The organism is Vibrio sp. 10N.222.49.C12 (assembly GCF_041475025.1).
GTDB classification, from domain to species: domain Bacteria; phylum Pseudomonadota; class Gammaproteobacteria; order Enterobacterales; family Vibrionaceae; genus Vibrio; species Vibrio crassostreae_C.
The window spans coordinates 1-57,671 of the sequence record NZ_JBFRVF010000025.1 but is presented as its reverse complement, the minus strand read 5'-3'; the positions used below and the strand labels follow the sequence as shown (position 1 = coordinate 57,671).

Sequence of the window (57,671 nt, the reverse complement as noted above, 5' to 3'; positions counted from 1 at the left end):
CTTGGCTGGAAGGCGACGCGTAGCGTGATGGAGATGACGGCAGATACGTGGAACTGGCAGTCGAATAACCCACAAGGCTATTCCCCTTCGTAATTGAAGCCGCAGCGTTGTTAGCTGCGCTTACCAATTCCAATCACATAGAAGATCTATGCTCATGGATATTGGAAATCTTGCTGCCTAGCTGCAACTCCAATTTCTTTGGGGAAGGCAAAGACAAGATATGAGAAAAGAGAGATTCCAGATATCTCGCACCTCGATTCTGGAATGACGGATGAGCATAAGGCTATGAAGTGGTTGCCTTTGCACAACTAGCACAACGAGATTACACGTCATTCCCTACAGCGAGGCACGAGCGTGATAGGGAATCTCCTTGTAGAAGAATTATTCGTTTTGGTTAATGAACCAGAGCACACAATTTAAGAGCAATGTAAGTATGTCAAAAGTTGAATTTAACCCAGTAGACCACCCGCACCGTCGTTATAACCCATTAACTGGTCAGTGGATCTTAGTCTCGCCACATCGTGCGAAACGTCCATGGAGTGGTCAAGATGAAAAGCCATCCACTGCGCAACTGCCTGCGTACGACAAAGAGTGCTTCCTTTGTCCAACCAACACGCGTATCTCGGGTGATGAAAACCCTGATTATGACGGCACTTACGTGTTCAGTAACGATTTCGCGGCGTTGATGCCTGATTCGCCTGACGCTCCAGAGTCTGATAACCCTCTATTCAAGACTCAAGGTGTTCGCGGGTTGAGCCGCGTGATCTGTTTTTCTCCGGACCACAGCAAAACGCTGCCGGAGCTTCCGGTAAACAAGATCCGTGGTGTTATCGATACCTGGAATGAACAGATTGAAGAACTAGGTAAAGACTACCTGTGGGTTCAAGCGTTTGAAAACAAAGGTGAGACCATGGGCTGCTCTCAGCCACATCCACACGGTCAAATCTGGGCAAACAGCTTTTTACCCAATGAGATTGAACGCAAAGAAAAACTACTAAAAGAGTACTTCGAACAACAAGGTTCTAATCTTTTAGTGGATTACGTTGAAGCTGAAATGAAAGACGGCTCTCGTACTGTGGTTGAAACCGAACATTGGATTGCAGTGGTGCCTTACTGGGCAGCGTGGCCATTTGAAACCATGTTGCTGCCAAAAACACACATCCGCCGTATGAGTGAACTGACTGACGAGCAGCGTGATGATTTAGCGCTTGCGATTAAGAAGCTGACCAGTCGTTACGACAACTTGTTCCAATGCTCATTCCCTTACTCAATGGGCTGGCACTACGCGCCGTTCTTTGAAGAGGGCACCGACATCGACCATTGGCAACTGCATGCGCTTTTCTACCCGCCGCTACTGCGCAGCGCATCAGTTCGTAAGTTTATGGTGGGCTACGAAATGTTGGCTGAATCACAACGTGATTTGACTGCAGAGCAAGCAGCGCAGCGTCTGCGTGATTTGAGTGACGTTCACTACAAAGAGCAGGAATAGCCTGTTTCGTAGATAACAAGCGAGATTCCTGATATCTCGTCCCTCGATTCTGGAATGACGGCAGGTGAAAGGCTGATGTTGTCATTCCCTACCGTGAGAGACGAATGAGATAGGGAATCTAAAAGAATTAAAGTGGTGCCGTGAAGGGGCCATAACCAATTGAACAAAGAGTTTACTTATGTCTGACCTAATCCAAAACGTGAAAGCATCTTTTGAGCAAGTCCTTGGTTACCAAGCGACTCATATTATCCAAGCACCAGGTCGTGTGAACCTGATCGGCGAGCACACTGACTACAACGATGGTTTTGTTCTACCGTGTGCCATTAACTACCAAACGGTAGTCGCCGCGGCTAAGCGTGACGACAACATTGTTCGCGTAGTATCAGTGGACTACGGTAATGCAGTCGATGAGTTCGATTTAACTCAAGAGATCACATTCCAACAAGACAAGATGTGGGCGAACTACATTCGTGGTGTGGTGAAGTGCTTAAAAGGTCGCGGCTTTGAATTTACAGGTGCAGACATCTCTGTAACGGGCAACGTGCCTCAAGGTGCAGGTTTAAGTTCTTCTGCGGCGCTGGAAGTGGTGATTGGTCAAACATTCAAGGTGCTTTATAACCTAGAGATCAGCCAAGCTGAAGTGGCGCTAAATGGTCAGCAGGCCGAAAACGAATTTGTGGGCTGTAACTGCGGCATCATGGACCAAATGATCTCTGCAGAAGGTCGCGCAAACCACGCGATGCTTTTGGATTGTCGTAGCCTAGAGACTCAAGCGGTTTCAATGCCAGAAGATATGGCTGTGGTTATCATTAACTCAAACAAGAAACGCGGCTTAGTCGACAGCGAATACAACACACGTCGTGAACAGTGTGAAGAAGCGGCGCGCATCTTTGGTGTTCCGGCACTTCGTGATGTGACCATTGAGCAATTCAAAGCGAAAGAGTCTGAATTGGATGAAATGGTCGCGAAACGTGCTCGTCACGTGATTACTGAAAATGACCGTACTGTTGAAGCGGCTCAAGCTCTACGCACTCATGATATGAAGCGTATGGGCGAGTTGATGGCTGAATCGCATGCATCAATGCGTGATGATTTTGAAATCACGGTGAAAGAGATTGATGCGCTGGTTGATATGGTCAAAGAAGTGATCGGTGAACAAGGTGGCGTGCGTATGACTGGCGGTGGTTTCGGTGGTTGTATTGTGGCATTGGTTCCACCTGCATTGGTTGATGAAATCAAAACAACCGTTGAACAGAAATATCAAGCGGCGACGGGGCTAAAAGAATCTATTTATGTGTGCCAAGCGAAAGACGGAGCAGGCTTAGTTGAAGTAATCTAACGGCTTCGAGATTTAATATAGAGCTTACCAAGTAAAAAGATCATGGTAGGCCAAATGCTTAAGCCTTTACTTCAGGTAGAGGCTTTTTACTGGCACTAGAAGGAATTTAGAATGACACAAGAGCAAAACCTGCATCAATCCATGACGCAGACTCCTGCCTATGATGGCCAACCCGCTCAGTTAGTGACGCTATCAAATACGCATGGCATGCAAGTGACATTCATGGATATTGGTGCAACATGGTTGAGCTGTATCCTGCCAGTAAAAGGAAACAAAAGAGAAGTTTTGTTGGGTGTTAACTCAATGGAGAACTTCGATAAACAAGCCAGCTATATGGGCACAACTGTTGGCCGTTATGCTAACCGCATTGCTAATGGTCGTTTCAAAATTGATGGTCAGAATTACAAGCTGGAAACCAACCAAGCGGGCAATACCTTACATGGTGGCCCGAACGGATTTGATAAACGCCGTTGGAATATTGCCGAGCAAACCGAAACGTCAGTGGTGTTTACTCTTGAGTCTGCTGATGGCGACCAAGGATTTCCGGGGAATTTGAATGTGTCGGTGCGTTATGACATCACCGAAGACAATCGAGTTTCCATTAATTACTCTGCAACCACAGACAAGACGACTGTAGTCAACCTAACGAATCATGCGTACTTCAATCTACTTGGCGCTGAAGCTGGACACGATTGTTTGTCACACATTGTCAGTATCAATGCTAATCAGTTCTTACCGACCAATTCGGTGGGTATTCCGTTAGGTAACCTTAAATCAGTGAAATCGACCAGCTTTGACTTCAATCAGCCTATGATGATCTCAGAGCGTTTGTTGGGCGATGAACAGCAGAAAGCAGCAAAGGGTTACGACCACTCTTTCTTATTGGCTGATGGCTGCAAACGCACTCAATGCGCCGCGACCGTAACCTCACCGGATGCGCTCGTCACACTAAAAGTATTTTCAACCAAACCTGCGATGCAGCTATACACCGGAAACTGGCTTGGTGGCACACCAAACCGAAGTGGTGGCAGCTATGAAGACTACGCTGGTTTGGCGCTAGAAACCCAGTTCTTACCTGACTCTCCTAACCACCCAGAGTGGAAGCAGGACAGTTGTATTCTCAAGCCTGAACAAGAATATAACTACAGTACCTGTTACCAGTTTGAATTTTCGGGGGATTCTTCAAACTAGTACGCTCTAGCTCAAAGCGGTTACGTCAATATCTTTTGTTTGTGAATAGGACGATGTGAATTATCGCGTTGTTCTTGGGGGATGAGCAAAAGTGGCGCTCAACAAGAGTGCGGTTTATTAAGCGCGATTGTTGAGTATCTGAGTAAGGTAGGAAAGCCCTAACAGAAGCGATTCTGTTAGGGCTTTTTTTTGTTTATTGCTTGATGAGTCGACCAGAACCTAGACTTTCTCTACCGAATTACGGCGTACCAGAGTTGGAGAGAACATCATTGGTTCAGTTGAGGTGTTTTCACCTTTGGCTAAGTGCAACGCGAGTCGTGTCGCTTTCTCTGCCATCATCTGAATCGGGTAGCGAATAGTGGTGAGCTTTGGATGAACATAGCGGGCAATCAAACCATCATCGAAACCGATGATCGACATTTTGTCTGGCGCTTGAATACCGTTTTCATCAAGGACAGACAAAGCACCTGCTGCCATGTAATCGTTGTACGCCACAATGCCAGTGATTGGCAGTGATTTAGTCAGAAGGTTAGTCATGGCGTATTCGCCACCGTCACTGGTCGGCGCTGAGTATTCAATATAGCTGTCAGAGAGCGCTATTTTGTAATCTGAGAGTGCCGCTAAGTAACCTTGGATACGCTCATCGGCATCTTCAATGCTATGCGATGAGGCGATACAGGCAATGTTCTTATGGCCATGGCGGATCAGATATTCCGTCGCAAGATACGCACCTTTTTTGTTGTCTAAGAAAATACAGCGGTTGGCAATCTCAGCAATATAACGGTTGATCAGTACTAAGCCTTTGACCTCTTTTGCATAGGCAATCAGTTCTTCGTCGGTGAGGCCTTTAGAGTGGATCACCAGGGCGTCACAACGGCTGTTAATCAGCAATTCAATCGCTTGTCTCTCTTCTTCACGAACGTGCGAGCCATTACCGACAAGGATATGTTTTCCGTTCTCACGAGCGACATTGTCGACAGCCTTAACCAGCGTGCCAAAAAAGGGATCGGAGATGTCACCGACCAATACACCAACAGTGTTCGTGCTTTGGCTTACCAGCGCTCGAGCATTGGCATTCGGTCGATAGCCGAGTTTAGACATCGCTTTCGTTACAGACTCTACCGAGCTTGCACTCGCCTTGGGAGACTTGTTGATCACTCGAGATACGGTTGCAACAGAAACACCAGCTTCCTTTGCTACATCTTTAATTGTTGCCATTTTTAACCTCTATACATTGCTTCATCTATTTAACACCGACAATGATATTAAGGCAACGAAACTCTCATTTTACTTCCAGTAATGAGATCTTTACCGCTTGTAATTATTAGGCTTAATGCTAGTGTAAACATTTACATTTTACTCAATTTTAGTAAATGATTTAATGAGTAAAAATAAACCAATATAGGAAGTGAGAAATGGATACTGTCTCTTATGGTGACTTTGCTAAGTTAGAAATGCGTGTGGGTAAGATCATTGAGGTTGTGCGTCATGAAAACGCCGACAAGCTTTACATAGTGCAAGTGGATGTTGGTGACAAGACACTGCAAACGGTGACCAGCCTAGTCCCTTACTACACAGAAGAAGAGTTGATGGGTAAGCAGGTTGTTGTTTTGTGCAATCTAGCGAAGGCGAAGATGAGAGGCCACACTTCTGAGTGCATGTTGCTTTGTGCAGAAACGGAAGATGAATCTGAAAGTGTATTGCTAACACCTGAACGTGCGATGCCAGCAGGTATTCGTGTCGTTTAAGCTCACTTTAGGTTGGTGAGTCAATGTGTTCACCAACCTAAATCAACTAGCTGCGTACAGTTAGTATCAAGCCATCAATCACACTGTGATGGTGATCGGAAACCCCAGCAAGGTTGCCGTATTTAGGCTGGTGGCGATCATTTTCTAATGGGTGATGCCAACCTTGTGTGTGTTTAACGAAGTGCGCCGCAAAGCTTTCAGACACCTCTAAACATCCTGCTAATACAGTATCGACGTAGGTTTGAACGATAGGGCTGTTTTCGCAAGGTGCTTCAATCTCGTCTTTGATGTAAACCCAGATCGGTTGATCCTGTTTGAATTCATCTTGGCTTTCTATCTGAGAGGCCTTTAATTCGATACGGTGATAACCACGCTCACGGCGATCAAACTCAGCCAGTGCAATATCATCCACCTCAAGCAACACACCATTCACTTGTCCTTCGCCGAGATTGACGATCAAAGGGGATAAGACATAGCTGTCATCGATCTTGCTCCAATGGCGAATCAAGCCATGAACAATCGCAGGGATCGCTTGCCCTGTCTGACTGGTAAGCTGACGTGAAGATGAGTTGATTAAACTGCCATAACCAAAAATATACATCGCATTCCTTGTCTGAGTTGTTCCATTTAAGTCTAGTCTTACTATATGTTTGGCTTCATCAAATGTCAGTAGTTTTTTATTTTACACACTCATGAGTCTAAATGACTTTTATAGGGTGTGTTTTATTGACACTTTTTTGAAGCCTAAAGACTCTTTGTTGGTTGTTTTTATTGGCTTTATACCTTTGGCGCGTTTCATGCATTACGTTAGGCAATATTGCAGTGATGATTACTGCATCATGAATTTGACTATGAAATAGCAATTCCCAGAAGCCACTCTTGGCTTGTTATCTGAAATGAGGAACGAGTTTGTTAAATATCACAGATAAAAGTGTAGAAGACGCGATTCCAGCCTACCTGCGTTTAGGCTTTCGACCTTTCTTCTTTTTAGGCAGTCTCTATGCCGTGATTGCGATTGTAGCTTGGGTCATCATGTTCCAAAACGGTCAGCCTGAGATTTTAAAAGTTCCCGCACTGTGGTGGCACGTGCATGAGATGCTGTTTGGTTTCTCAATGGCGATAGTGGTCGGTTTTGTGTTAACGGCAGTACAAACCTGGACGGGTGTCAACGGCACCAAGCACTATCGATTGGCAGCCTTGGTTGGTTTATGGATCGCACCTCGTATTCTGTTTTGGACCCCCGCACCGTTATGGCTTATCTCGTCGATTGAGGCGCTGTTCTTAATCTTCGCCGCCTACGAAATTGGTTTCCGAGTCGTGAAGTCGAAAGGCTGGAAGAACCTGTTCTTTGTACCACTGTTTATATTGGCTATCGTGGCGAACTTTGCTAGTTACGCGACCATTAAGGGTATGCCTCCATTTCCTTCATCAGCGGTATGGCAAGCGATGTTGTGGTGGTTTACGTTGTTGCTGTCTGTAATGGGTGGGCGAGTTATTCCATTCTTCACGGCGCGTCGTTTTGATTTTGAAAAAGCTCAACCCTTAGTTTGGTTGGAATGGCTAGCGAATCTACCTTTGGTTGGTTTATTTGTGTTGAGTTTCTTCCCATTGACCTTTGCTCAAGTCGGCAATGAGTTGATGGTATTTGCAGGTGTGACACAGTTGGTGCGCTTTATCCGCTGGAAGCCTTGGACAACACTATCAGAACCCTTGGTGTGGTCGCTGCATGCGGCTTACCTATGTATCCCTCTCAGCTTGCTGTTACGCGGTTTGCTAGATAACCCGTTCGCGAGCCATAACATGCTGCACCTGTTTGCGATTGGCGGTTTGAGTGGGTTAATTCTGGCGATGATCACGCGCGTGACAATGGGACATACTGGCCGTGCTATCTATAAAGGGCCAAGTATGGCTTTGGCGTTCTCGGCTATATTTATCGCGGCACTCGTTCGTAGTTTAGGTGTGACATTCTTCCCGGCGTATTTATTTGAGATGGTCAATATCAGCGCGGGTTTATGGACGTTAGCGTTCGGTCTATTTATCTGGAAATTTGGGATGATGCTGTTAACGCCAAGAGTGGATGGTCACCCGGGCTAAGCCAATTAGTTATCTATTGATATAGATAGGGAAGCTCAGAGCTTCCCTTTTTGATCTTGATAACTCATTAAGTACTCGCAGCAAGGTATTGGCGTACCTGTGTGATGAGATCTTCCTTGGCGTGAGGCGAGATAAAACTGGCTTCGATGGCATTAATACTGAACTGCGCCAATTCGTTTTTGGTCACTGGGTGAGCATTGGCGACGGCGAGGAAGTTATCATTCATATAGCCGCCGAAGTAAGCCGGATCATCGGAATTGATGGTGACGCACAGCCCTTTTCTCAGCAACTCGACGATGTTGTGCTCTTGCATGGTCTCAAACACCTTGAGCTTGGTATTCGACAGCGGGCAGACGGTCAGTGGTGTACGTTTTGCTATTAGCTGTTCCATCAACTCTTCATCTTCTACACAGCGAACGCCATGATCAATTCGGGTAATGCCTAGCAAGCTCAGTGCGTCGCTAATATTTTGTGCTGGGCCTTCTTCTCCGGCGTGCGCGACAGTCAGAAAGCCTTGGTTGATCGCTTCTTGGAATACATGTTTAAACTTCTCTGGTGGATTGCCCTGTTCTGATGAATCTAACCCAACGGCAATGATCTTATCTTTATAAGGAAGGGCTTGTTTGAGTGTTTCAAAAGCGCTGTCTTCATCGAGATGACGCAGAAAGCACATGATCAGTTGGCTGCTGATACCAAGCTCTTGCTCCACTTGATTCAAAGCTCGAGTAATCCCGCCAACGATGACTTCAAAGTCAATGCCGCGTTCAGTGTGAGTCTGAGGGTCGAAGAAGATCTCAGTATGAACCACATTATCTTGCTGACACTTCAACAGATAAGCCCACGTCAGGTCGTAGAAATCTTGTTCATGAATCAGTACGTTTGCACCTTGGTAATAGATATCGAGAAAGGATTGAAGATTGTGGAACTGGTACGCGTCTCGAACTTGGTCTGGGGTCTCAAAGGGAATCGACAGGTTATTACGCTTGGCGAGTTGGAACATCAGCTCTGGCTCTAATGTGCCTTCTATATGTAAGTGCAGCTCAACTTTGGGTAAATTTTTGATGAAGCTATCCATAGCAACTCCTTAGCTATTTTAATTATGAGCGGAGTAGGTGAGACAGTAGAGTCTATAAACCTGAGCAAGCAGGTATCTCTTTCATTTATCTCTGTTTGAGCATAGTTCATTTCATTGTTATCGATAAAATAGGATAGAAGTTGATGGTGAACCGAGAGTTATGAACCGATTGAAATTAGGCGCAAACGATTTGCAGCATTGGAGTGTGATCCGCTGCAAATATTTGCAGCAATATTCATTGATTTGTGCTCTAATACCGCGCTTACCAAGGGATGGTGTTAAAAGATGCTCACTTAGATGGAGTTATCAAAGTTGACCGATCCCTTAATGATCTCCCTTAGGAAAAAATAGAACATGTCTAAGAACAAAAAATTTGATATCCGCCTTACAGAAAAACGCAACGGTTGGTGTGCAGAGATTACTCGTCAAGTAACGTCTCGCAGCACTACAGTATCTAAGCGTGAGTCTGGTTTCGAAACTGAAGCTCTAGCACAAGAGTGGGCAGAGAAAGAGCTAGCATCTTTCATCGCTAACCAAGCTGAACGTAACGAGCGTAAATCAGAGCAACGTAAAGAGCGTGACGAACTACGTCACACTAAAGAGCTTAAAGCTGAGCAAGCACGTGAAGCGCGCGCTAAAGCTCGTGCAGAAGAGCAACAAGACGCTGAATAATTCAGTGCATGACTAATTTATAGATCCCTTAATTTTAAGATAAGGGATTTGTGAAAAAAAAGCCCCGATACAACTTTTTTCTTTCGAGTTAAAAGTGTTTTGGGGCTTTTTAGTTTGTGGAGTTCTGTTTTATTGTGTTTAAGAGCTCGGTTTGGCTTCTCGCTTTTAACGTCGAGCTCTTAAACTGTTAAGCATTGTCTGATCAGTTATTCAGTGCAGTTAGCCAATCGTCTTCTGCCACTTCTTCAATGTAGCTTTCTACTGATTGTCCTACTTCTTCATCGTCTTGCTTGAAGTAAGCGATGTGGAACACAGCATCACCTTCGTTGACCAAAGGCAGAGTTTGCTGACCAATCACGATACCGCCTTTGGTTGTGATCACTTGGCCTTCTTGGTGACCCAATGGAGAGCTGATGTAAGCAAGGGTTTGTCCTGCTTCAACCTGTTCGCCAAGTCTTACCATGTTACGCAAAATACCGTCTGATTCAGCGCGGATCCAGCTGGTGGATTTACTCAATACTGGCTCTGGTAACTTCTTACGGTTAGGGCGCAGCATGCCGATTTCTTTCATCACTTGATGCACGCCAAGGTAACCCGCACGAATCGCGAGGTGATCAAAACGCAGCGCTTCACCACCTTCGTAAGTTAATACAGGAATACCCAGTTTTTCCGCTTCGCTACGCAGTGAACCGTCGCGCAGTGGAGAATCAATAATCACGGGTGTTGCGAACGCTTTTGCGATGCGCAGTGTCTCAGGGTTCGATAGGTTTGCACGAATCTGTGGCAGATTGGTACGGTGAATCGCGCCCGTGTGTAGATCCAGAATGTAATCACAGTGCTTTGCCACGTTCTCAAAGAAGGTGTAAGCGATACGTGATGTTAACGATCCTTTCTCACTGCCAGGGAAGCAACGGTTTAGGTCACGACGGTCTGGTAGGTAACGAGATTTATGGATAAAGCCAAATACGTTAACGATAGGCACAACAATTAATGTCCCTTTCAGTTTCTTTGGATCAATCGCATTGGTCAGTTGTCGTGCAATCTCAACACCGTTTAGCTCATCGCCGTGGATAGCCGCATTTACCATCAGTGTTGGGCCTGCTTGGCGACCGTGAATAATTTCAATCGGGATCGAAAGTGGAGAATGCGTGTAAAGCTGAGCCGCTTGCAGTTCAATCTCCATTCGCTGTCCTGGCTGAACAGTATAACCAAGTAATTCGAATGGTTGATTAGGTTTTAGTCTTGCCATTTAGGTTGTTCTCAACATGGTGATAATTCGTTAACACGGAATGTAGCAATCGTTGATTTTTAGTACGAATCAATCGCTTTACGGTGACGACAAAAGTTTTTTATGAAGGGGCTTCTGAATTGGTTTCAGTTTTTTATCTGGCTAATTGAAGGGTGTTTAAAATTTTGAATTTTATGACAATACATTAACTTAGAGCTGATATTTGTCATTCAGTTCGTTGGTATTATCCACCGCCATTTTTTGGCGGCCAAATTCAAATATTGAGATCAAAATGAAAAAAACAATTTCAAAAGTTGTAGCACTAGCGGTGGTATCTGTTGCTTTATCTGGCTGTGTTGGTAGCAACGCAGTAACGGGTTACCTAATGAAGTTCAACATCAAGGCTGTTGATAACCGTTACGCTCGTGGTGGTTTGAACATTCTACTTGCACCTGCATACGGTCTAACAGTTGCTGCCGATTACATAGTATTCAACTCACTAGAGTTCTGGACTGGTAGCAACCCACTAACAGGTGCTCCGCACATCTTTGATACTAAGACTGATACTTACCTAGACATCAACCACCAACTTGATCCGTCTCTAACGGAAGCGCCAGTGGGTCCTATCACGAGTGCAGATGTGATCGAAAAAGGTCAAATGCAGCAGATTGATGAAAACACGATCCAAATGGACATTACTTACCAGTCTGGTGAGCGTGCGACGTTAATCGGTGTTCGTGATGGCGAGATGGTGACGTACTTCATCGATGGCGAAGTTGTGGCACAAACTTCAATTGATGAGCTAGAAAGCTACGCGGCTTCACGCGCTTAATTGTTTATTTAGTCACAAGTAGTAGCTACAAAGATTAGATACAAAAACAGGTACTCATTGAGTACCTGTTTTATTTTGTCTCAGATAAACGGTGTTTACTGTAAAACACCATTTACTGAACAAACATAGCTTATCGAATTAAGCTTTTTCTGGGATCGCTTCAAGCAATGCAACCATTTGGTTCCAGAATAGCTCAACGGTGTCGATCTTCACTTTCTCATCAGGAGAGTGCGGAAACTTGATGGTTGGGCCGAAAGAAACCATATCCATGTTCGGGTAAGGTTCTTTGAATAGACCACACTCAAGACCAGCATGGATAACCATGATGTTTGGCTTGTGACCGTAGATACCTTCGTACATGTCACGGAAGATATGCATGATTTCTGAATCTGCGTCTGGTTTCCAACCTGGGTAAGCACCAGAGAACGCGATGTTAGCGCCTGCTAGTTCAGCAACAGAGTGAAGCATGCTTTCTACTTGGCTACGACCTGAATCGATAAGAGAGCGGATCAGGCAAAGTACTGTGATTGAGTTCTCTTCTGTTGTGATAACACCTACGTTTAGAGACGTTTCCACAACACCTTCAATCTCGTCACTCATACGAATCACGCCGTTTGGACATGCGTTAAGTGCCGCGATAAAGCGAGCTTGGTCTGCTGACGCAAGTGCGCCCATTTCTACAGAAGCTTCTTCATTGAAAGTCACGATGCTGTCTTCTACTTTACCTAGCTCTGTTGAAAGCAGCTCAGTGTAGTAGTTGTATAGTGAAGCCAGTTTTTCTTGGTTTGCCGCAGGAACAGCAACCGTTACGAAACCTTCACGAGGGATCGCGTTACGAAGGCTACCACCTTTGAATTCGACGATGCGAAGGTCTAGCTCTTTTGCGTGACCCGCTAGGAAGCGAGCAAGCAGTTTGTTTGCGTTTGCACGACCTGTGTGGATGTCACAACCAGAGTGACCGCCTTTTAGGCCTTTTAGCGTTAGCTTACGTGTTACGAAGTCAGCTGGAATCGCATTACGAGCAATTTCAAATGTCATTGCGCCGTCGATACCGCCAGCACAACCCATGTACACTTCGCCTTCTTGCTCTGAATCGGTGTTAAGAAGGATATCGCCTTCTAACCAACCCGCTTCAAGACCGAAAGCACCAGTCATGCCTGCTTCTTCATCTACTGTTAGTAGAACTTCGATAGGGCCGTGCTGGATTTCGTTTGAAGCAAGAACCGCTAGGCAAGAAGCCATGCCCATGCCGTTATCAGCGCCAAGCGTTGTGCCTTTAGCTGTAACCCACTCACCATCAATGTATGGTTGAATTGGATCTTTAGCAAAGTCATGAACTGTGTCTTCGTTCTTTTGTGGAACCATATCGATGTGAGCTTGTAGCACTACACATTTTTTGTTTTCCATACCCGCCGTTGCTGGCTTTTTGATGAATACGTTACCCGTTGGGTCACGACGTACATCTAGGCCTTGCTCTGTTGCCCAAGCAATAATGTATTGAGCAAGCTCTTCTTCATGCTTAGAAGGGTGTGGGATTGAGCAAATCTTATCGAAGAACTGCCAGATAGGGGCAGGGGATAATTTACTGATCTCAGAATGGAATTCAGACACGGATGACTCCTTTTTTATTTAATAACCATATATTTAGGTTTTGTATGGGGAAAAACCTAGAACAAAAATCTAAAATATCGGTCTGTTTTGATGGCAACAGCATACCACTTGAGCGTTTTGACGAGTAGCGGTTCTAAACCTCAAATAGCTCAAATTTTGAAAGCGATCTTGTCCATCTGATCACAGCTAAGCGCCTTGATGCTTATAAATGGAGCAGGCAAACGTTTGTTTAATTCTATTTTGTAATTTTATTACAAAATAAGTTTGCAAAATAACCGTAAATGGCCAAAAGTGTGACGTATAGCAAAAAATACTTGTAATCTTTTTTCTTTGGGGTATATTAATAACCAACTTCTGAGATGAAGAGTAAATGCTCAAAGGATGAGTCCGTTTTATCGCCTCCAAGGAACCGAGAAATCAAATTCGTTTTTTATTGATTTATTAAGGTGATAGTTATGAAAGGTTTACCATCTGCAATGTTCTGGATTAACAGCTCTGTTTACACTAGCAACTTTGCATACCCTACAAGCTTTGGTTACTAATACCGTAAGCATGTAACTCGAACAGTTTTGTTCACCCCTATATATTGGAATTCTTTTACAGCCCTTTTGGTTGACAGATTCTACCGCCACTCAGTTTTGAGTGGCGTTTTTTTTGCCTGCTACTTTTCCAAACCGCTTTCGCTTGTCACTTTCCTTGCTGTTCTGCGTGGTTGTTTTTTAAACGCCGAAATATCAATTTGCGCCTTATTACTGATCCTGTTGAAAAATACATAACTATTGTGAGTTTGAATTCAGAATTTACTGGCTAGATTATCAATGAAAATAACCGATGGTAGAAAAAACAACCAACTAGTTTTAGTGAGTCTATTGTTGTTAATTGTTTGTTTTTAATGGTTATTTATCGGTGATATCTTCATTTTTAATCGCTTTGTTTCATACGGCATTCTGATAAATATCGATTAGAGCCTTAATTCTATCTGGAATTTGTTATTTGATAACTTTATAATCCACAGCCAATCGATTACGCAACCGTTTACTTTTTACCCTTATAGGATTCGATAATGTTCGAAAAGCTATTCAAACTCAGTGAAAATGGCACCAATGTGCGCACTGAAATCATCGCAGGTCTAACAACCTTCCTAACAATGGCTTACATCATTTTTGTAAACCCAATGATTCTAGCTGATGCTGGTATGGACCATGGCGCTGTATTTGTAGCAACCTGTTTAGCGGCTGCTATTGGCTGTTTCATCATGGGCTTTGTTGCTAACTACCCAATTGCTCAAGCTCCAGGCATGGGTTTGAACGCATTCTTTACCTACGCTGTTGTAATGGGTATGGGTTATACGTGGCAAGTTGCTCTGGCAGCGGTTTTCGTATCAGGCGTAATCTTCATCTTCTTAAGCATCTTTAAGATCCGTGAATGGATTATCAACTCGATCCCTATGTCTCTGCGTGTTGGTATCTCTGCAGGTATCGGTCTTTTCCTAGCGTTTATTGCGCTTAGCAATGCAGGCATCGTTGTTTCTAACCCAGCAACTAAAGTTTCACTGGGCGACATTACCGCGATTGCTCCTATCCTAGGCTCACTTGGTTTCTTCCTAACGATTGCTCTTGTTCACCGTGGCGTGAAAGGGGCAGTAATGATTGCGATTCTAGCTATCACAGCTCTTGGCATTGTTATTGGTGACGTTCAATACGGCGGCATCATGTCTACACCACCAAGCCTTGCTCCTACATTCATGCAGCTTGATTTCTCTGCTGTATTTGAAATCGGTATGATTTCAGTGGTATTCGCGTTCTTGTTCGTCGATTTGTTCGATACAGCGGGTACTCTGGTTGGTGTTGCAACGAAAGCAAACCTAATCAAAGAAGACGGCAAACTACCTCGCTTGAACAAAGCACTGCTTGCTGACTCTACAGCAACATCTATTGGTGCACTGCTAGGTACATCAAATACTACTTCTTATGTTGAGAGTGTTGCGGGTGTTGCTGAAGGCGGCCGTACCGGTCTAACGGCTGTTGTTGTTGGTATCTTATTCCTACTGGCTCTTTTCTTCTCGCCACTTGCAGGTATGATTCCGGCTTACGCAACATCAGGTGCACTTTTCTATGTAGCAATTCTGATGATGTCTGGCCTAGTTGGCATTGATTGGCGTGATCTTACGGAAGCAGCACCAGTCGTGGTAACATGTCTGCTTATGCCGCTGACGTACTCTATCGCTGAGGGTATCTCACTAGGTTTCATCGCTTACGCTGCAATTAAGCTGCTAAGTGGTAAAGGTCGCGACGTTTCACCTGCAGTGTGGGTAATGTCGGCTATCTTTATTCTTAAATACATTTTCGCTTAATCGTCTAGATTTCTGCTTAATCGCTGAAGAGGCTATGTTTGAAATAGCCTCTAATAACATGACAAAATTATTAGGTTTTATACTATGAGCAACAAATTCGTTATCACTTGGGACAACATGCAGACTTACTGCCGTCAACTTGCTGAAAAGCAAATGCCAGCAGAGCAGTGGAAAGGCATCTGGGCAGTAAGCCGTGGTGGTTTGGTTCCTGGTGCAATCTTGGCTCGTGAGCTAGGTATTCGTCACGTAGATACGATTTGTATTTCTAGCTACGACCACGATCACCAACGTGATATGACAGTAGTTAAAGCACCTGAAGGTGACGGCGAAGGCTTCCTAATCGTTGAAGACTTGGTTGATAGTGGTGACACTGCACGTAAGCTTCGCGAAATGTACCCTAAAGCGAAACTGATCGCTGTATGTGCAAAACCATCTGGCGCTGATTTGCTAGACGAGTACATTGTTGATATCGCTCAAGACACATGGATTGAGCAACCTTGGGATACTAGCCTAAGCTACGTAGAGCCAGTAAATCGCAAGTCAAAATAAGCGTAAACTTAGTTTTTTGAGAAATGACCCTTTATAGGGTCATTTTTTTTTATATTATTAGTGACAACCATTTCTTATTAAGTATCCCAATGTCTGAACCAGAAGAAACGAGCTCGAACCTTTCGGAAACTTTGTTTGTAAAGCACAAGCAAGCGAAAGAGACCTCAATGTTGACACAATACATGCCAAGCTCTGAAGCGCTATTGGATGAGAAACGTGAACAGCAAAACTCATCATGGTATCGAAACCTAAGACGTCTTCAGTGGGTATGGCAAGGCGTTAATCCAATAGAGCAGGAAGCGGTATTGGCTCGCATCGCGTCATCAGATAACTCTCGTACAACCGATGAGTGGCTTGATACGGTCATGGGTTACCGAAGTGGTAACTGGGCATACGAATGGACCAAGCTGGGTATGCAGCATCAAAATCGTTCTAATGAGAAGAATGGTGAAGAGATGGCTGAAGAGCTATTTTCCGCATCGTTGTGCTTCAGTATTGCGGGTTACCCACACCTCAAGAACGACAACTTGGCAGCTCAGGCTCAAGTGTTGGCCAACGCAGCGTATTCTGAAGCGATCAAGCACACTAAGTTGATCGTCAAGCAGATTGATATTCCATACCAAAACAAGAAGATCAAAGCGAACTTGCATCTAACCAAGACAGATAAACCACAACCGGTTGTGATTGTCAGCGCGGGTCTAGATAGCTTGCAAACCGATATGTGGCGCCTGTTTAGGGATTATTTAGCACCTAAGAACATTGCTATGTTAACGGTAGACATGCCATCAATAGGGCACAGTGCACATTGGCCGTTAACAGAAGACTCATCTTGTCTTCACCAAGCAGTGCTGAATGAATTGCCTAACATCCCATGGGTCGATCACCACAAAGTCGGCTTGTTTGGTTTCCGCTTCGGTGGCAATGCGATGGTGAGATTATCTTTCCTCGAGCAACATAAGATTAAAGCGTGTATTTCTTTAGGCGCGCCAATTCACGATATCTTTGTTCATGCAGACAAACTTAAGCAGATGCCTAAAATGCATCTAGATGTGTTGGCTTCGCGCCTTGGTAAAGGGGCGGTCGATATCAATAGCCTTTCTGGGCAGTTGATGGCGTGGTCACTCAAGGTACAAGGTTTGCTGTCAAACAGTAAAACCAGTGTTCCTATCTTGGCATTGGCTCTGGAAGGCGACCCGGTTTCACCGCCAATGGATAATCAACTGGTTGCTATTTACAGTGATTACGGAAAAGCGAAGAAAATCAAAGCTAAGTCAATTACACAAGGTTATGAGCAATCCCTCGAATTGGCGATAAAGTGGCTTGAGGATGAATTATTTAGATGACATTTCTCCTAAATTAGTTAAGCATGAAAAATGTACAAACTAAGTACCTGATACTCAGAGGTCATTTATAAAATCTAAATGCGTAGTTTCTACGTATAACAGTCTGAGTAACGTCATTCTTAACATTGAAAATGGAGATTCAATATGTCAGAAGTGACACAACAACCTACGCATTACCGCTTGTTGAATGTTTTAAAGGCGATCGGGCCTTACTTAAGGGAACCGCAATCAGAAGAAGGCCACTATATCTTTGATTGCTTGTCTGTATGTGTGAACGATAAAAAATCACCAGAAGAACGCGAGTTCTGGGGCTGGTGGCTCGAATTGGATAAGTCGGAAGAGGGATATTCGGCGAAGTACAATATCGGCAAGTACAACATCGATGGTAACTGGGATTCTTTGCCGTTACCTAAAAAGGCGGTCGCTGAGGTCTCTCGAACTCAAGAAGCCTTCCACAAGAAACTGGTTGATGAACTTCAAAGTAAGTTTGAAATCAGTATCCAATTAGACGAAGAGTCTGTCGAATTCGTCTAATTTTAAAGGTTACTCTTCTATATAAAGCAAAAAGGTGCGATTTCGCACCTTTTCTGCTTGTGAATTCCCCTTTTGATTGCTAAAACATCACCTCTTATTTGTTTTATCCATAAAAGACTTCATGACAACAAATCATCAAAGCGGGACAACAACACAGCGTAAAACTGTCGTTGTTAAACTGGGTACCAGTGTCTTAACTGGTGGAACATTGGCATTAGACCGCGCTCATATGGTTGAGCTGGTTCGTCAATGTGCTGAATTAAAAAAACAAGGCCACTCTGTGGTTATGGTTTCGTCTGGTGCAATTGCAGCAGGACGTGAGCACCTTGGTTACCCCGCACTTCCCAACTCAATGGCGAGCAAACAGTTGCTTGCGGCAGTTGGGCAAAGTCAGTTGATTCAAGTTTGGGAGTCTTTGTTTGCTATCTATGGCCTTAAGATTGGCCAGATGCTACTGACTCGTGCTGATCTCGATGATCGCGAGCGTTTTCTTAATGCACGTGACACGATCAACGCACTGGTTGAGCACGATATTATTCCGGTAGTAAACGAAAACGACGCAGTAGCAACCAACGAAATTAAAGTGGGCGACAATGATAACTTGTCGGCCTTAGTGGGTATTTTGTGCGGTGCTGATAAGCTTTTGCTACTAACAGACCAAAAAGGCCTGTTTACGGCTGACCCTCGTAAAGATCCAAATGCTGAGCTCATCAAAGAAGTGAAAACCATTGATGACACGCTGCGTAAGATCGCAGGTGGCAGCGGTACTACGTTGGGTACTGGCGGCATGGCGACAAAACTGCAGGCGGCTGACATTGCTCGTCGCGCAGGCATCGAAGTGATTATTGCTGCGGGCAGTGCTGAAAATGTGGTGTTTGATTCACTGAGTGATAACCCACAAGGCACACGTTTCTTGCCTTTAGCGGAAGCGCTTGAAAACCGTAAACGCTGGATTTTAGCGGGCCCTGCTTCAGCAGGTGACATCGTGGTTGACGACGGCGCAGTAAACGCAGTCAACACCAAAGGCAGCAGCTTGTTGGCGAAAGGAGTTGTTCGAGTTAAAGGCGAATTCTCTCGTGGTGAAGTTACCCAAGTCACAGACAGCAAAGGCAAAGTAATTGCGCGTGGTATCGCCAGTTATTCAAGCCAAGACCTAGCAAAAATTGCAGGCAAGCACAGTAAAGATATTGGCGACATCCTTGGATACGATTATGGGTCAGAAGTCATTCACCGTGACGACCTAGTTGTAATCCAAGAGTAGCTCGTGATGATAAGGTGAATCACCTTTTTGCATCCAAAGACAGACAGAATTTAGGGAGAGTTAAACGTGGATTTAACTAACATGGGTATCGCAGCAAAAGACGCTGCTTTCCACCTAGCGACCGCATCTACGGCGCAAAAGAATAAAGCATTGGCGATTATCGCTGATGAGCTAGAAGCAAACGCAACAACGATTTTAGAAGCGAACGCGAAAGACATCGAACTGGGTCGTGAAGCGGGTTTAACTGACGCACTGCTCGATCGTCTACTTCTTAACGAAGAGCGCTTAACCGGTATCGCTAACGATGTTCGTAACGTGATTAGCCTGAATGACCCAGTTGGCAGCGAAATTGACAGCAAAGTACTAGAAAACGGTATGTCACTGTCTCGCCGCCGCGTGCCACTTGGTGTGGTGGGTGTTATCTATGAAGCGCGTCCGAACGTAACCATCGATATTGCAGCTCTGTGTCTGAAGACAGGTAACGCAAGCATTCTACGTGGTGGTAAAGAGACGTTTTTCTCGAACATGGAACTGGTTAAGGTTATCCAGTCTGCATTAGAGAAAGCGGAGCTTCCAGCCGCTTCTGTTCAGTACATCGAGAAGCCTGATCGTGAACTCGTTTCTCAACTGCTTAAACTGGACGACTACGTGGATATGATCATTCCTCGTGGCGGCGCTGGTCTACACAAGATGTGTAAAGAGAACAGCACCATCCCAGTAATCATCGGCGGCTTTGGTATCAGCCATATCTTCGTTGATGAAAGCGCTGATCTTGAGAAATCTGTCGATGTGGTCGAAAACTCAAAAGTTCAACGTCCATCGGCGTGTAACTCGTTAGATACACTGCTAGTGCATGAAGCGGTTGCTGAAGCTTTCCTAACTAAGCTGAAACAGCGTTTAGCCGGCAAGGTAACCTTAGTTGCTGATACCAGTGCAAAATCGCTGCTAGCGGGTTTTGAAGACCAACGTGATGCGGTTGAAGGCGACTTTGACACTGAATGGCTAAGCTACACGCTAGGCGTGAAAGTGGTAGCGGATGTGGCAGAAGCGATTGACCACATGCGTGTACACAACGCGAGTCATTCAGATGCGATCATGACCAATAGCTTAGAGAGCTCAGAGCGTTTCATTAACTCTGTTGGTTCTGCAGCGGTTTATGTGAATGCATCAACACGTTTCACTGATGGAGCACAGTTTGGTTTAGGTGCTGAAGTTGCCGTGTCTACTCAGAAATTGCATGCTCGCGGCCCAATGGGCTTAGAAGAGCTGACAAGCTACAAATGGGTAGGTAAAGCGAACTATTTAGTCCGCGGTTAACGCTGGTCGTTAATTTTACTCCTCAGCTCATTTTTGAAATGGCGGTCGAGTAGCAATAATCAATGAATCACCACACAAAAGGGCCTTAATTGGCCCTTTTTCTTTCCTAACGTTTGGCAATTCCGTTACACTGATATTCAATTATTTGGAGGTGATATGCATTGTCCTTTTTGTTCAGAGAACGACACTAAAGTAATCGATTCAAGACTGGTAGCCGATGGCCATCAGGTTCGTCGTCGCCGTCAATGCCTTGCATGTAGTGAACGTTTTACTACGTTCGAATCGGCAGAACTTGTGATGCCTAAAGTCATAAAGTCGAATGGAAACCGCGAACCATTTAATGAAGATAAAATGGTGGGTGGTGTACAGCGCGCCCTAGAAAAACGCCCAGTGAGTGCTGACGCGATTGAACTTGCGATCAGTACGATTAAGTCACAACTCCGTGCAACTGGTGAGCGTGAAGTACCAAGCGAGATGATTGGTAATCTTGTGATGGGCCAATTGAAAGAATTGGATAAAGTGGCGTACATTCGTTTTGCCTCTGTTTACCGCAGCTTTGAAGACATCCGAGAGTTTGGCGAAGAAATCGCTAAATTAGAGGATTAACTCCTCAATCATGTCAAACTTTACCCCCCTAGATTTTCAAATGATGTCGCGTGCTATTCAGTTAGCAAAACGCGGCATTTACACTACTGCGCCAAACCCTAATGTGGGTTGTGTCATTGTACAAACCGACGGTCAGATCGTTGGTGAAGGTTTTCATGCCAAAGCGGGCGAACCTCATGCTGAAGTACATGCCATGCGAATGGCAGGCGACAAAGCAAAAGGTGCGACGGCTTATGTCACGCTAGAGCCTTGTTCTCATTACGGTCGAACGCCGCCTTGTGCTGAAGGTTTGATTAAGGCTCAAGTAGCCAAAGTGATTTGTGCCATGCAGGACCCAAACCCAAAAGTCGCAGGTCGTGGTATCAAAATGCTACGCGATGCGGGTATTGAGGTTGAAATCGGTTTGCTAGAGCAAGACGCTCTCGACTTGAACCCTGCATTTATCAAGCGTATGCAAACTGGCATGCCATTCGTTCAGTTAAAGATGGCCGCTAGCCTTGATGGGCAAACGGCATTGGAAAATGGCCAAAGCCAGTGGATCACATCGCCAGAAGCACGTCGTGATGTTCAGAACTACCGAGCAAAATCAGGCGCTGTGTTGTCAACTAGCCAGACGGTGATTGAAGACAACGCGTCGTTGAATGTTCGTTGGGCAGAGTTGCCAAGCAGTATCAAAGGTCATTACGCTGAAGACGAGCTGCGTCAGCCGATTCGTGTGATTCTTGATCGTCAAAACCAACTGCGTCCTGAACTCAAGTTATTCCAGACTCCAACATCGGTGTTGAGAGTTGCCGAAGCATCTGCTGATATTGAAGTCGCAACCACAGATGCAGGTCAGCTCGATTTGCACGATCTGATGCGTCAATTACCTGCCAATCATATCGACCATATTTGGGTCGAAGCGGGCGCAACATTGGCAAAAAGCTTGATTGAAGAGCAGCTGGTGGATGAGCTAATCCTTTATTTAGCACCTAAACTTATGGGCAGTGACGGACGAGGTTTGATGGGTGCATTAGGGCTCACTTCAATGTCTGACGTTATTGACCTAGAAATTAAAGATGTTCGACAGGTTGGTGTGGATATTCGCATCGTTGCGAAACCCGTATTTCGAAACAGATAGTAACGAAACCACAGTGGAAATAGTTACTCCAACTACATACGTGTCGTTGACAACAAAAAGAGTTTTAAAATGTTTACAGGAATTGTAGAAGCCGTAGGTACATTGAGTGCAATCACTCCCCGCGGAGAAGACATCACCGTAACGGTTAATGTTGGTAAGCTTGATATGGCTGACGTTAAGTTAGGCGACAGTATCGCTACCAATGGTGTGTGTTTGACAGTTGTTGAATATAACGACCACAGCTACAGTGCAGATCTTTCGCTTGAGACCCTGAAAAAAACGGGTTTTGTCGATTACCAAGCGGGCGATAAAGTTAACCTTGAGAAAGCAATGTTACCAACCACGCGTTTCGGTGGACATATAGTGTCTGGTCACGTTGATGGCGTGGGTGAGATTGTTGAACGTAACCAAGTTGGCCGTGCGATTGAATTTTGGGTAGAAATGCCAGCAGAAATCTCAAAATACGTGGCTCAAAAAGGCTCAGTAACAGTTGATGGCATTAGCCTGACTGTGAACGATTTACGTAAGAACGCATTCAAGCTGACTATCGTTCCTCATACTTCTTCAGAAACCACCATCGACCAATTCAATGTCGGTCGTAAAGTGAATCTAGAAGTTGATGTATTAGCACGTTACATGGAGCGTTTACTGCAAGGTCAGCAACAAGAATCTGAGCCTGAATCTCGATTAACGATGGAATTCTTACAGCAGAATGGTTTTGCCTAACCGTTGATACAAAGTGCGTTAAGCGAGACTTTGTAAAGCGAAGCAATATCATCAGGTTTAAATAGTGTCGGTTCTAGGAAGCAGAACCATTTCAAAGGATATAGAACAATGCCAATTAGTACTCCTCAAGAAATTATTGAAGACATTCGACTAGGAAAAATGGTTATCCTGATGGATGATGAAGATCGCGAAAATGAAGGCGATCTGATCATGGCAGCAGAACATGTGACGCCAGAAGCGATTAACTTCATGGCGATGTACGGCCGTGGTTTAATTTGTCTGACGCTAACCAAAGAGCGTTCAAACCGCATGGGTCTAGCGCCTATGGTTCAAGATAACAACGCACAGTACACCACTAACTTTACTGTTTCGATTGAAGCGGCAGAGGGCGTAACAACGGGTATCTCTGCATCAGACCGTGCAGTGACGGTTCAAGCTGCAGTGGCGAAAGATGCGAAAGCGGCTGACCTTGTTCAACCTGGTCATATTTTCCCACTGACAGCGCAAGATGGCGGTGTTCTAACACGCGCAGGTCACACGGAAGCAGGTTGTGATTTAGCTCGTCTAGCTGGCTGTGAGCCAGCATCGGTTATCGTTGAGATCCTAAACGACGACGGTACTATGGCTCGTCGCCCAGATCTTGAAGTGTTCGCAGAAAAGCATGACATCAAGCTAGGCACGATTGCTGACTTGATTGAATACCGCAACAACACAGAAACAACGATTGAGCGTGTAGCACAATGCCATTTACCAACTGAATTCGGTGATTTCGAGCTGGTGACTTACCGCGATACAATTGATAACCAGATCCACTACGCGATGCAAAAAGGCGACCTATCTGAAGGTGCTCCTTTGGTACGTGTTCACCTGCATGACACGTTCACCGATCTGCTTCATTCAGACCGTGGTACTGAACGCAGCTGGTCGCTAGATAAAGCGATGAAGCGTATTGGCGACGAAGGCGGTGTGTTGGTTATTCTTGGCAACGAAGAGTCGTCTGATTCTTTGATTCACAAAGTGAAGACATTCGAAGCGCAAGACAAGAACGAGCAGCCAACTATGGCGAAGAAGCAGGGTACCTCGCGTCGTGTTGGTGTCGGTTCTCAGATTCTTCAAGACCTAGGCGTGCACGATATGCGTCTGCTTTCTTCAAGCTCTAAGCGTTACCACGCATTGGGTGGTTTTGGTCTTAACGTTGTTGAGTACGTTTGCGAATAAATCATGCGTCAGCGAGCAGACGTTTCTCCGTTTGTAGCAACATAATTTACCGATGATTTCAGTGGCTCTTTTGGTGATAAATCTTGCCAAAAGAGCAAAGTAGCCAAGTCCGACTCAAAACGTGTTCAACACACAAACTTGGTTACTCGCTGTTCCTATATGCTTGGGATCAGCGCTGCATTATCATCTTTACATTGCCGGTGTCTGTTCTTCTAAATTACCATTAGATATTGCTCACAGTTTTGTGCTAGAATCCGGCAATTCTCACTTGATGAAAATAGTTAAAGGAAGGCTTATGAAAGTGATCGAGGGTGGCTTCCCAGCGCCAAATGCAAAAATTGCTATCGTTATTGCTCGTTTCAACAGTTTTATTAACGAAAGTTTACTTTCTGGTGCAATCGATACTTTAAAGCGTCATGGACAAGTAAGCGAAGACAACATCACTGTTGTTCGTTGCCCTGGTGCAGTAGAACTTCCACTTGTAGCGCAGCGCGTTGCAAAAACAGGTAAGTTCGATGCGATTGTATCTCTTGGTACAGTAATTCGTGGCGGTACACCTCACTTTGACTATGTTTGTAGTGAATGTAATAAAGGTTTGGCACAAGTGTCTCTGGAATATTCTCTTCCAGTAGCGTTTGGTGTTCTTACTGTTGATACGATCGATCAAGCTATTGAACGCGCAGGAACCAAGGCTGGTAATAAGGGTGCAGAAGCAGCACTTAGCGCACTTGAGATGATCAACGTTCTTTCTGAAATCGATTCCTAATGGGGGCCAGTGTGAAACCAGCCGCACGTCGTAACGCACGTCAATTTGCTCTACAAGCAATTTATTCTTGGCAAATTACTAAAGAAAATATTGCTACCGTTGAAGAACAGTTCTTATCTGGTGGTAAGTATGATGAAGAAGAGCATCATGCTGCAGAGCCTGCTCTTGCTATGCCAGAAACAGACGTTGCATACTTCCGCGACCTACTAACTGGTGTTGCTCTTAGCCACATGGAACTTGATAGCAAGCTTCGTCCATTCGTATCTCGCCCTATGCAAGATCTGGATCTGATGGAACTAGCGCTTCTACGTTTAGCTATGTACGAGATGACTCGTCGCGAAGATGTACCATACAAAGTGGTTATCAACGAAGCTATCGAGCTTGCAAAAGTATTTGCAGCAGAAGACAGCCATAAGTTTGTTAACGGTGTGCTTGATAAAGCTGCACCACACGTTCGTAAGAAATAAGACGTTCGTATATTGAATCTAAAGGTCAGCTTTTATGCTGGCCTTTTTTGTAACTAAATTTCTGTAATATCAATAATTACGGTGATTTTTATGAGACTAAAGATAGGGCATGTGATGTCTGGCGAATTTAACCTGATTGAAAAATATTTTGTAAATCGACAACCACAACGTAAAGACGTACATCTGGCTGCGGGCGATGACTGTGCTTTGGTCAAAGCGCCGGGCAATGTTGAGATAGCGATCAGCACGGACACCTTAGTGGCTGGTACCCATTTCTTAGCTGAGGCGAATCCGGCTTGGGTGGCACACAAAGCGTTGGCTTCCAATATCAGTGACCTTGCTGCAATGGGCGCGACGCCTGCTTGGGTGTCTTTTGCTTTAACCATGCCTGAAATCGATGAAGCATGGCTTGCTCCCTTCTGTGACTCCTTTTTTAAACTCGCAGACTACTTTGGTATTCAGTTAATTGGTGGCGACACAACCAAAGGTCCACTAAGCCTGACACTGACGGTACAGGGCTTTGTTCCTGAAGGACGAGCGCTGCGCAGAGATGGCGCGAAAGTGGGCGACTGGATTTACGTAACAGGTAATCTAGGTGACAGCAAAGCTGGCTTAGAAGTGTTACTTAACCCTGAGCAGAACAGAGCGAAGCCCTATGCTGCTGAGCTTGAAGAGAGACATTATGTGAGCGCCCCACGAGTGTTAGCGGGTCAGGCTCTAGTGAACCTTGCTTCATCTGCGATTGATATCTCTGATGGCGTTATTGCTGATTTAAAACATATCCTTAAGCGTTCTCAAGTTGGCGCGAGTATTGATGTAAGCACGCTGCCTATCTCTCCAGAGTTACGTCAGTTCGCTCCTGATATCACTTCAGCTCAGCAGTATGCGCTAACGAGTGGTGAAGAGTACGAACTGTGCTTTACTGTACCAGAAGAGAATAAAGGGTCGCTGGAAAGTGCTTTGTCACACACTGGTACAAAAGTCACCTGCATTGGCCAGATAAGACCTGTAGAATATTTTGAATTACACAATAATGGTGAACCACTAAGCTGGAACTTAACTGGTTACGATCACTTTAAGGTTAATTGATGACAAACCCACTTTCTCTTATTTCTCTTAAAAATCCTTGGCATTTCTTAGCAACGGGTTTTGGCAGTGGCTTATCGCCGATAATTCCCGGCACAATGGGCACGCTTGCGTCAATTCCGTTGTACCTATTGTTGGTTCAGCTACCGTTTCCTGCTTACGTTGCCGTGGTGGTGGTAAGCTGCATTATTGGTATTAAGATCTGCCAAGTAACGTCTGATGATATGGGCGTGCATGACCACGGTTCTATCGTTTGGGATGAGTTTGCGGGCTTTTGGATCACCATGAGCTTAGTGCCTATGCTGAATATCCCTGCCGATGACTGGAAATGGCTTCTGACTGGTTTTGTGCTTTTCCGCTTCTTTGACATGGTAAAACCTTGGCCGATTGGTTGGCTAGATGCGCGAATTCACGGCGGCTTGGGTATCATGATTGACGATATTGTAGCGGGTATTATGGCGGCTATTTCGTTGTATGCCGTGGCACATTTCGCAGGTTGGTTAGTGTGAGTTAACTGAAGGGCTAAGGTTTAGTTGGCGATACACCAAACTAATTAGCAGATACTAAAAAGGTTGACCCTAGGGCCAACCTTTTTTGTTTGCGGAGCTTACGAGCTTACGTATTAAAGCTACTTGGCAAGATAGTCAGTGATAGACTTCTCAATGCCTTTCGCGTCCAAACCAAGCTCTTCGTGCAGTTCACCTTGAGTACCTTGAGCAATAAACTTGTCTGGTAGGCCAAGGTTCAATACTGGCATCAGTAGTTTTTCTTGCATCAAGAATTCAATCACACCTGAGCCCGCACCACCTGCAATCGCATTCTCTTCGATAGTTACCAGTACATCGTGGTCAGCAGCAAGTTGTTTGATCAGAGCTTCGTCGAGGGGCTTAACAAAGCGCATATCTGCCACTGTAGCATCGATAGCATCAGCCGTTTGAAGTGCACTCTCAAGGAAAGTACCGAAGCTTAGGATAGCGACCTTCGAGCCATCTTTTGCTTTTTCGCTTTCGCGAACGATACGACCTTTACCAATCTCAAGAGCGGTAAACTCACTTTGAATCTCAGTACCCATGCCATTACCGCGAGGGTAACGAACGGCACTTGGACCCGTGTGCTGGTGACCGGTGTAAAGCATTTGGCGACATTCGTTCTCGTCGCTTGGTGCCATGATCACCATGTTTGGAATACAGCGCATGAAACTTAAGTCGAACGCACCTTGGTGTGTTTGACCATCGGCACCGACGAGACCTGCACGGTCAATAGCGAACATAACCGGTAGATCCATGATTGCCACATCGTGGATCAGTTGATCGTAGCCACGTTGTAGGAAAGTCGAGTAGATAGCGACAATTGGCTTATCACCGGCAATCGCCATACCGGTTGCTAGCGTCACAGCGTGTTGCTCAGCAATTGCTACATCAAAGTACTGTTCTGGATACTCTTTCGAGAAACGCACCATACCAGAACCTTCACGCATTGCAGGCGTGATCGCCATTAGCTTAGGATCTTGAGCGGCCATATCACACAGGAAGTCGCCAAAAATCTTAGAGAAAGTTGGTTTAGAGCTGGTGCTCTTAGGCAGACTTGAATGTGCAGGATCGAATTTAGGTACGCCATGGTAGCCAATTGGATCTTTCTCAGCTGGCTCGTAGCCTTTACCTTTCTTCGTCATGATATGCAGGAACTGAGGACCTTTTAGATCTCTCATGTTCTTCAGCGTTTTAATCAGCTCATTGACATCGTGACCATCAATTGGACCAATGTAGTTAAAGCCTAACTCTTCAAACATGGTGCCAGGGACAACCATGCCTTTTAAATGTTCTTCTGTACGACGAACGAGCTCTTTAATTGGCGGAACGCCTGATAGCACTTTCTTGCCACCCTCACGAATTGACGTGTAAAGACTGCCAGAAAGAACTTGAGCGAGGTGGTTGTTTAGAGCACCGACGTTTTCAGAGATCGACATCTCGTTATCGTTAAGGATAACCAGCATGTCATTGTGGATATCGCCCGCGTGGTTCATGGCTTCGAAGGCCATACCTGCGGTAATCGCGCCATCACCAATCACACTCACGACTTTACGGTTCTTACCTTCTTTCTTCGCACTGATCGCCATACCAAGTCCGGCGCTGATCGATGTTGAAGAGTGACCAACAGATAGAGTGTCGTATTCGCTCTCTTGACGCCATGGGAATGGGTGCAGTCCATCTTTTTGACGGATAGTCGATAAGCGGTCACGACGGCCAGTAAGAATCTTATGTGGGTATGCTTGGTGGCCAACATCCCAAACCAATTGGTCAAAAGGCGTGTTGTACACATAGTGCAGAGCAACGGTTAGCTCTACTGTACCTAAGCCTGACGCTAAGTGACCACTTGACTGGCTCACCGAGTTAAGAAGATAGGTACGTAATTCATCACAAAGCTGTGTAAGCGTCTCTTTTGGAAGTAGACGCAAATCCTCTGGCTTATCAGCCAAAGCAAGAGTTGGGTACTTTGATATATCAAGAGTCATAGGTAATGCGCGCTTATTGTCTTAGTTCTTGCGCTCGATGACGTATCGGGCGAACTCTTCGAGTGACTGGGTATTGTATGGGATTGCAGCCAAAGCTTGAAGCGCTTCCTGTAGCAGAGTTTGCGCTTTTTCTTGAGCGCCCTCTAAACCTAACAAAGAAGGGTAGGTGCTTTTGTTCAAATCTTGGTCAGAGCCCTGTGGTTTACCCAAAGTTTCGGTATCGCTAATGATATCTAAAATATCATCCTGAACTTGGAAGGCTAACCCGATTGCATCGGCGTACTTATCTAATTGAGGCATCACTTCAAACGCTTTTTCGCCAGCAGCCAGAGCACCTAAACGAATCGCACATTTCATTAGCGCGCCCGTTTTATTGCGGTGAACTTCTTCTAACTCTTCTAGCGTGACAGAGCGGTTTTCAGCTTCAATATCAAGCGCCTGACCAATACACATACCTTGAGCACCAGAGGCTTCAGCTAAGCGTTGAATCATTCGAACGCGATTGCTTTCCCCATCAGCACTTAACGTGCCTTCCGCAAGTATAGTAAACGCGAGAGTTTGTAGTGCATCGCCCGTTAAAATTGCCGTTGCTTCATCGTATTTGATGTGACAAGTCTGATGGCCACGACGCAGTTCATCGTCGTCCATTGCTGGAAGGTCGTCGTGAATCAGAGAATAGGCATGAATACATTCGATTGCAGATGCTGGAGTGTCGAGTTCTTCAGCGGTGCAGCCGAGCATTTCCCCTGTAATGTAGACAAGAAATGGACGTGCGCGTTTACCGCCTAAAAGTAACCCATAACGCATCGCGTTGATCAGGTTCTGATCTTGGTGTGGTAGGCGATCAAGCCAAAGGTTCAGTTGCTCGTTATTACGTGCTTGATAAGACAATAAAGTCTCAATCATAGGGGATCTCATACAATTCGTTATTCTGGTTGTGGGTTAAAGTCACTAAGTTCTGCGTTTTCATCATTTTGCAGTAGGATGCTAACACGCTGTTCAGCATCGTTTAGTTTGCTTTGACCGGCACGAGCGAGGGAGATACCTCGTTCAAATTTTTTCAGCGCATCATCTAAAGCTAGATCACCGTTTTCTAGTTGATCAACCAAGCCGTCGAGCTCTTCGATTGCCGCTTCAAAGCTCATATTTTCAGGTTTCTTAGTAGCCATAATAAATCTGCGTTTGGAAAGATGAACGAACGTTACCCTAGGCCGCTGAGATGGTCAAATGTAACCAAGAAATTTTGCTAGAAAGTTCGTTTTTAAGGGGCTTGAACGCACTTTGCTTGAATAACCTTAGCTTTATCGAGTTTATGCGCTACGTATAAGAGCAAAGTAAGCCAATAGTTGGGATTCAAAAACGAAAAGTGTGATACTTAGGCCAAGAATTTACTAAAAGATCTTATAGTCTTGCCGATAAAAAGATTATCGTCGACATAGAGCTACAAAAAAGCATGAGGAGTGCTCAGTGGATTTAGCAACCCTAATAGGTTTGATTGGTGGATTTGCCTTTGTAATCATGGCAATGATCCTAGGTGGAAGCCTCGGGATGTTCTATGACACGACATCCATTTTGATCGTGGTGGGTGGTTCAACGTTTGTTGTTCTAATGAAGTTCACCATGGGACAGTTCTTTGGAGCAACTAAAATCGCTGGCAAAGCATTTATGTTTAAGGCCGATGAGCCTGAAGATCTTATCGCTAAAGTGGTAGAGATGGCGGATGCAGCACGTAAAGGTGGCTTCTTGGCACTTGAAGAGATGGAAATCAGCAACAGTTTCATGCAAAAGGGCATCGACCTATTGGTAGATGGCCATGATGGTGATGTGGTGCGTGCTGCACTGCAAAAAGACATCGCATTAACCACAGAGCGTCATGAGCAGGGCGCGAAGGTGTTCTCTGCATTTGGTGATGTTGCACCCGCGATGGGTATGATTGGTACCTTGGTTGGCTTGGTTGCCATGCTTTCTAACATGGATGATCCAAAAGCGATCGGCCCTGCGATGGCGGTGGCACTTTTAACCACCCTATATGGTGCGATTCTTTCGAACATGGTGTTCTTCCCAATTGCCGACAAGCTTGCGCTGCGTCGTGACCAAGAGACACTCAACCGTCGTTTGGTTATGGATGGCGTACTCGCGATTCAAGATGGTCAGAACCCACGAGTAATCGATGGTTACCTGAAGAGCTACCTAAACGAAGGTAAGCGTACGATTGATGGTGAACCTGCGTAAGAGGAGTTGAAGATGGATGAAGAAAATCCATGTAAATGTCCTCCTCCGGGGTTGCCTCAATGGATGGGGACATTTGCTGACTTGATGTCACTGCTGATGTGTTTCTTCGTACTGCTGCTCTCATTCTCTGAGATGGACGTACTGAAGTTCAAACAGATCGCTGGCTCGATGAAATTTGCGTTTGGTGTACAAAACCGCTTGGAAGTGAAAGACATTCCTAAAGGCACCAGCATCATTGCACAAGAGTTTCGACCTGGTCGTCCAGAGCCGACACCGATTGATGTGATCATGCAGCAAACGATAGATATCACTCAGCAGACGCTGGAATTTCATGAAGGTGAATCTGAGCGCGCTGGCGGTACCATGCGTGACCAAGGCAAGATGACCGGAGGCAAGTCGCCAGAGGTATCGACTCACGACAATCAAAACTCTGAGTCAGACCAACAGCAACAGCAAGCCGAAGCTCAATCGCAAGAGATGGAAACCTTGATGGAAAGCATCAAGAAGGCGTTGGAACGAGAGGTCGACCAAGGCGCGATTGAGGTGGAAAATCTAGGCCAACAGATTGTGATTCGAATTCGTGAGAAGGGTGCATTCCCATCGGGCTCTGCTTTCTTACAGCCTAAGTTTCGACCTTTGGTGAGACAGGTTGCTGAGTTGGTGAAAGATGTTCCGGGTATCGTTCGAATCTCAGGGCACACCGATAATCAACGTCTTGATTCCGAGCTTTATCGATCTAATTGGGACTTGTCATCACAGCGAGCAGTGTCTGTTGCTCAAGAGATGGAAAAGGTGCGTGGTTTCTCTCATCAACGCTTGAGAGTACGCGGCATGGCGGATACCGAGCCAGTCGAGCCGAACGATACTGAATGGCAACGTAGCCTCAACCGCCGCGTTGAAATCAGCATCATGCAGGGCGAGCCGCTTTACAGTGACGAAGTGCCTGTTATTAATGAATAGCCGATACGTGTACACACGGTAGCATGCAGATAGCATCGAAAGCCCAACCTTATAATGAGGTTGGGCTTTTTGTTTGCTGGTCTTCAATGGTTCTCTCTGCGGCATTTATGTCGTTTCGAAACCTGCTACTGTTAATAACAAGCGGTTTAATGATGGTGTTACAGCAAGCACTCTTTTCCTTGCTTCACTTTCTCATGTATAATTCGCGCCCTTAGATTTAGATATGATCTATTCTTGCTTCAAGTGCTGTGTAAATTCTCTAATTTACTTGGCGATGAGCGTTTTCAAAATTTTGAACATTAATGTTGTGAAAGTACTATGAAATTTATTGTTAAGCCCCATCCGGAAATTTTTGTAAAAAGTGAATCGGTGCGTAAGCGCTTCACAAGGATTCTAGAGTGCAACATTCGTAACGTTATTCAACGTCGCTGTGAAAGTGTTGCGGTATTCAACCGTCGCGATCATATTGAAGTGACGTCTGAGAGTGACCAGTACTACGCAGAAGTGTTAGAGGCTCTGACTCACACTCCAGGTATTCACCACTCTCTTGAAGTTCAACAGTCTGAATTCAAAGACTTGCACGATATTTACGAGCAAGTACTAGAACGCAGCCGTGCTGACATTGAAGGCAAGACTTTCTCTGTACGTGCCAAGCGTCGTGGTAAGCATGACTTTACTTCTATTGAACTTGAGCGCTACGTAGGCGGCGGTCTAAACCAAGCAGTTGAGTCAGCGAAAGTTCGACTTAAGAACCCTGATGTAACCGTTAAGGTTGAAGTGGCTAACGACAAGCTAAACCAAGTTCTAGCTCGTCACAAAGGCCTCGGTGGCTTCCCTCTTGGTACTCAAGAAGATCTACTGAGCTTGATCTCTGGCGGCTTTGATTCTGGTGTTTCAAGCTACCTGCACATCAAACGTGGCTCTAAGGTTCACTACTGTTTCTTCAACCTTGGTGGCCCAGCGCACGAGATTGGCGTTAAGCAAGTAGCTCACTACCTATGGAATAAATACGGCTCATCTGCAAAAGTGAAGTTCATTTCTGTAGACTTCGAACCAGTAGTTGCTGAAATTCTTGAGAACGTAGAAGACGGCCAAATGGGCGTTGTTCTTAAGCGTATGTTTATGCGTGCTGGTGGTATGGTTGCAGAGCGCTTCGGTATTGAAGCTCTAGTAACGGGTGAAGCACTTGGTCAGGTTTCTAGCCAAACGCTAACTAACCTTCGCCACATCGACAACGTGACAGATACTTTGATTCTTCGTCCGCTTATCAACTGGGACAAAGAAGACATCATTGACCTTTCTCGTATCATCGGTACTGAAGACTTCGCTAAAGTAATGCCTGAGTACTGTGGTGTTATCTCTAAGAAACCAACAGTGAAAGCGAAGAAAGGTAAACTGGAAGCAGAAGAAGCTAAGTTTAACTTTGAAGTGCTGGATCAAGTGATCGAGAACGCTCGTGTTATGGATATCCGTGACATCGAGAAAGAGAGCCAAGAGCAAGCGCCTGAAGTTGAACAAGTTCAAGCTGTTGCTGAGCACGCTATCGTTCTTGATATCCGTAGCCCAGAAGAAGAAGACGAAAGCCCATTAGAGATCGAGGGTGTTGAAATTAAACACATCCCATTCTTCAAGCTTTCGACTCAGTTTGGCGACCTAGACCAAGCGAAAGAGTACTTGCTGTACTGTGACCGTGGTGTAATGAGCCGTCTACAGGCACTTTACCTACAAGAGCAGGGCTTCCATAACGTGAAGGTTTACCGCCCATAGTGGTGTGTTGACCAAGCGTTAATCATTTTGCAAAGCCGTTTACTGAAAAGTAAGCGGCTTTTTTATTTTCTATTGTGAATGATTTACAGTAGTCAGAGAGAGGCGTGAGTTTGGGCGTGCTATCGTCATGCTCAGCTTTGAAATTTTTGATTGATAGAAATAGTGTGTTCTAAACGGGTTTATAAGTACCGAAGAAGTGTGAGTATCTTGAAGTATTCTGTTACTTTTTAGTGCAACTCAATGGTGCTATTTGTATGTGTTCAGTTGATTATTTGAGTGGGTGTCTGATTCTGTGATTGGCGATGAAAAATAATAAAGATTAATTAGCACAGCTATTGATAAACTTGTTGTTACATTTCTTTGCACATAAAAAAACACCGCCCATAAGGCGGTGTAAACAAATTTGACAGACAGGTCAAAATAAATACAGGAAGTACATGCCTCGTTTCAGTATAAACTGCAACAAAACATTTGGTAGAACTCTACCCAACTCGAAAAGAACGAGTTTGCAAACACAACATCGCAGGAGCTAAGCCAATTGATTCTAGAGAGAATCAAGCCGTTCAGGCTAGCTGCTGCGGGATGAAATATAGAATTTCTCTGGCTGCTAGGCAATGGACAAATTATAATGTTTCAGATAAAAAAAACTAATGCTTATTTAGAGAGTAACTATGTCTCGTCGATTACCCCCATTAAACTCGCTAAGAGTGTTTGAAGCTGCAGCTCGACACTTGAGTTTTACGCGTGCTGCAGAAGAGTTGTTTGTTACTCAAGCGGCAGTCAGTCATCAGATCAAAGCGCTTGAAGAATTCTTATCTTTGAAGCTGTTTCGCCGAAGAAACCGCTCTTTGCTGCTAACTGAAGAAGGTCAAAGCTACTTCTTAGATATCAAAGATATTTTCACATCACTAGCAGAAGCGACAGACAAAGTGCTGGAGCGAAGTGAGAAGGGCGCATTGACCATCAGTTTACCGCCGAGTTTTGCTATTCAATGGTTGGTACCAAGGCTCGCTGACTTTAATCAGCAAGAGCCTGATATTGATGTAAGAATCAAAGCCGTTGATATGGATGAAGGCTCGCTAACCGATGATGTAGACGTCGCTATCTATTATGGCCGAGGTAATTGGTCGGGGCTTAGAGCCGATAAGCTTTACCAAGAATACTTGATCCCTCTTTGCTCACCTTCCGTGCTGCTAGGAGTAAAACCATTAGAATCTCTCAGTGATTTAGCATGTCATACGCTATTGCATGATACTTCTCGAAAGGATTGGAAACAGTTCGCTAAGCAAAATGGCATCGATGGGGTAAACGTTAATCACGGCCCTATCTTCAGTCACTCAACCATGGTGCTGCAGGCAGCGGCTCACGGCCAGGGCATTGCTCTGGGTAACAACGTGTTGGCGCAGCCTGAAATCGAAGCGGGTCGTTTGATTGCGCCTTTTGATGAAGTGTTGGTGAGTAAGAACGCCTTCTATGTGGTTTGTCATGAGAAACAAGCCGACATGGGTCGTATTGCTACCTTCCGCGACTGGATGCTAGCGAAAGCGCAAAGTGAACAAGAGGACTTACTTGATGAATAACCTCATCATTGATGGTGAAGACAACCCAATAACCTTTATCTTTGCACATGGTGCTGGCGCAGGTATGGATCATGAGTTCATGCAGTCGGTAGCAAAAGGGTTGGCGTTTAAAGGGATACGAGTGATTCGTTTTAATTTCCCTTACATGATCAAACGTGCTGAAGATGGTAAGCGTCGTCCACCTGATCGAGCCCCTAAACTGCTCGAAGCTTACCAAGATATTATCGGACAGGTAGATGCCGATAAGCTTGTGATTGGCGGTAAGTCGATGGGAGGACGTATGGCGAGCCATTTGTCTGAAGTTGATAAGGTGGCTGCAATGGCCTGTTTAGGCTTTCCTTTCCATCCGCCAGGCAAACCAGAGAAATACAAAGGTGAGCACTTGGCTGAGTTAGCAAAGCCGTGTCTTATTCTGCAGGGTGAACGTGATACCTTTGGTAAGCGAGAAGAGTTTGCTGATTTCGACCTGTCGGATTCGATTCGTGTTGAGTTTATTCCTGATGGCGATCACAGCTTTAAGCCTCGTAAGAGCTCTGGCTACACCGAACAGCAGAACATAGCGTTAACCGTTGAGAAACTATCGGCGTTTATCAAAGAGGTGCTTAATGAGAAGTAAGTATTTACTCACTTTTGCAGGTATCTCTGGCGCAATAGCCGTAATGCTAGGTGCCTTCGCCGCTCACGGGTTAAAAGCTGTCTTGCCAGAGTATCTGCTAGGCGTGTTTGAGACAGGTGTTCAGTACCAGTTTATCCATACACTAGCAATATTGGCGTGTGGTGCTCTGCTACAGATGAAACTTGGTGCTAAATCACAAAAATATTTTTTCATTGCGGCAATTTGCTTTATCATCGGCATCCTTTGTTTTAGTGGCAGCCTTTATGGCTTAGCACTGACAGGAATAAAATGGTTTGGCCCTATAACACCGTTTGGTGGTCTACTATTTATCATTGGTTGGGGAGTCTTCTCCTTCGCTGCTTTGAATATAAAAGAGGTAACTCAGTGAAACACGTACTACTTTATTGTCGCTCTGGTTTTGAAAAAGAATGTGCTGGCGAAATTCAAGACAAGGCAACACAACTGGAAGTGTTTGGTTTTCCTCGCTTAAAGAACAATACAGGCTTTGTATTGTTTGAATGTTATCAAGCAGGCGAAGCCGATAAACTGGTAAAAGAGATCGACTTCCAATCGTTGATCTTTGCTCGTCAAATGATCGCGGTAGCGGTTGAAATCAAAGATCTGCCGACTGATGATCGTATTTCTCCAATTCTTGAGGCGCTTTCTGAGAAAGAAGGTTTCCCACGTTGTGGCGATATCCGTATTGAAACACCAGACACTAATGAAGCGAAAGAGCTTTTGAAGTTCTGCCGTAAGTTTACTGTGCCGATGCGTCAAGCGATGCGTGGTAAAGGCCTGATGACAGCGAAAGATAACGCTAAGAAGCCTGTGCTTCATTTATGCTTTATCGCTCCGGGTCACTGTTTTGTCGGTTACTCCTACCCAACGAACAACTCACAGTTCTTTATGGGTATCCCTCGTCTGAAATTCCCATCAGATGCGCCAAGCCGTTCTACATTGAAGCTAGAAGAAGCATTCCACGTATTCATCCCTCGTGATGAGTGGGACGAGCGTCTGGCTCCAGGCATGTGGGGTGTTGATTTAGGAGCGTGCCCAGGTGGTTGGACTTACCAATTGGTCAAGCGCTCGATGTTCGTTCACTGTGTTGATAACGGCATGATGGCAGACAGCCTAATGGAAACAGGTCAAATTAAGCACCACATGGTGGATGGCTTTAAGTTTGAACCAGACCGTAAGAACGTAACTTGGATTATCTGTGACATGGTTGAGAAGCCAGCTCGTGTTGCTCACCTTATGGGTGAGTGGATCATCAAAGGCTGGGCGAAAGAAGCACTGTTCAACCTTAAACTGCCTATGAAAGGCCGTTACGATGAAGTACTGCAAGATATCGAGAACCTAAAAGTGTTCCTGATTGAGAACAAAGTGAAGTTCAAGATGCAGGCTAAGCACCTTTACCACGATCGCGAAGAGATCACGGTCCACATTCAGGCGCTTTCAAACATCTCACCGCACTAATATTTACGTTAGTGTGTCAGTGATAAAAAATGCTCCTTTAAGGGGCATTTTTTGTATCAATATTATCGAGTCACAGCGACTTAAGCGTTTGCTTCGTAACGAATATCTTGCAGGTTGAACCCTAAATCAATATCGGTTTTGAGTGCCGATACTTGCTTACATACACGAGCGGATTCGATGTGTTCGTCGAACTTCTTACGATATTTTTTCGGCAGATCTTCTGCTTGATAGGCCGCTTCGATATCTGGGTAAGTGGTCAATATCTCTTTGGCTGCTTTTGGCCCGATACCTGGGATGCCCGGTACTTGGCTTGAGCTTACGCCCGTTAATCCCCAGTAATCCGCCAGTTGTTCAGGTTTAACGCCAAACTCAGCTTCGATAAAGGGTTTATCTAACCAGCGGTGCTGGAAGTAATCTCGGATCTGAAGCGTTGGTGACAACAGTTGGCAGTAGCCCTTATCCGTCGAGACGATGGTGACGGTTTCTCCGTGGTCAGCCACTTTCTTTGCCAGTGTTGCGACGAGATCATCCGCTTCATCGCCATCAGACAGCAGTGAATCAATGCCTAACTCCCACCAAGCTTGTTGAATAGCATCAAGGCCTTTCATCAATGGTTCTGGCATGGGTTTACGATTCTGCTTATAAGCAGGAAGCACATCTGCGCGCCAGCCACGGTCTTGTAAATGGTGATCAAATACCGCGATGATGTGGGTGGGCTTTGATTCATTCAGAATCTTATTGAGAGTGCGAATTGTGGTGGTAATGGTTCTTGCTATATCGGTTGGATCCGGCTGAACAGAGTGCACGCGTCGGATGAGGTTTAAGGCATCGATAATAACAAGATGGATAGACATAAGTTTCCACTAAATAGGCAATAAAAAAGGGGCTGCTAGCCCCTTATAGTAACGTATCACTTGGTGAGTTGAAACGTTGGTAACGTAAACGCCTTAATCACGTGAGGCGATTTTATAGCAAGGCACGTAGTCGGTCCCTCCCGGTAACTTCATTCGATGTTGCTCAACAAAGTCATTCAGCAGTTGGTCCATCTTGGTCATTAGCTCTTTGTCGCCATCAATTAGGAATGGGCCGTGCTTCTCGATCTCCAGAATACCCTCTGCTTTGACGTTACCAGCCACAATGCCTGAGAACGCTTTACGTAAATTAGCGGCTAGGCTTTCTGTTTTTTGGTCCATATGAAGATCAAGCGCCGCCATAGATTCGTGTGTTGGGTCGAATGGCAGTTGGAACTCAGGCTCAATATGCAGTGACCAGTTGTAGCTGTAGGCATCACCGGTCTCTTTACGGTGAGAACGCACATCTGGCATCGCTTGTTTCATGATTTTCGCAGCGCGTGCTGGGTCATCAATCACGATCTCGTAATGTTTCTGCGCATCAGGCCCTAGAGTTTCCCCAATGAACTTATCGATTGAGCGGAAGTAAGCCTCACTCTCTTTCGAGCCCGTTAACACAATCGGCATTGGTTGTTCGGCGTTATTCGGGTGCATCATGATCCCTAAGATGTACAGCAGCTCTTCCGCCGTGCCGGGGCCGCCTGGGAAAATGATGATGCCATGTGCCATACGAACAAACGCCTCAAGACGCTTCTCAATATCTGGCATGATCACCAGTTCGTTGACGATTGGGTTTGGTGGCTCAGCCGCAATGATCGAAGGCTCGGTAAGCCCAAGATAACGATGATCGGTGTAACGCTGCTTCGCGTGACCAATGGCAGCCCCTTTCATTGGGCCTTCCATCGCACCCGGTCCACAACCGGTACAGATATTCAGTTCACGCAGGCCGAGTTCATTACCCACTTCACGAGTGTATTGGTACTCGCTGGCATTAATAGAGTGACCACCCCAACATACAATCAGGTTAGGCTCGATGCCCGGCGTCAGCGCACCTGCATTTCTCAAGATACCAAACACAAGGTTGGTAATGTGAGTGGCATTAGTCAGGTTGAGTCGTTGGTTATCGGCTAAATGCATGTTGACGTAAACAATGTCACGCAGCACTGAAAATAGGTGCTCTTGAATACCCTTGATGATTTCACCATCGACAAAGGCATGCTCTGGTGGGTTGCTTAGTTCGAGCTTAATACCACGCTCACGGCGAACGACTTCGACATCGAACGACAGATATTTGTCGAGCAACTCTTTGGAGTTGTCGGTATGGCTACCCGAGTTCAGGACCGCTAACGTACAGTTGCGATACAGTTGGTACAGATCACTAGACGCGGTTTTCTTAAGACGCTCAACCTCAAGTTGAGAGAGTAAATCCATGCTACCGGCAGGGCTGATATGAGTGATCATAGTGCCTCCTTGTTGAAAAGAGCAGGGGACGTTGAAGTGACCCTCTGGCTCGAGAGTGAGAAGCAAACGTTGAAAGTGTTTGGTTAAAGGTAGGAGAGAGTTAACCAGACGAAACGGATACGACAGCGTTGCTTGCCATGAATGCTTGTTAAGCGAATGTTAATCATTAGCTTAGCAAACATTGAGGGAAATGGTATGTGATAAGTATTTGAAAAAATGAAATAAATTAAATCTAGGGCTGGCCTAGTGCCAAACAAGTTGGTTGGTACCGCGTTGTTTTGCTTTATTTAGAGTCTTATTGAGTCGCTCTAGCACTTCTTCAGGTGTATCTGACTCTTTAAACTGAGTACTTGCCGCGCATAAAGTGATCGTGATTTGCTGGTCACGGAATTTAAAGGGCAGGCGGCTTACTTGAGTTTGAATGTTCTGAATCACCTGATGGCAATATTCATCGGTTTGCTCTGGCAGCAATAACACAAACTCTTCACCTGAAAAACGTGCCACAGTATCGGTGGTGCCTGCTTCTTTGGTAATAGTTCTTGCGATGATCTTGAGTGCTTTGTCGCCCGCGGTGTAACCAAAGCTATCGTTAATTGCTTTGAAGTTGTCGATGTCGAGCAGTACTACGCGTAGCGAGTGTTGCGCGCGGATCCAGCGGCGATACTCAAGCTCTAAGCGATCAGTAAAGGCAGTGCGATTGTAAACCTTGGTTAGAGGATCAAGCAGCATACGCTGAGCCTGATCTTCCAAGCGCTTACGGTAATCTTGCGTCACTTCATAGAGTGAATCTAACTGAGTCTTTCCGTAACTCATTCTCTCTATCAGAGCTTGTTCTTTTTGCTCTGCGTGGTTCAGCCTTTCCGAAAGAGAGGCGATTTCACTGAGTAGCGGATTAATCGACAGCTTTAAACTATCAATATCTTTCGCTTTATCTACCGAGCTTTGGCTTCTAGTGACTAGTTCATTTAACTCAGAGTTTAGACCTTGTCGGTGCTCAAAGTAGCTCTGGCTCTGGTCGGCATTTTGGTCTGCCGTTTTGATGCTGGACGCTAAAGAAGAATTAAGCTGATCGATGAATTGTTCAGACTTCTTACGTTCTAGGTTGGTGCCTTCAATAACCAGTTTGAGGATCTGAAGTGTTAGCTCAAGTAGGTTTTGTGTGGAAACACCAAGCAGCAGCTTCGCTCGAATATCGGTAAGCAGATCACCCGATTCACCCTCGAAGTCGAGTTCAGTGATCAGATGTTGTAGTTCGTTTGATAGGTCGGAAAGGAGCTCTTGTTCCGGAGAGTGCGCAGCGTCAGCAAAATGGGTGCGTGAGTTATTCGCCATAATCTTTATGGCACGCTCATAAATACCGAGAAGTTTCATGGCGTGGTCGACTTTCTGACTGCCATTGCATTCGGAGAAGCTAAGTAAGTTTCGTAGGTCGCGTTTGAGCTGTGCTGGAAGGCCAGTTATGCGCTGCAGCGTTTCCCCACTGTGCTTAATGCTATCGTCCAGATACCCGTTCTGTTTATCCATAGCCAACGTTTTCTGCTTAAGCATCCTTTCTAATACTGCCAGTTTTGGGATCATTGAGCTAATGTCTTTTTGCTTTTCTAGCTCTTCCCTAAGGGCAATGAGGTTTTCATCTAAATGGCTGTTACTACCAACACATGCATCACTTAAAGACGTGACGATGCGCTTTAGAACTTTCTGTTCTCTAATAAACTTGAATGAGGTGTCTCTTTGCGTCAAACGGACCTGCTCCAACTGAGATTTCAGCTGGTGGAGTTGCGCCTGAATGTCTTTTTCAAGAATGCCCATAGATGTATTTATTAGCGCCGCGTAGACCGATCTCGATCATTTTGATGAAATTCCGTTACATCGATAATAACAAAACTAAAAATAAGGTCACGACTTGCTGCTCTTAACCGCTCGCAAATCAGTCATCTTTTAGCATTTTTTTGATGTTGTCCTCATTCTGGTACGAGGATTGTATTTTTATTAACCCTTGATTAATCGCATGTTTACACGCTTCTCTTATGTTACCAGTTGCAAGGCTCGCTGCTGGTGCATTATCGATAGCTTTTAGATAGACCCATTGGCTACTGCGCTCTTTGAGACTGATCTCACGGGCGAGATTGGTCGACATCAACAATACGTCGAGCAGCTCTTGATCGTTAATTGCGGTGTAAGCGCGTGGCAAGAATGGGTAGTCAGCGATGCCCATACGGACCGTTCGGTTGATGTTTCGCTCTGTTTCGAAGTCATTCACCCAAGACTGAATCTTTCTGAACATGTCCTCAGGCGACAAATCACGGTCCGCGTTTGGCTCGATATAAAGCAGGTTCGCATCCGAGAAGTGGTAGACACGAGCTGGGCCTTCAAGCTTAGATTTTAGGAATTCACCGAAAGCGTCTTCCAGTTCTAGACCGGCTTTGTAACCGTTCTGCGTGTACATATTGCGTAAGAACGGTAAATCAATCATCACGAAGCGTAAGCGGTCGTTGAGTGGCTCATGAATCAATTCGCCAAGTTGCCACTGTTCGAAGGTCTGGCTGGTTTGTTCTAGCGAATTGGACAGCTTGGCATTCAGCATTCTGAGGTTCGGGAGCTTAGATCGTGAGTGCGTAAACAGGTCTGTTCGTAGTGAGTCGACTTCTTTGGCTAAGGTTTGAATGAGGTAGCCACGGCGAAGCACAAAGAAGAACAAGATAATACTGAACAAGAATAGGGCGAACGATATTTTCTGGAACTTGCGATGCTCTAGTTTGTACTTTTCTAGCTCTTGCGCTTGGCCTGCGTAGTGCAGGGTTTGTTCGGCAAATTCTTTCTGTTGACGGAACGCGTCTTCGCCAACACGGTTGAGTTTTTGCTGCTCTAGAGAGACAAGGCTGTTGTATTGCTTGAGGTTTGCCAATGCTTGCTGTGGACGACCTGCCTGTTCATAACCCAAAGAAAGTAAGTAGTACGAGCGTTGTGAAAGGCGCATGTTCTCTATCTGGCGTGAGATCTCAAGTGCACGTGTCGCATGCTTTATCACGTCTTCGCTTTCTTGTAGGTGATACGCTAACCCTGCAGATAACAGTGCAGCACGGCCTTCCAGCTTTGGAATGTCGGTATATTCCAGCAGCTCAAGGGCACGGGTTAGGTACTGTTCTGCTAGAGGGTAGTTATAAAGGCGTAAGTAGGTCGCCGATAGACTTAGTCGGATATCAATGACTTGGTGGATATCTCGGTCAGTGCTTTCGTGATCAAGAACGTTGAAGAAGTGTACCAAGGCAAGGTTATATTTCCCTTGATAGAAGTACACATCCCCCATTTTCTTAAGCACTTGTGCTAAGACAGGCGAGTTTTCAAAGTTGTCATAGAAATCAGCGGCTTGAGATAGGTGTTCTAACGCTTTATCCAACACTTGGCGCTCAAAGAAAAGCTGCGCAAGTAGGCGGTTGACCTTGGCCAAACGTGAACTAAGATTGCCCTCTACTGATTTCCAGTAGCCATACAACAACTCGGATAACGCGTGGTTGTACTCTTTGTGAGTCAGATAAAACTCGCCGACGGAGATATGGTAGTCGATGGTGACTTTTTCAGAGTAACGTTGATCGAGATAGGTTTTGGCTTCTTGATAGAACTTTTCGGCTTCATCGATCTTGTTGTCGTAAGAGGCGATGTCGGCTTTCAACATGATCAAGCGATAGGTAATGCCTTCCGTTAAGCGTAAGGTTTTATTCACCGACTCTAGATTTGTTTCAATGTTAGTGAGCTCTGATTTTGCTTTGGCTGATTTTCTATCACTCAGCCAAAGTAAGCGAACTTTTAGGATCTGAAGATCTATTTTTAGGTAATCAAGCTTATAGGTTTGCGCTAGCTCGGAGGCTTTGTCGATGTGCTGAATCGCAATACGCATATTGCCAAGGTTGTATTCCGCTTTGGCTAAGATCTTATACGCATCGATACTGCTGTTTGGTGTTCGAATCGAGGAGTCTGTCTCTTCGCGAGAAATAGCTGAAGGGCTTTTCTCGCGTTGATCAGAAAGGACACGCAGCGTTAGGTAGCTGTTGGCCATTTGTTTTGCTTGGCTCGGATCGATCTCAACCAAATTATTGGCTTCATTGAGTAGCGCCGACGAATAAACCGACGCATTGACCGATGTGCTTAAGCTTAAAATAAATAGACTAACAACGTATAACCAACGCATTTCAATGTCCCTTTAAAGATTTGGTAGGTTCAAATAAGTGTGGGTGGTTCTCGCCTGATTATTGGCGAGCCATACGCTTATTGTGGCTTGGTCTATCTTGCTCTGTTGAACGGTATGGGTTGATATCCAGACCACCACGACGTGTGTAACGTGCGAACACAGTTAGCTTCGAAGGTGCACAGTATTTCATGATGTCAGTGAAGATACGCTCAACACATTGTTCGTGGAATTCATTGTGCTCACGGAAAGAAACTAAATAGCGTAGCAGAGCTTCACGGTCAATTTGCTTACCAGAATATGCGATCTCAACGCTGCCCCAATCCGGTTGATTGGTGATCAAACAGTTCGACTTCAATAGGTGGCTGTGCAGTGTTTCTTCAACGTCTTGTTCGCCAGCAGCGCCTTCAAGCAGCGACGCTTCAAAGTCGTAGCTAGTGATTTGGATGTCTTGGTTGTCGATACAGTCACCTTCCATCGTCACGATAGGTTGGTTAGTGTAGTCGGTTACTGAGTTTACATTCACAATCACCGTTTCGCCTGCACATGCCGACAAATCTTGGGTCAGGCGCTCAGTGACTTGATCCCAGTTTTCAAATTGAGTCTGGTTGTAGCTGTTCAGGTACAGCTTGAAAGATTTTGATTCAATTAAATTTTGGCTGGTGGCTGGGATGAAAACTTCACCCACCGCTACTTGTGGTAGGCCGTTGATGTTTAGCCACGAAAGCTCGTACATCGTCCAAATATCATGACCAACAAAAGGCAGCTCGCCGTTTAGCGCAAGATCATCGCGATTAAGGCTACGAGGCACTGGTTGCAATAAACTTGCATCGTATTGGTTAGAGTACTCAGTTTTTTGGCCAAGGGTTAAACCCGCTAGCTCTTTTGCGTCAGAATATTTGCTCATACTTTCGTTTCAAATTCGATTAGAATGGGGTCGATTTTACTGAATCCCCCTTACCCTGTCATTAAGTCATCGCTTAATCGGCGCGGAAAGGGCTCGGATTCTATTTATTATTTTGTGTTTAGGAGATTTTCATGACTCAACGTGCTCAAGACGCACTACTTTCTTTTAGTCAGCGATACGTTGACGCGTGGAAGCAGAAACACCAAAGCTTACCTCGTAATGAGGAGTTGGTGGACATCGTATCGCCATGCGTAGAAGAAAAGAGTGGCGATGCCGTGTTGTGGAAGCACTATCCACGTGAGCAATTCGCGGATTTCACCAACGTTGAAACCGGTATTGAGTTGACTCTGCATGAAGACATCAAAACTTTCTACGGCGCACAATTCAGCGCAGATATGAACGCAACTTTCGATGGTAACGAATTGACTCTGTTACAGATTTGGAGTGATGAAGACTTCGAATGCCTACAAAAAAACATTTTGGGTCACCTAGTAACTCAGCGTCGCTTGAAGCTAAAACCAACGGTTTTCATTGCCGCGACCGATGCTGAGCTGGATGTTATCTCTATCTGTAACCTAACGGGTAACGTGATTTTGGAGCGCTTAGGTACCAAAAATCGTGATGTGCTCGCCGAGACATTGGCAGAATTTTTAGAAAAGCTACAACCAGCGGTATAAATAGATGTACGTACTAGAACTTCAATTTGAGTGTTTTGATAACACAACGGTAAGCGCTGTCGACAAGGCGGTTAATGGCTTAATGGATGCACTTCGTTATAACGGACAAGTGTTAGGTCGTGAGTTCCCAATCGTGATGGGCGATGGGGAATTCTATGTTCGCGTTGTGTGCCCGGAGCAAGATAGCTTGCACCCGCGTAATCACTCAGACTTTGTGAAAGTGTGTTTTGATCGCTTGTCTAACGCGAGCCTACTAGCGCCTAAAATGCGTTTGCTAGGTCGAGATCTGAACTCAGAAGAAGTGGCAGAAGATGAAACACCAAGCTGGCAGGTGTTATACACGACATTCGTGCACACCTGTTCACCGCTGCGTAGTGGCGATAGCTTGCTACCAATCCCTTTGTATCGCAATCCACCTACCTTCAATGGCGACCATAAAGCCGTGTTGAAATGGCAGACCGAATGGCAAGCCTGTGATGAAGTACAAATGGGTGGTGGTTGTCGCGCGGAACATGCAACGCTAACCGAGATCAGTGACACGAAGAGTGTGCTGTTTAAACGCGGTTGGGGTCTAAGAGGGCGCATTGAGTATCTGACTAAGGTTCCAACCTACTACTACTTATACCGTGTCGGTGGGATCAGCCTGAAAGATGAAAAAGAGCGCAAATGCCCGCAATGTGGTGGTGAATGGCTGCTAGATGCGCCTATCCACGATATTTTCTATTTCAAGTGTGATGACTGCCGATTGGTGTCAAACATCTCTTGGGATCACCTGAAGTAATCGACTTTGTTTCGCTTAAATCTGAGATGCTTTACTTTCTAGCAAATCTTTATCATTAAAAAAGGGGCTGACGTTATGTCAGCCCCTTCGGGTATCTATACAGTGCTGTCGTTTAGTTGATTACCAACCTTTAACGACGCCACCTTGGAAGATGTCAGAAGCTGCGTTGTACACTTCTTCAGTTTGGTAAGCTTTAACGAAGTTTTGTACGTTTTCAGCGTTTAGGTTGTCTTCACGAGAAACGATTAGGTTTACGTAAGGAGAATCTTTGTCTTCAACGAATACGCCATCTTTTTGTGGAGTCAGGTTGATAGAGCTCGCGTAAGTTGTGTTGATGATAGATAGAGCAACATCATCAAGAGAACGTGGCAGTTGAGCTGCGTCTAGTTCAACAATCGTTAGGTTCTTAGGGTTACCCACGATGTCGCGAACTGTAGCTAGAAGACCTGCGCCTTCACGAAGTTCAAGAAGACCTTGTTGCTCAAGAAGAAGTAGAGAGCGACCTAGGTTTGTAGGGTCGTTTGGTACAGCAATACGAGCACCGTCTTGGATTTCGTCTACCGATTTCACTTCTTTAGAGTAACCCGCAATTGGGTAAACAAACGTGTTACCAGCGATAGTTAGCTTGTAGCCACGGTCAGCCACTTGCTGATCTAGGTACGGTGCGTGTTGGAATGCGTTGATGTCGATAGAACCATCATCTAGAGCTGCGTTTGGTGTTACGTAATCCGTGAAAGTAACCAGTTCAACGTCTAGGCCGTATTTCTCTTTCGCTACTTTAGCTGCCACTTCAGCAACTTGCGCTTCTGCACCTGCCATTACGCCAACTTTTACTTTAGAAGTATCCACTTCTTTATCGCCACAACCTGCTAGAACTAGCGCTGAAGCTGCTGCTGCGATAGTTAGTAAACCTTTAAGGTTAAATTTCATAATAATCTCCTTTTAATAAATCTATTTAATTAGGTTCAGACGACTCTACTCTTTATGTGTGAGTCTTTATCTGTGGTCAACACGGCGAACTAATGAATCACCGATTGATTGAATAATTTGTACCAGCACAATCAACATCACTACTGTCACAGCCATGATGGTCACATCGTAGCGGTGGAATCCGTAACGAATCGCGACATCACCTAGGCCACCTCCGCCTACAGTACCGGCCATTGCTGAGTAGCTCACCAGAGTCACTAGCGTAATCGTTACTGAGTTGATGATAGTCGGTAGTGCTTCTGGAAGCAGAACCTTATTGATGATTTGTGTTGGTGTTGCGCCCATTGATTGGGCCGCTTCCACTAGACCTGTTGGTACTTCAAGTAGTGCACTTTCGATAAGTCGAGCCACGAATGGGATAGCGCCAATCGTCAGTGGAACAATCGCTGCTGTTGTACCGATGAAGGTACCAATCAGCATCTTAGTCAGTGGAATAATCGCAACCATCAAAACTAAGAAAGGTACTGAACGACCCACGTTCACAATCGCACCTAGAATCTTGTTTACTTTGGTGTTCTCTAACAGGCCACCTTTTTTAGTCGTATGCAGAATCACGCCTAGTGGAATACCGACCGCGAAGCCAACAATGCCTGCAACAGCAACCATGTAAAGCGTTTCGCCTGTTGCGCCTAATAGAAGGTTACCGTTAAGGCTGATCCAGTCAGCAATCTCGTTGAAACTAAAGGACATAACCAAGCACCTCTACTTTTACATTGTTGTCGCGTAGGAATTGGATAGCAGCATTATCATCTGCTTCATTACCGAACAGTTCAGCGACCATCATGCCGAACTTCACGCCACCGGCGTAATCAAGGTCAGAACTTAAGATGCTGACATCGATATTGAATTTACGTGCGATTTGCGTCATTAGCGGAGCATCAACCGTTGCACCAGTAAACTCAAGACGCACCAGCGGGTAGCTGCTGTTTACGCGAGTCTCTTGCAAACGTGCTTGGTAATCTTCAGGGATCGTCAGATCCAACGTTGAGCGAATAAACTGATGCGCTAGCTCTGTCTTCGGATGAGCAAAGATGTCACCGACTGTACCTTTCTCTACCAATTCACCGCCGCCAATGATCGCAACCTCGTGACAAATGCTTTTAACCACATCCATCTCGTGTGTAATAAGCAGGATAGTGATGTTCAGCTTGCGGTTGATTTCACGCAGCAGCTCAAGGATAGATTGAGTTGTTGCTGGATCCAATGCGCTGGTGGCTTCATCACATAGCAGTACTTTCGGGTCAGAGGCCAGTGCGCGAGCAATCGCCACACGCTGCTTTTGACCACCACTTAGGTTTGCCGGGTAGGTGTCACGCTTATCAGCAAGGCCAACCAGTTCAAGTAACTCGCTGACTTTCGCTTCAATAATCGCTTTATCTTTACCAGCAAGTTCTAGAGGCAGTGCTACATTGTTAAATACAGTACGAGAAGACAGCAGGTTGAAGTGCTGGAATATCATGCCGATGTTACGGCGCGCTTCGCTAAGCTCTGATTTGCTGAGTTTTGTTAGGTCGATACCATCAACAATCACTTCACCCGAAGTCGGGGCTTCCAACATATTTACACAGCGGATTAGGGTACTTTTGCCTGCACCTGAAGAGCCGATGACTCCAAAGATTTGACCTTGAGGAATGTGGAGGTTGATATCAATTAAGGCATTGATTTCTTTAGTGCCTTGATAAAAAACCTTATTGACTTGATTCACTTTAATCATAGAGAAACCCGTGCAGGTAGAACAGAATAATATGTCGATAGCTCGCTCGATTTACAGACGATGCTATGGTGTTCTATGATCTAAGTCAATAGATATTTTTACGTCTAGACGGCTAAACGTCGATTGTGTGGCTAAGCTAGAAACAAATCGTTAACGAACGCAAAACTAAATAGATAGTGATGAAGCAAATAAAGCGTGTAATAATTAATGATTAATAGAGAGTTGATAGAGAACAAAATTTTGTCTAAACCTGCTGTTTTTTTAGATCGTGATGGAGTGATTAACGTTGATCACGGCTACGTACATGATGAGCATGACTTTGAATACATCGATGGTGTGTTTGAAGCGGCGAAAGCGTTTAAAGATATGGGTTATTTATTGGTGCTAGTGACCAACCAATCTGGTATTGCTCGCGGCATGTTTAGTGAAGACCGTTTTCTTTCTTTAACGCAGTGGATGGATTGGAACTTTGTTGATAATGGTGTCGAGCTCGATGGCATTTATTACTGTCCTCACCACGCTGAGCACGGTATTGGTGACTACAAGCAAGATTGTGAATGTCGTAAGCCAAAGCCAGGCATGTTCATTTCTGCTCGTGACTTTCTGAAGATTGATATGGCTAACTCGGTCATGATCGGCGATAAAGCGGAAGACATGATGGCTGCAGAAGCAGCAGGTGTTGGTACTAAAGTCTTGGTAAGAACGGGTAAACCCATCACTGAAAAAGGTGAAGCGTTGGCTAGCGTGGTACTTGATAGCATTAAAGACGTACCCGCTTTCTTAAAAGGCTAAACGTTTTATTTATCACTAAGGTATGGACCTATCATTAGGCACTTACATTAGGTTTGTTCGAACCTGTGAATAGGCTAAGTGTCGTTGACTATATAAAGATGAGGAACGAAGTATGAAAGCTATGTTGGTAGCATCTCTATGTACAGTAGCATTGGTTGGGTGCTCTAAATCAGCAGCCCCTGAGACTGATAGCGCAACATCGAATGATCAATTCGCGACTTATCAATGTGAGTCTGACGTCTCGTTTGATGTGTCTTACCTTGATAATGAAAAAGCGGTACTACGCTTGCCTGATAATGAATACCGCCTGACTCAAGTTCCAGCGGGCTCAGGAACCAAATACATCTTAGATGATGGCACTTCAGAGATGATTAACAGCATCACTTTGCGCACGAAAGGTGACAATGCGCGTCTAGAACTTGGTCGCGTAGTCTATCGAAATTGCCAAAAGTAAGTCATAGTAAGAACTGCTAGTATTTACAAACAGTTAAGTGAGGGAATCTACCCTCACTTTTTCTTCTCTTCCCTTTAACGTTAGACTTTTTATGAGCAAAAAACTCACTATTCTTGATATTGCAAAGCTGTCCGGTGTTGGTAAGTCAACCGTATCACGCGTTCTGACCAATGATCCAAAAGTGAAACCTGAAACCCGTGAAAGGGTGGAAAGAGTAATTCAAGAATCTGGGTACACGCCTTCAAAATCTGCGCAATCGATGCGCGGTGGCAGCCAAAAAGTCATCGGCGTGATTATCTCTCGTTTGGACTCTCCCTCTGAAAACAAAGCCGTTAGCACGATGCTGGCCGAGTTGTATCGAGCGGATTACGATGTCGTGATCATGGAAAGCCAACTTGATAGAGATAAAGCCAATGAGCACCTGCAAGTTCTAAAGCGTCGTAACGTTGATGGCATTATTGTATTTGGTTTTACTGACTGCGATATTCCGGCAATCGAAGCTTGGGAACACAAAGCGGTGGTGATTGCTCTGGATACCGAGAACGTGACGTCGATTAACTATGATAACCAACAGGTGATCAATAGTGCGTTGGTGCATTTATCGGATCAAGGGATCTCTGACGTTGGCTTTATCGGGGTTGATCCTAGTGATAAATCAACCGGTGAACTGCGTCTTAAGGCTTATCTCGATTGGTGTGAAAACACAGGTTCGGTGGCAAACTATCGTACTGGTCAACTTCATCACGAAAGTGCTTATCAGCTGGTGGATGAGGTGTTAACTCCCGCGACTCAAGCGATCGTTTGTGCCAGTGATACGCTGGCTCTTGGTGTAATCAAGCGTCTGCAAGAACTACAACGTGAAGATGTGGTCGTCACTGGCGTTGGTGGTAATGATCTTCTCTCTTTCTTATTCCCACGAGTATTTAGCATTGATCCTGGTTACCAATCTGCAGGTAAGTTGGCTGCTAATCTATTGATCTCTCAGCTTTTAGGCAATTCAGAGATCTCTCATCATACGCAATCTCCTATTCTATAATCCACTCAATTAAGCGAAATTGAACGGCTTAGATTAAAATTAGAGTGTGATCTCTTTCAATTAATGGGATTGTTCCCATTTTAATTTATCATTCATACGGGCATTATAATAACCGTAATTGGGAATGTTCCCATAGATCTAAGTCTGAGTGATTATAGCTTGCATGGTTTAGATGAGTAATTGAATGAAACCAGGGTGGGGTAGTATGAGTAAGATAGCGAAGCAAGACGTTGCGCGTCTTATCGAGTTAGTCGGTGGTAAAGAAAACATTGCGAGTGTCAGCCACTGTCTGACTCGACTGCGTTTTGTATTGAACGATGCAGAGCAGGCCAACAAAGCTGAACTCGAAAAACTGAAGCTAGTAAAAGGCTGTTTTACTAATGCAGGCCAATTCCAAGTTGTGATTGGCACTGAAGTTGATGAAGTGTACGCACTTCTGATTGAACAGACAGGTAAAGAGGCATCATCAAAAGATGAGGCGAAGCTGGCTGCTCGTCAAAACATGAACTTCCTTGAGCGTGGTATCTCCCATTTAGCCGAAATTTTCGTACCACTGCTGCCTGCCATCATTACAGGTGGTTTGATTCTTGGTTTCCGTAATGTGATTGGCGACATTCGCATGTTCGACGGCAAAACCCTCGTTGAAATCAGTCAATTCTGGGCAACCGTTCACTCTTTCTTATGGTTGATCGGCGAAGCTATTTTCTTCTTCCTACCGGTTGGCGTGTGTTGGGCTACGGTTAAGAAGCTTGGCGGAACCCCTATTTTGGGTATCACGCTCGGTGTGACCTTAGTTTCACCACAACTCATGAACGCATACATGATAGGTAAATCGGTACCTGAGATATGGGATTTTGGGCTGTTCGTGATTGAGAAGGTCGGTTATCAGGCTCAGGTGATCCCAGCGATGTTAGCGGGTGTGGCTTTGGCGTTCATTGAAACCAATCTTAAGCGTATCGTTCCTTCTTACCTGTACCTTGTTGTCGTGCCGTTCGTATCGATTATTTTGTCTGTGATTCTAGCGCACGCTTTCATTGGCCCATTTGGCCGTATGTTAGGCGATGGCGTGGCATTCGCGGCTAAAGCGGCAATGACGGGTGACTTTGCGATTCTTGGTTCAGTAGTCTTTGGCTTCCTATACGCACCTTTGGTTATTACAGGTATTCACCACACCACCAACGCGGTGGATCTGCAACTGATGCAAGACTTAGGCGGGACACCAATTTGGCCTTTGATTGCACTATCAAACATTGCACAAGCATCGGCAGTAGTCGGCATCATTATCTTGAGTAAGCGTGAAGGTGAACGAGATATCTCGGTTCCTGCGGCAATCTCAGCCTACTTAGGTGTAACAGAGCCAGCGATGTACGGCATCAACCTTAAATACAAATTCCCAATGCTGAGCGCAATGATCGGCAGTGCCGCTGCGGCTGCTATCTGTGGTAGTGCAGGAGTGATGGCGAATGGTATCGGTGTTGGTGGCTTGCCAGGCATCTTATCGATTCAACCGCAATATTGGTCTGTTTACTTAATTGCGATGCTGGTGGCGATTGTACTACCCGTCACGTTAACACTGTTCTTCTATAAACGAGCACAGATGAAAGGCGAACTAGAAACCGCCAACGCGTAATGCATTTAATAAGCGATGACTCCAAAGTGAGCCATCGCTTTTTCTTTTAGTTATAACGGCTATTCGACCATGATTCACATGGTGATTTTTATTTTATATTTTCTGGTAAGTGAGTGTTAGAGATGGCGATGACTGAGCATGATGAAAGTTGGTGGAAAACCGCAACCATCTATCAAATCTACCCAAAGAGCTTTTGTGACAGTGGCAGTAAAGGTACTGGCGATATCAAAGGGATCATTTCAAAACTGGATTATCTTAAACACTTGAGTGTGGATGCCATTTGGTTAACCCCAGTTTACGCATCCCCAATGATCGATAACGGCTACGATATTTCAGATTACTACGCGATTAACCCGCAATTCGGCACTATGGAAGATTTCGACCTATTGCTGGCTGAAGCGCACCAACGTGGTATTCGTATCGTGATGGATATCGTGGTAAACCACACCTCAACAGAACATGCGTGGTTTCAGTCAGCATTGGGTGATAAAAACAGCCCATACCGCGACTACTACATATGGAAAGATCCTGTAAACGGCCAAGCACCAACCAACTGGCAGTCTAAGTTCGGTGGTAATGCATGGGAAATGGATGAAGCCACTGGTCAGTATTTCTTACATCTATTTGCGAAAGAACAGGCCGACCTCAACTGGGAGAACCCGGTTGTACGCGAAGAAGTAAAAGACGTTATCAGCTTCTGGGCAGAGAAGGGCGTCGATGGATTCCGTCTCGATGTCATTAACCTGATTTCAAAGCAGCAAGACTTCCCTAATGATGATATTGGCGATGGTCGTCGTTTCTATACCGATGGCCCGCGCGTACATGAATACCTAAAAGAGATCAGCGAAGCGGTATTCCAGAAGTACGGTAGCGTGACTGTAGGCGAGATGTCTTCAACCACGTTGGAACACTGCCAGCAATACTCAAACGTTGATAACAGTGAGCTATCGATGGTGTTTAACTTCCACCACCTTAAGGTCGATTACACCAATGGTGACAAGTGGACCAATGCGCCGTTTGATTTCTTACAGCTCAAATCGATCTTTAACCACTGGCAAACGGGATTGAATGGCAAAGGGTGGGGCGCACTATTCTGGTGTAACCACGACCAACCAAGAGTGGTGAGTCGCTTAGGTAACGATCAGCAATATCGCGTTGAATCAGCCAAGATGCTCGCCGCTTCTGTCCACATGATGCAGGGCACACCTTATATCTATCAAGGTGAAGAGATTGGCATGACTAACCCTAGCTATACTGAAATTAGCCAGTATCGTGATGTTGAGAGTACCAATATGTACGACATCATGGTGAACCGTGATGGTGTGGCTCATGAAGATATGATGGCGATTCTAGCGCAGAAATCTCGTGATAACTCTCGTACACCAATGCAATGGAATAGTGAGCCTTACGCCGGATTCTCACAAGCTCAGCCATGGCTTGATGTAGCGAATAATTACCCTGGGATTAACGCTGAGCAAGCACTGGAAGACAAAGACTCTGTTTTCTATTTCTATAAGAGTTTGATTGAGTTACGTAAACAAGTGCCAGTGATTACAGATGGCAGCTATCAAGATCTATTACCTGATCACTCATCCATTTTTGCATATGCACGTGAGAACGAAGGGCAAACCTTGCTGTGTATTAACAACTATTATGGTGAAGAGGCGGAGTGCGTTTTACCGGAACGTTTTGATATGACTAAGGCGAAGAGTCTGTTGTCTAACTATCAACAAGCGAACACTTCAGTTGCATTACATCATCAAGTCTTACGTCCTTACGAGACTCGTATTCTCTTGATTGAAGGTTAACCTTGTTTCATTTTAAGAAGCTTGATTCTTATTCCCCTTAAAGGATTGGGCTTCTACAAAGGCTTTGGAGTGCTCCCCAAAGCCTTTTTTGTTTTAGTGATGGCTGGAATATCGTGCCTCGAGTCTACTTGCGAGAAGTTTGAGCATCGAGTGCCAGCAACGACAGAGCAGGTAATGAACTCTAAGACGCGTAATTCACCGAGTAGCGAGTTGGTTTGTGGTTCATTGCCAATACGATGTTCAATACTGCGGTGCCTAATACAGATACGGCAATCACCCAAGGTGACACGAAGAAGAACGATGCAAACAGAATACACGCATCAATACCCATTTGTGTTTTGCCTACCGAGATACCGTAGCGGTCTTGGATAAACAAGCACAGTACGTTGAAGCCACCCAGACTTGAGCGGTGACGGAATAGGATTAGCATACCTAAGCCCATTAGTAAGCCGCCGGCAACAGCACAATAGATCTCGTTATGAACTTCTAGCGAGATAACTAAGTATAAATGATCGGCAAACACAGATACTAAAGCCCCTGAGATGGCACTGCTTATTGCGAAGTGACGGCCAAATCGTTTCCATGCTAATAAGTAGAATGGGCAATTAGCAATAAAGTACAAAATACCAAAGGTTACCGGCATAAATTGACTCAAAAGCAGAGCCAAGCCAGTAGTGCCACCAGTAAGCAGGTTCGCTGACTGTAAAAAGAAGACGCCTAACGCCACTAAAAACGTGCCAGTGAGGATTGCTACCCAATCTTCTTTACGTGAGTGTTTTTCCATCGTTTTTATAATTACCTAACCAATAAAGGCGTGCATAGTAGAGAAAAACCTTAGCTTTCGGTAGCTAGAGGGGCAAAATTAAGGTAAACCTATGTAATCTGCGTTTTACAGGGTGTAAATCGTAAAATTGACAGTAAGCGTCATCTTTGGTTGGATAAGCTTAATAACCATGATGAATCTTATTTGTGATTATGAAAAAACTGCATGATAAAATTGCAATTAGCTCTTTATGACCTAGATCAAATTATGTAGAATGCGTCACATCAAAACGGTGACGGAAACGTTTGCTTTCGGTCGTTGTGTGGTTTTTTTGAAACTTTCAGTACAATCTGAGTCAGGAGATACAGATGCTTAAGCGTGACATGAACATTGCTGATTACGATGCGGATCTATTCGCAGCTATCCAAGAAGAAACTCTTCGTCAGGAAGAGCATATCGAACTTATCGCTTCAGAAAACTACACAAGCCCACGTGTAATGGAAGCTCAAGGTTCTCAGCTAACAAACAAATACGCTGAAGGCTACCCAGGCAAGCGTTACTACGGTGGTTGTGAGTACGTAGACAAAGTTGAAACTCTAGCAATTGAACGTGCATGTGAACTATTTGGTGCAGAGTACGCAAACGTACAGCCTCACTCAGGTTCTCAAGCAAATAACGCTGTATACATGGCACTACTAAATGCAGGCGATACGGTTCTAGGTATGAGCCTAGCACACGGTGGTCACCTAACTCACGGTTCTCCAGTAAACTTCTCTGGTAAGCTTTACAACATCATCCCTTACGGTATCGATGAAGCGGGTCAAATCGATTACGAAGAGATGGAAAAGCTGGCTATCGAGAACAAGCCTAAGATGATCATCGGTGGTTTCTCTGCTTACTCTCAAATCTGTGATTGGAAGCGCATGCGTGAAATCGCTGACAAAGTAGGTGCTTACCTGTTCGTAGATATGGCTCACGTAGCAGGTCTAATCGCTGCAGGCGTTTACCCGAACCCAGTGCCACACGCTCACGTAGTAACTACAACGACGCACAAAACGCTTGCGGGTCCTCGTGGTGGTCTAATCCTTTCTAACGAAGGCGAAGATCTTTACAAGAAGCTGAACTCAGCAGTATTCCCAGGCGGCCAAGGTGGTCCTCTAATGCACGTTATCGCTGGTAAAGCAGTAGCGTTCAAAGAAGCTCTAGAGCCAGAGTTCAAAGAATACCAAGCACGCGTTGTTGCTAACGCAAAAGCAATGGTTGCTGAATTCCTAGCTCGTGGTTACAACATCGTTTCAGGTTCTACAGAGAACCACCTGTTCCTAGTTGACCTAATCAACAAAGACATCACAGGTAAAGAAGCAGATGCAGCACTAGGTGCAGCAAACATCACTGTAAACAAGAACTCAGTACCAAACGACCCACGTAGCCCATTCGTTACTTCAGGTATCCGTATCGGTTCTCCTTCTATCACTCGTCGCGGTTTCTCAGAAGCAGACGCGAAAGAGCTAGCAGGTTGGATCTGTGACATCCTAGATAACATGGGTGATGAGTCTGTTATCGAAGCAACTAAAGCAAAAGTATTAGAAATCTGTAAGCGTCTACCTGTTTACGCTTAATTTTTCTGCGTAGTAATTTGAACTTCGTTGTCGAGCATGCTCACTTACATCCGTAAGCTCCGCGTGCTCTCCTAGAATTTCAAACGACTACTTTGAAAAATACTTTAAAGGGGCTCATTGAGTCCCTTTTTGTTTTAGGGAAAGGTGTTGAAGATTCTGCACCTGTTCCTTGAACTAAAGCTATTTGATTGAAAAATACGATTTGAAAGGCTCCTGTTGGGCTGTCTCTTATACACA

54 protein-coding genes (1 of these 54 running past the window's edge) are annotated in these 57,671 nt (G+C 45.2%); 37 read left to right on the top strand and 17 right to left on the bottom strand.

Annotated features, from left to right (window positions below):
• The 4 genes from galE to galM all read left to right on the top strand — a co-directional run.
• A protein-coding gene (gene galE, locus AB4583_RS08850) for a UDP-glucose 4-epimerase GalE (protein WP_372117046.1) crosses the window boundary here: on the top strand, positions 1-93 show its final stretch. The gene continues 927 nt to the left of window position 1, outside the view; 93 of the gene's 1,020 nt are visible here — the last part of the coding sequence; its start codon lies beyond the left edge, outside the window; it ends in the stop codon at positions 91-93.
• A 340-nt stretch (positions 94-433) separates the two neighbouring features.
• Positions 434-1,489 (top strand): UDP-glucose--hexose-1-phosphate uridylyltransferase, encoded by a 1,056-nt coding sequence (locus tag AB4583_RS08845; RefSeq protein ID WP_372117044.1) that lies wholly within the window; start codon positions 434-436, stop codon positions 1,487-1,489.
• Positions 1,490-1,667: 178 nt separating this feature from the next.
• Positions 1,668-2,828, top strand: coding sequence for a galactokinase (gene galK / locus AB4583_RS08840; protein WP_017060799.1), 1,161 nt, complete (start codon positions 1,668-1,670; stop codon positions 2,826-2,828).
• 111 nt (positions 2,829-2,939) lie between these two features.
• Complete coding sequence (gene galM / locus AB4583_RS08835) at positions 2,940-4,019, top strand: galactose-1-epimerase (RefSeq protein ID WP_372117042.1); 1,080 nt, start codon at positions 2,940-2,942, stop codon at positions 4,017-4,019.
• A gap of 219 nt (positions 4,020-4,238) precedes the next feature.
• Here the strand turns inward: galM and AB4583_RS08830 are convergent, their stop codons facing one another.
• On the bottom strand, positions 4,239-5,237 hold the full coding sequence (locus AB4583_RS08830) for a substrate-binding domain-containing protein (RefSeq protein ID WP_372117041.1): 999 nt from the start codon (positions 5,235-5,237) through the stop codon (positions 4,239-4,241).
• Positions 5,238-5,434: 197 nt separating this feature from the next.
• Between AB4583_RS08830 and AB4583_RS08825 the strand changes: the two genes are divergently transcribed.
• Positions 5,435-5,767: a tRNA-binding protein gene (locus AB4583_RS08825; RefSeq protein WP_017060796.1), complete on the top strand. Its 333-nt coding sequence runs from the start codon at positions 5,435-5,437 to the stop codon at positions 5,765-5,767.
• 46 nt (positions 5,768-5,813) lie between these two features.
• Here the strand turns inward: AB4583_RS08825 and AB4583_RS08820 are convergent, their stop codons facing one another.
• Complete coding sequence (locus AB4583_RS08820) at positions 5,814-6,368, bottom strand: gamma-glutamylcyclotransferase family protein (RefSeq protein WP_372117039.1); 555 nt, start codon at positions 6,366-6,368, stop codon at positions 5,814-5,816.
• Between the two features lie 308 nt (positions 6,369-6,676).
• Here AB4583_RS08820 and AB4583_RS08815 point away from each other — a divergent pair, with 308 nt between their 5' ends.
• Positions 6,677-7,861 carry an NnrS family protein gene (locus AB4583_RS08815; RefSeq protein WP_372117037.1) on the top strand — a complete coding sequence of 395 codons (1,185 nt, stop codon included), beginning with the start codon at positions 6,677-6,679 and terminating at the stop codon, positions 7,859-7,861.
• 67 nt (positions 7,862-7,928) lie between these two features.
• On the opposite strand, the gene AB4583_RS08810 is transcribed toward AB4583_RS08815, so the two are convergent.
• Positions 7,929-8,936, bottom strand: coding sequence for an adenosine deaminase (locus tag AB4583_RS08810; protein ID WP_017069510.1), 1,008 nt, complete (start codon positions 8,934-8,936; stop codon positions 7,929-7,931).
• A gap of 354 nt (positions 8,937-9,290) precedes the next feature.
• Between AB4583_RS08810 and AB4583_RS08805 the strand changes: the two genes are divergently transcribed.
• The gene (locus AB4583_RS08805; RefSeq protein WP_017069509.1) at positions 9,291-9,608 is read left to right on the top strand and encodes a DUF3622 domain-containing protein; all 318 of its coding nucleotides are present in this window, start codon (positions 9,291-9,293) and stop codon (positions 9,606-9,608) included.
• A gap of 202 nt (positions 9,609-9,810) precedes the next feature.
• Here the strand turns inward: AB4583_RS08805 and AB4583_RS08800 are convergent, their stop codons facing one another.
• Positions 9,811-10,857 carry a succinylglutamate desuccinylase/aspartoacylase family protein gene (locus AB4583_RS08800; RefSeq protein WP_017060792.1) on the bottom strand — a complete coding sequence of 349 codons (1,047 nt, stop codon included), beginning with the start codon at positions 10,855-10,857 and terminating at the stop codon, positions 9,811-9,813.
• 271 nt (positions 10,858-11,128) lie between these two features.
• Here AB4583_RS08800 and AB4583_RS08795 point away from each other — a divergent pair, with 271 nt between their 5' ends.
• On the top strand, positions 11,129-11,668 hold the full coding sequence (locus AB4583_RS08795) for a DUF3332 family protein (RefSeq protein WP_017069508.1): 540 nt from the start codon (positions 11,129-11,131) through the stop codon (positions 11,666-11,668).
• A gap of 138 nt (positions 11,669-11,806) precedes the next feature.
• On the opposite strand, the gene AB4583_RS08790 is transcribed toward AB4583_RS08795, so the two are convergent.
• Positions 11,807-13,279, bottom strand: a complete 1,473-nt coding sequence (locus AB4583_RS08790; RefSeq protein ID WP_372117033.1) for an aminoacyl-histidine dipeptidase — start codon at positions 13,277-13,279, stop codon at positions 11,807-11,809.
• Positions 13,280-14,342: 1,063 nt separating this feature from the next.
• On the opposite strand from AB4583_RS08790, the gene AB4583_RS08785 reads away from it, so the two are divergent.
• From AB4583_RS08785 to pgpA, 14 genes are all read left to right on the top strand, one after another.
• Positions 14,343-15,632, top strand: coding sequence for an NCS2 family permease (locus AB4583_RS08785; protein ID WP_017060789.1), 1,290 nt, complete (start codon positions 14,343-14,345; stop codon positions 15,630-15,632).
• 84 nt (positions 15,633-15,716) lie between these two features.
• On the top strand, positions 15,717-16,181 hold the full coding sequence (gene tet(34), locus AB4583_RS08780) for an oxytetracycline resistance phosphoribosyltransferase domain-containing protein Tet(34) (protein WP_009847475.1): 465 nt from the start codon (positions 15,717-15,719) through the stop codon (positions 16,179-16,181).
• A gap of 89 nt (positions 16,182-16,270) precedes the next feature.
• Positions 16,271-17,524 carry an esterase FrsA gene (gene frsA / locus AB4583_RS08775; protein ID WP_017060788.1) on the top strand — a complete coding sequence of 418 codons (1,254 nt, stop codon included), beginning with the start codon at positions 16,271-16,273 and terminating at the stop codon, positions 17,522-17,524.
• A gap of 144 nt (positions 17,525-17,668) precedes the next feature.
• A complete protein-coding gene (crl, locus tag AB4583_RS08770) occupies positions 17,669-18,058 on the top strand; it encodes a sigma factor-binding protein Crl (RefSeq protein WP_017060787.1) in 390 nt (129 codons plus the stop codon).
• Between the two features lie 76 nt (positions 18,059-18,134).
• Positions 18,135-19,319, top strand: coding sequence for a glutamate 5-kinase (proB, locus tag AB4583_RS08765; protein WP_012604650.1), 1,185 nt, complete (start codon positions 18,135-18,137; stop codon positions 19,317-19,319).
• A 66-nt stretch (positions 19,320-19,385) separates the two neighbouring features.
• Entirely contained in the window at positions 19,386-20,636 is a 1,251-nt protein-coding gene (locus AB4583_RS08760; RefSeq protein WP_017060786.1) for a glutamate-5-semialdehyde dehydrogenase, read from the top strand.
• A 156-nt stretch (positions 20,637-20,792) separates the two neighbouring features.
• The gene (gene nrdR / locus AB4583_RS08755; protein ID WP_004734394.1) at positions 20,793-21,242 is read left to right on the top strand and encodes a transcriptional regulator NrdR; all 450 of its coding nucleotides are present in this window, start codon (positions 20,793-20,795) and stop codon (positions 21,240-21,242) included.
• 40 nt (positions 21,243-21,282) lie between these two features.
• On the top strand, positions 21,283-22,362 hold the full coding sequence (ribD, locus tag AB4583_RS08750; RefSeq protein ID WP_017060785.1) for a bifunctional diaminohydroxyphosphoribosylaminopyrimidine deaminase/5-amino-6-(5-phosphoribosylamino)uracil reductase RibD: 1,080 nt from the start codon (positions 21,283-21,285) through the stop codon (positions 22,360-22,362).
• 69 nt (positions 22,363-22,431) lie between these two features.
• On the top strand, positions 22,432-23,088 hold the full coding sequence (locus AB4583_RS08745) for a riboflavin synthase (RefSeq protein WP_010436361.1): 657 nt from the start codon (positions 22,432-22,434) through the stop codon (positions 23,086-23,088).
• 108 nt (positions 23,089-23,196) lie between these two features.
• Positions 23,197-24,306: a bifunctional 3,4-dihydroxy-2-butanone-4-phosphate synthase/GTP cyclohydrolase II gene (gene ribBA, locus AB4583_RS08740; RefSeq protein ID WP_102398343.1), complete on the top strand. Its 1,110-nt coding sequence runs from the start codon at positions 23,197-23,199 to the stop codon at positions 24,304-24,306.
• A 295-nt stretch (positions 24,307-24,601) separates the two neighbouring features.
• Complete coding sequence (gene ribE / locus AB4583_RS08735) at positions 24,602-25,072, top strand: 6,7-dimethyl-8-ribityllumazine synthase (RefSeq protein ID WP_004741508.1); 471 nt, start codon at positions 24,602-24,604, stop codon at positions 25,070-25,072.
• Complete coding sequence (gene nusB / locus AB4583_RS08730; RefSeq protein ID WP_004734399.1) at positions 25,072-25,539, top strand: transcription antitermination factor NusB; 468 nt, start codon at positions 25,072-25,074, stop codon at positions 25,537-25,539. Before ribE ends, nusB begins: the two co-directional genes overlap by 1 nt.
• Before the next feature lie 114 nt (positions 25,540-25,653).
• Positions 25,654-26,628 (top strand): thiamine-phosphate kinase, encoded by a 975-nt coding sequence (gene thiL, locus AB4583_RS08725; RefSeq protein ID WP_017069505.1) that lies wholly within the window; start codon positions 25,654-25,656, stop codon positions 26,626-26,628.
• Positions 26,628-27,134 carry a phosphatidylglycerophosphatase A gene (gene pgpA, locus AB4583_RS08720; RefSeq protein ID WP_017060782.1) on the top strand — a complete coding sequence of 169 codons (507 nt, stop codon included), beginning with the start codon at positions 26,628-26,630 and terminating at the stop codon, positions 27,132-27,134. Before thiL ends, pgpA begins: the two co-directional genes overlap by 1 nt.
• A 119-nt stretch (positions 27,135-27,253) precedes the next feature.
• On the opposite strand, the gene dxs is transcribed toward pgpA, so the two are convergent.
• From dxs to xseB, 3 genes are read right to left on the bottom strand one after another with little or no spacing between them, the layout of a single operon-like run.
• The gene (gene dxs / locus AB4583_RS08715; protein ID WP_017069504.1) at positions 27,254-29,137 is read right to left on the bottom strand and encodes a 1-deoxy-D-xylulose-5-phosphate synthase; all 1,884 of its coding nucleotides are present in this window, start codon (positions 29,135-29,137) and stop codon (positions 27,254-27,256) included.
• 21 nt (positions 29,138-29,158) lie between these two features.
• Positions 29,159-30,043 carry a (2E,6E)-farnesyl diphosphate synthase gene (gene ispA, locus AB4583_RS08710; protein ID WP_017069503.1) on the bottom strand — a complete coding sequence of 295 codons (885 nt, stop codon included), beginning with the start codon at positions 30,041-30,043 and terminating at the stop codon, positions 29,159-29,161.
• Positions 30,044-30,063: 20 nt separating this feature from the next.
• Entirely contained in the window at positions 30,064-30,306 is a 243-nt protein-coding gene (gene xseB / locus AB4583_RS08705) for an exodeoxyribonuclease VII small subunit (protein WP_004734405.1), read from the bottom strand.
• A gap of 298 nt (positions 30,307-30,604) precedes the next feature.
• Here xseB and pomA point away from each other — a divergent pair, with 298 nt between their 5' ends.
• The 7 genes from pomA (at position 30,605) to rlmM (ending at position 37,768) form a co-directional block, all read left to right on the top strand.
• Positions 30,605-31,369, top strand: coding sequence for a flagellar motor protein PomA (pomA, locus tag AB4583_RS08700; protein WP_004734406.1), 765 nt, complete (start codon positions 30,605-30,607; stop codon positions 31,367-31,369).
• A gap of 12 nt (positions 31,370-31,381) precedes the next feature.
• On the top strand, positions 31,382-32,329 hold the full coding sequence (locus tag AB4583_RS08695) for a flagellar motor protein MotB (protein ID WP_372117030.1): 948 nt from the start codon (positions 31,382-31,384) through the stop codon (positions 32,327-32,329).
• Positions 32,330-32,647: 318 nt separating this feature from the next.
• Complete coding sequence (gene thiI, locus AB4583_RS08690; protein ID WP_017060776.1) at positions 32,648-34,096, top strand: tRNA uracil 4-sulfurtransferase ThiI; 1,449 nt, start codon at positions 32,648-32,650, stop codon at positions 34,094-34,096.
• Between the two features lie 671 nt (positions 34,097-34,767).
• Positions 34,768-35,676 carry a transcriptional regulator GcvA gene (locus AB4583_RS08685; RefSeq protein ID WP_012604639.1) on the top strand — a complete coding sequence of 303 codons (909 nt, stop codon included), beginning with the start codon at positions 34,768-34,770 and terminating at the stop codon, positions 35,674-35,676.
• Complete coding sequence (locus tag AB4583_RS08680; protein WP_017069501.1) at positions 35,669-36,292, top strand: alpha/beta fold hydrolase; 624 nt, start codon at positions 35,669-35,671, stop codon at positions 36,290-36,292. The genes AB4583_RS08685 and AB4583_RS08680 overlap by 8 nt, the downstream gene beginning before the upstream one ends.
• Positions 36,282-36,680, top strand: coding sequence for a DUF423 domain-containing protein (locus tag AB4583_RS08675; protein ID WP_017069500.1), 399 nt, complete (start codon positions 36,282-36,284; stop codon positions 36,678-36,680). Before AB4583_RS08680 ends, AB4583_RS08675 begins: the two co-directional genes overlap by 11 nt.
• Entirely contained in the window at positions 36,677-37,768 is a 1,092-nt protein-coding gene (gene rlmM / locus AB4583_RS08670; protein WP_017060773.1) for a 23S rRNA (cytidine(2498)-2'-O)-methyltransferase RlmM, read from the top strand. Before AB4583_RS08675 ends, rlmM begins: the two co-directional genes overlap by 4 nt.
• 80 nt (positions 37,769-37,848) lie before the next feature.
• Here the strand turns inward: rlmM and xni are convergent, their stop codons facing one another.
• The 5 genes from xni to queF all read right to left on the bottom strand — a co-directional run bounded on the left by xni (position 37,849) and on the right by queF (position 45,170).
• The gene (gene xni, locus AB4583_RS08665; RefSeq protein WP_017069498.1) at positions 37,849-38,622 is read right to left on the bottom strand and encodes a flap endonuclease Xni; all 774 of its coding nucleotides are present in this window, start codon (positions 38,620-38,622) and stop codon (positions 37,849-37,851) included.
• 93 nt (positions 38,623-38,715) lie between these two features.
• Complete coding sequence (gene ppnN / locus AB4583_RS08660) at positions 38,716-40,080, bottom strand: nucleotide 5'-monophosphate nucleosidase PpnN (RefSeq protein WP_017060771.1); 1,365 nt, start codon at positions 40,078-40,080, stop codon at positions 38,716-38,718.
• A 243-nt stretch (positions 40,081-40,323) separates the two neighbouring features.
• Positions 40,324-41,889 (bottom strand): GGDEF domain-containing protein, encoded by a 1,566-nt coding sequence (locus AB4583_RS08655; RefSeq protein ID WP_017069497.1) that lies wholly within the window; start codon positions 41,887-41,889, stop codon positions 40,324-40,326.
• Positions 41,890-42,007: 118 nt separating this feature from the next.
• Complete coding sequence (locus tag AB4583_RS08650) at positions 42,008-44,266, bottom strand: tetratricopeptide repeat protein (RefSeq protein ID WP_065584007.1); 2,259 nt, start codon at positions 44,264-44,266, stop codon at positions 42,008-42,010.
• Between the two features lie 58 nt (positions 44,267-44,324).
• Positions 44,325-45,170 carry an NADPH-dependent 7-cyano-7-deazaguanine reductase QueF gene (queF, locus tag AB4583_RS08645; protein WP_372117026.1) on the bottom strand — a complete coding sequence of 282 codons (846 nt, stop codon included), beginning with the start codon at positions 45,168-45,170 and terminating at the stop codon, positions 44,325-44,327.
• A 131-nt stretch (positions 45,171-45,301) separates the two neighbouring features.
• Here queF and syd point away from each other — a divergent pair, with 131 nt between their 5' ends.
• Both syd and AB4583_RS08635 read left to right on the top strand, forming a co-directional pair.
• On the top strand, positions 45,302-45,847 hold the full coding sequence (gene syd, locus AB4583_RS08640) for a SecY-interacting protein (RefSeq protein WP_372117024.1): 546 nt from the start codon (positions 45,302-45,304) through the stop codon (positions 45,845-45,847).
• Positions 45,848-45,851: 4 nt separating this feature from the next.
• Positions 45,852-46,628, top strand: coding sequence for a Zn-ribbon-containing protein (locus tag AB4583_RS08635; protein WP_017060766.1), 777 nt, complete (start codon positions 45,852-45,854; stop codon positions 46,626-46,628).
• Positions 46,629-46,748: 120 nt separating this feature from the next.
• On the opposite strand, the gene AB4583_RS08630 is transcribed toward AB4583_RS08635, so the two are convergent.
• From AB4583_RS08630 to metN, 3 genes are all read right to left on the bottom strand, one after another.
• A complete protein-coding gene (locus AB4583_RS08630; RefSeq protein WP_017060765.1) occupies positions 46,749-47,558 on the bottom strand; it encodes a MetQ/NlpA family lipoprotein in 810 nt (269 codons plus the stop codon).
• 66 nt (positions 47,559-47,624) lie between these two features.
• Positions 47,625-48,308, bottom strand: a complete 684-nt coding sequence (locus AB4583_RS08625) for a methionine ABC transporter permease (protein ID WP_017060764.1) — start codon at positions 48,306-48,308, stop codon at positions 47,625-47,627.
• Complete coding sequence (gene metN, locus AB4583_RS08620) at positions 48,298-49,332, bottom strand: methionine ABC transporter ATP-binding protein MetN (protein ID WP_017060763.1); 1,035 nt, start codon at positions 49,330-49,332, stop codon at positions 48,298-48,300. Before metN ends, AB4583_RS08625 begins: the two co-directional genes overlap by 11 nt.
• Positions 49,333-49,539: 207 nt before the next feature.
• On the opposite strand from metN, the gene gmhB reads away from it, so the two are divergent.
• From gmhB to treC, 5 genes are all read left to right on the top strand, one after another.
• The gene (gene gmhB / locus AB4583_RS08615; RefSeq protein WP_017060762.1) at positions 49,540-50,124 is read left to right on the top strand and encodes a D-glycero-beta-D-manno-heptose 1,7-bisphosphate 7-phosphatase; all 585 of its coding nucleotides are present in this window, start codon (positions 49,540-49,542) and stop codon (positions 50,122-50,124) included.
• A 112-nt stretch (positions 50,125-50,236) separates the two neighbouring features.
• On the top strand, positions 50,237-50,578 hold the full coding sequence (locus tag AB4583_RS08610) for an MliC family protein (protein ID WP_017060761.1): 342 nt from the start codon (positions 50,237-50,239) through the stop codon (positions 50,576-50,578).
• Positions 50,579-50,669: 91 nt separating this feature from the next.
• Entirely contained in the window at positions 50,670-51,614 is a 945-nt protein-coding gene (gene treR, locus AB4583_RS08605) for a trehalose operon repressor TreR (protein WP_017060760.1), read from the top strand.
• A 205-nt stretch (positions 51,615-51,819) separates the two neighbouring features.
• On the top strand, positions 51,820-53,244 hold the full coding sequence (treB, locus tag AB4583_RS08600; protein WP_372117022.1) for a PTS trehalose transporter subunit IIBC: 1,425 nt from the start codon (positions 51,820-51,822) through the stop codon (positions 53,242-53,244).
• Between the two features lie 122 nt (positions 53,245-53,366).
• Complete coding sequence (gene treC, locus AB4583_RS08595) at positions 53,367-55,052, top strand: alpha,alpha-phosphotrehalase (RefSeq protein WP_372117021.1); 1,686 nt, start codon at positions 53,367-53,369, stop codon at positions 55,050-55,052.
• Between the two features lie 181 nt (positions 55,053-55,233).
• Here treC and AB4583_RS08590 read toward each other — a convergent pair whose 3' ends face one another.
• Positions 55,234-55,836, bottom strand: coding sequence for a YitT family protein (locus AB4583_RS08590; protein WP_017069490.1), 603 nt, complete (start codon positions 55,834-55,836; stop codon positions 55,234-55,236).
• Between the two features lie 347 nt (positions 55,837-56,183).
• Here AB4583_RS08590 and glyA point away from each other — a divergent pair, with 347 nt between their 5' ends.
• The gene (gene glyA / locus AB4583_RS08585; RefSeq protein ID WP_017066387.1) at positions 56,184-57,434 is read left to right on the top strand and encodes a serine hydroxymethyltransferase; all 1,251 of its coding nucleotides are present in this window, start codon (positions 56,184-56,186) and stop codon (positions 57,432-57,434) included.
• Positions 57,435-57,671: the final 237 nt, after the last annotated feature.

Excerpts from the sequence above, each read along its gene's own strand:
- treC (WP_372117021.1), top strand. The coding sequence starts at position 53,367 with ATGGCGATGACTGAGCATGATGAAAGTTGGTGGAAAACCGCAACCATC.
- syd (WP_372117024.1), top strand. The coding sequence starts at position 45,302 with ATGACTCAACGTGCTCAAGACGCACTACTTTCTTTTAGTCAGCGATAC.
- AB4583_RS08800 (WP_017060792.1), bottom strand. The coding sequence starts at position 10,857 with ATGGCAAGACTAAAACCTAATCAACCATTCGAATTACTTGGTTATACT.
- AB4583_RS08590 (WP_017069490.1), bottom strand. The coding sequence starts at position 55,836 with ATGGAAAAACACTCACGTAAAGAAGATTGGGTAGCAATCCTCACTGGC.
- AB4583_RS08630 (WP_017060765.1), bottom strand. The coding sequence starts at position 47,558 with ATGAAATTTAACCTTAAAGGTTTACTAACTATCGCAGCAGCAGCTTCA.
- AB4583_RS08810 (WP_017069510.1), bottom strand. The coding sequence starts at position 8,936 with ATGGATAGCTTCATCAAAAATTTACCCAAAGTTGAGCTGCACTTACAT.
- gmhB (WP_017060762.1), top strand. The coding sequence starts at position 49,540 with ATGATTAATAGAGAGTTGATAGAGAACAAAATTTTGTCTAAACCTGCT.
- pgpA (WP_017060782.1), top strand. The coding sequence starts at position 26,628 with ATGACAAACCCACTTTCTCTTATTTCTCTTAAAAATCCTTGGCATTTC.
- crl (WP_017060787.1), top strand. The coding sequence starts at position 17,669 with ATGTCAGAAGTGACACAACAACCTACGCATTACCGCTTGTTGAATGTT.
- galK (WP_017060799.1), top strand. The coding sequence starts at position 1,668 with ATGTCTGACCTAATCCAAAACGTGAAAGCATCTTTTGAGCAAGTCCTT.
- AB4583_RS08845 (WP_372117044.1), top strand. The coding sequence starts at position 434 with ATGTCAAAAGTTGAATTTAACCCAGTAGACCACCCGCACCGTCGTTAT.
- AB4583_RS08795 (WP_017069508.1), top strand. The coding sequence starts at position 11,129 with ATGAAAAAAACAATTTCAAAAGTTGTAGCACTAGCGGTGGTATCTGTT.
- treR (WP_017060760.1), top strand. The coding sequence starts at position 50,670 with ATGAGCAAAAAACTCACTATTCTTGATATTGCAAAGCTGTCCGGTGTT.
- AB4583_RS08635 (WP_017060766.1), top strand. The coding sequence starts at position 45,852 with ATGTACGTACTAGAACTTCAATTTGAGTGTTTTGATAACACAACGGTA.
- AB4583_RS08820 (WP_372117039.1), bottom strand. The coding sequence starts at position 6,368 with ATGTATATTTTTGGTTATGGCAGTTTAATCAACTCATCTTCACGTCAG.
- ribD (WP_017060785.1), top strand. The coding sequence starts at position 21,283 with ATGATGTCGCGTGCTATTCAGTTAGCAAAACGCGGCATTTACACTACT.
- ribBA (WP_102398343.1), top strand. The coding sequence starts at position 23,197 with ATGCCAATTAGTACTCCTCAAGAAATTATTGAAGACATTCGACTAGGA.
- AB4583_RS08825 (WP_017060796.1), top strand. The coding sequence starts at position 5,435 with ATGGATACTGTCTCTTATGGTGACTTTGCTAAGTTAGAAATGCGTGTG.
- dxs (WP_017069504.1), bottom strand. The coding sequence starts at position 29,137 with ATGACTCTTGATATATCAAAGTACCCAACTCTTGCTTTGGCTGATAAG.
- AB4583_RS08650 (WP_065584007.1), bottom strand. The coding sequence starts at position 44,266 with ATGCGTTGGTTATACGTTGTTAGTCTATTTATTTTAAGCTTAAGCACA.
- AB4583_RS08680 (WP_017069501.1), top strand. The coding sequence starts at position 35,669 with ATGAATAACCTCATCATTGATGGTGAAGACAACCCAATAACCTTTATC.
- thiL (WP_017069505.1), top strand. The coding sequence starts at position 25,654 with ATGTCTGGCGAATTTAACCTGATTGAAAAATATTTTGTAAATCGACAA.
- thiI (WP_017060776.1), top strand. The coding sequence starts at position 32,648 with ATGAAATTTATTGTTAAGCCCCATCCGGAAATTTTTGTAAAAAGTGAA.
- AB4583_RS08625 (WP_017060764.1), bottom strand. The coding sequence starts at position 48,308 with ATGTCCTTTAGTTTCAACGAGATTGCTGACTGGATCAGCCTTAACGGT.
- AB4583_RS08675 (WP_017069500.1), top strand. The coding sequence starts at position 36,282 with ATGAGAAGTAAGTATTTACTCACTTTTGCAGGTATCTCTGGCGCAATA.
- frsA (WP_017060788.1), top strand. The coding sequence starts at position 16,271 with ATGTCTGAACCAGAAGAAACGAGCTCGAACCTTTCGGAAACTTTGTTT.
- AB4583_RS08745 (WP_010436361.1), top strand. The coding sequence starts at position 22,432 with ATGTTTACAGGAATTGTAGAAGCCGTAGGTACATTGAGTGCAATCACT.
- AB4583_RS08695 (WP_372117030.1), top strand. The coding sequence starts at position 31,382 with ATGGATGAAGAAAATCCATGTAAATGTCCTCCTCCGGGGTTGCCTCAA.
- AB4583_RS08610 (WP_017060761.1), top strand. The coding sequence starts at position 50,237 with ATGAAAGCTATGTTGGTAGCATCTCTATGTACAGTAGCATTGGTTGGG.
- nrdR (WP_004734394.1), top strand. The coding sequence starts at position 20,793 with ATGCATTGTCCTTTTTGTTCAGAGAACGACACTAAAGTAATCGATTCA.
- galM (WP_372117042.1), top strand. The coding sequence starts at position 2,940 with ATGACACAAGAGCAAAACCTGCATCAATCCATGACGCAGACTCCTGCC.
- glyA (WP_017066387.1), top strand. The coding sequence starts at position 56,184 with ATGCTTAAGCGTGACATGAACATTGCTGATTACGATGCGGATCTATTC.
- ispA (WP_017069503.1), bottom strand. The coding sequence starts at position 30,043 with ATGATTGAGACTTTATTGTCTTATCAAGCACGTAATAACGAGCAACTG.
- AB4583_RS08805 (WP_017069509.1), top strand. The coding sequence starts at position 9,291 with ATGTCTAAGAACAAAAAATTTGATATCCGCCTTACAGAAAAACGCAAC.
- nusB (WP_004734399.1), top strand. The coding sequence starts at position 25,072 with ATGGGGGCCAGTGTGAAACCAGCCGCACGTCGTAACGCACGTCAATTT.
- treB (WP_372117022.1), top strand. The coding sequence starts at position 51,820 with ATGAGTAAGATAGCGAAGCAAGACGTTGCGCGTCTTATCGAGTTAGTC.
- AB4583_RS08655 (WP_017069497.1), bottom strand. The coding sequence starts at position 41,889 with ATGGGCATTCTTGAAAAAGACATTCAGGCGCAACTCCACCAGCTGAAA.
- metN (WP_017060763.1), bottom strand. The coding sequence starts at position 49,332 with ATGATTAAAGTGAATCAAGTCAATAAGGTTTTTTATCAAGGCACTAAA.
- AB4583_RS08785 (WP_017060789.1), top strand. The coding sequence starts at position 14,343 with ATGTTCGAAAAGCTATTCAAACTCAGTGAAAATGGCACCAATGTGCGC.
- ribE (WP_004741508.1), top strand. The coding sequence starts at position 24,602 with ATGAAAGTGATCGAGGGTGGCTTCCCAGCGCCAAATGCAAAAATTGCT.
- xni (WP_017069498.1), bottom strand. The coding sequence starts at position 38,622 with ATGTCTATCCATCTTGTTATTATCGATGCCTTAAACCTCATCCGACGC.
- queF (WP_372117026.1), bottom strand. The coding sequence starts at position 45,170 with ATGAGCAAATATTCTGACGCAAAAGAGCTAGCGGGTTTAACCCTTGGC.
- ppnN (WP_017060771.1), bottom strand. The coding sequence starts at position 40,080 with ATGATCACTCATATCAGCCCTGCCGGTAGCATGGATTTACTCTCTCAA.
- AB4583_RS08830 (WP_372117041.1), bottom strand. The coding sequence starts at position 5,237 with ATGGCAACAATTAAAGATGTAGCAAAGGAAGCTGGTGTTTCTGTTGCA.
- AB4583_RS08685 (WP_012604639.1), top strand. The coding sequence starts at position 34,768 with ATGTCTCGTCGATTACCCCCATTAAACTCGCTAAGAGTGTTTGAAGCT.
- xseB (WP_004734405.1), bottom strand. The coding sequence starts at position 30,306 with ATGGCTACTAAGAAACCTGAAAATATGAGCTTTGAAGCGGCAATCGAA.